General features: G+C 63.9%; 45 protein-coding genes (1 of these 45 running past the window's edge). 19 read left to right on the top strand and 26 right to left on the bottom strand.

Annotation, left to right across the window (positions count from 1 at the left end):
- The 12 genes from ACVOMB_RS03350 to ACVOMB_RS03295 all read right to left on the bottom strand — a co-directional run.
- Window positions 1-1522, bottom strand: partial view of a hypothetical protein gene (locus ACVOMB_RS03350; protein ID WP_481529870.1) — the 5' portion only. 95 nt of this gene lie to the left of the window's left edge; only the first 1522 of its 1617 coding nucleotides appear in the window; its start codon is at window positions 1520-1522; the stop codon falls past the left edge of the window.
- Window positions 1523-1540: 18 nt separating this feature from the next.
- Window positions 1541-3787, bottom strand: coding sequence for a type VI secretion system Vgr family protein (locus ACVOMB_RS03345; RefSeq protein WP_481529869.1), 2247 nt, complete (start codon window positions 3785-3787; stop codon window positions 1541-1543).
- A gap of 411 nt (window positions 3788-4198) precedes the next feature.
- On the bottom strand, window positions 4199-5926 hold the full coding sequence (gene recJ, locus ACVOMB_RS03340; RefSeq protein ID WP_481529868.1) for a single-stranded-DNA-specific exonuclease RecJ: 1728 nt from the start codon (window positions 5924-5926) through the stop codon (window positions 4199-4201).
- Window positions 5919-6842, bottom strand: coding sequence for a phosphoglycerate mutase (locus tag ACVOMB_RS03335; RefSeq protein WP_481529867.1), 924 nt, complete (start codon window positions 6840-6842; stop codon window positions 5919-5921). Before ACVOMB_RS03335 ends, recJ begins: the two co-directional genes overlap by 8 nt.
- A 2-nt stretch (window positions 6843-6844) precedes the next feature.
- Window positions 6845-7309, bottom strand: coding sequence for a transcription elongation factor GreA (greA, locus tag ACVOMB_RS03330; protein ID WP_481529933.1), 465 nt, complete (start codon window positions 7307-7309; stop codon window positions 6845-6847).
- Between the two features lie 8 nt (window positions 7310-7317).
- On the bottom strand, window positions 7318-10560 hold the full coding sequence (gene carB / locus ACVOMB_RS03325; protein ID WP_481529866.1) for a carbamoyl-phosphate synthase large subunit: 3243 nt from the start codon (window positions 10558-10560) through the stop codon (window positions 7318-7320).
- 108 nt (window positions 10561-10668) lie between these two features.
- A complete protein-coding gene (gene carA / locus ACVOMB_RS03320; RefSeq protein WP_481529865.1) occupies window positions 10669-11796 on the bottom strand; it encodes a glutamine-hydrolyzing carbamoyl-phosphate synthase small subunit in 1128 nt (375 codons plus the stop codon).
- 237 nt (window positions 11797-12033) lie between these two features.
- Entirely contained in the window at window positions 12034-12765 is a 732-nt protein-coding gene (gene dapB, locus ACVOMB_RS03315) for a 4-hydroxy-tetrahydrodipicolinate reductase (protein WP_481529864.1), read from the bottom strand.
- A gap of 49 nt (window positions 12766-12814) precedes the next feature.
- Window positions 12815-13321: a hypothetical protein gene (locus ACVOMB_RS03310; protein ID WP_481529863.1), complete on the bottom strand. Its 507-nt coding sequence runs from the start codon at window positions 13319-13321 to the stop codon at window positions 12815-12817.
- A 286-nt stretch (window positions 13322-13607) separates the two neighbouring features.
- Window positions 13608-13862: a DUF6587 family protein gene (locus ACVOMB_RS03305; RefSeq protein ID WP_303749837.1), complete on the bottom strand. Its 255-nt coding sequence runs from the start codon at window positions 13860-13862 to the stop codon at window positions 13608-13610.
- The gene (gene feoB, locus ACVOMB_RS03300; protein WP_481529862.1) at window positions 13862-15718 is read right to left on the bottom strand and encodes a ferrous iron transport protein B; all 1857 of its coding nucleotides are present in this window, start codon (window positions 15716-15718) and stop codon (window positions 13862-13864) included. Before feoB ends, ACVOMB_RS03305 begins: the two co-directional genes overlap by 1 nt.
- Entirely contained in the window at window positions 15715-15963 is a 249-nt protein-coding gene (locus tag ACVOMB_RS03295; RefSeq protein ID WP_481509755.1) for a FeoA family protein, read from the bottom strand. Before ACVOMB_RS03295 ends, feoB begins: the two co-directional genes overlap by 4 nt.
- Before the next feature lie 125 nt (window positions 15964-16088).
- Between ACVOMB_RS03295 and ACVOMB_RS03290 the strand changes: the two genes are divergently transcribed.
- The 5 genes from ACVOMB_RS03290 (at window position 16089) to yeiP (ending at window position 21922) form a co-directional block, all read left to right on the top strand.
- The gene (locus ACVOMB_RS03290) at window positions 16089-16877 is read left to right on the top strand and encodes an enoyl-CoA hydratase/isomerase family protein (RefSeq protein WP_481529861.1); all 789 of its coding nucleotides are present in this window, start codon (window positions 16089-16091) and stop codon (window positions 16875-16877) included.
- Window positions 16878-16925: 48 nt separating this feature from the next.
- Window positions 16926-17819 (top strand): hydroxymethylglutaryl-CoA lyase, encoded by an 894-nt coding sequence (locus ACVOMB_RS03285; protein WP_481529860.1) that lies wholly within the window; start codon window positions 16926-16928, stop codon window positions 17817-17819.
- Window positions 17816-20401 (top strand): sensor domain-containing protein, encoded by a 2586-nt coding sequence (locus ACVOMB_RS03280; protein WP_481529859.1) that lies wholly within the window; start codon window positions 17816-17818, stop codon window positions 20399-20401. The genes ACVOMB_RS03285 and ACVOMB_RS03280 overlap by 4 nt, the downstream gene beginning before the upstream one ends.
- A 65-nt stretch (window positions 20402-20466) precedes the next feature.
- Entirely contained in the window at window positions 20467-21237 is a 771-nt protein-coding gene (locus ACVOMB_RS03275) for an SDR family NAD(P)-dependent oxidoreductase (protein ID WP_481529858.1), read from the top strand.
- Window positions 21238-21355: 118 nt separating this feature from the next.
- Entirely contained in the window at window positions 21356-21922 is a 567-nt protein-coding gene (yeiP, locus tag ACVOMB_RS03270) for an elongation factor P-like protein YeiP (RefSeq protein ID WP_062167704.1), read from the top strand.
- Window positions 21923-22088: 166 nt separating this feature from the next.
- Here yeiP and ACVOMB_RS03265 read toward each other — a convergent pair whose 3' ends face one another.
- The 5 genes from ACVOMB_RS03265 to ACVOMB_RS03245 form a co-directional block, all read right to left on the bottom strand.
- On the bottom strand, window positions 22089-23207 hold the full coding sequence (locus ACVOMB_RS03265) for a two-component system sensor histidine kinase NtrB (RefSeq protein ID WP_481529857.1): 1119 nt from the start codon (window positions 23205-23207) through the stop codon (window positions 22089-22091).
- Window positions 23204-25072 (bottom strand): DUF7844 domain-containing protein, encoded by a 1869-nt coding sequence (locus tag ACVOMB_RS03260; RefSeq protein ID WP_481529932.1) that lies wholly within the window; start codon window positions 25070-25072, stop codon window positions 23204-23206. Before ACVOMB_RS03260 ends, ACVOMB_RS03265 begins: the two co-directional genes overlap by 4 nt.
- Before the next feature lie 14 nt (window positions 25073-25086).
- Window positions 25087-25386, bottom strand: coding sequence for a DUF2388 domain-containing protein (locus ACVOMB_RS03255; RefSeq protein WP_481529856.1), 300 nt, complete (start codon window positions 25384-25386; stop codon window positions 25087-25089).
- 93 nt (window positions 25387-25479) lie between these two features.
- Window positions 25480-28608 carry a multidrug efflux RND transporter permease subunit gene (locus ACVOMB_RS03250; protein ID WP_481529855.1) on the bottom strand — a complete coding sequence of 1043 codons (3129 nt, stop codon included), beginning with the start codon at window positions 28606-28608 and terminating at the stop codon, window positions 25480-25482.
- Between the two features lie 9 nt (window positions 28609-28617).
- Window positions 28618-29715 (bottom strand): efflux RND transporter periplasmic adaptor subunit, encoded by a 1098-nt coding sequence (locus ACVOMB_RS03245; protein ID WP_481529854.1) that lies wholly within the window; start codon window positions 29713-29715, stop codon window positions 28618-28620.
- 176 nt (window positions 29716-29891) lie between these two features.
- On the opposite strand from ACVOMB_RS03245, the gene ACVOMB_RS03240 reads away from it, so the two are divergent.
- Both ACVOMB_RS03240 and ACVOMB_RS03235 read left to right on the top strand, forming a co-directional pair.
- Entirely contained in the window at window positions 29892-30638 is a 747-nt protein-coding gene (locus ACVOMB_RS03240; RefSeq protein ID WP_481529853.1) for a response regulator, read from the top strand.
- Entirely contained in the window at window positions 30638-31708 is a 1071-nt protein-coding gene (locus tag ACVOMB_RS03235) for an ATP-binding protein (RefSeq protein ID WP_481529852.1), read from the top strand. Before ACVOMB_RS03240 ends, ACVOMB_RS03235 begins: the two co-directional genes overlap by 1 nt.
- Before the next feature lie 37 nt (window positions 31709-31745).
- Here ACVOMB_RS03235 and ACVOMB_RS03230 read toward each other — a convergent pair whose 3' ends face one another.
- The gene (locus ACVOMB_RS03230; protein WP_481529851.1) at window positions 31746-33134 is read right to left on the bottom strand and encodes an FAD-binding oxidoreductase; all 1389 of its coding nucleotides are present in this window, start codon (window positions 33132-33134) and stop codon (window positions 31746-31748) included.
- A gap of 203 nt (window positions 33135-33337) precedes the next feature.
- Here ACVOMB_RS03230 and serA point away from each other — a divergent pair, with 203 nt between their 5' ends.
- Complete coding sequence (serA, locus tag ACVOMB_RS03225) at window positions 33338-34579, top strand: phosphoglycerate dehydrogenase (protein ID WP_481529931.1); 1242 nt, start codon at window positions 33338-33340, stop codon at window positions 34577-34579.
- A gap of 312 nt (window positions 34580-34891) precedes the next feature.
- Here serA and ACVOMB_RS03220 read toward each other — a convergent pair whose 3' ends face one another.
- Window positions 34892-35437, bottom strand: a complete 546-nt coding sequence (locus ACVOMB_RS03220) for an NUDIX hydrolase (protein ID WP_481529930.1) — start codon at window positions 35435-35437, stop codon at window positions 34892-34894.
- A 188-nt stretch (window positions 35438-35625) separates the two neighbouring features.
- Here ACVOMB_RS03220 and ACVOMB_RS03215 point away from each other — a divergent pair, with 188 nt between their 5' ends.
- From ACVOMB_RS03215 to ACVOMB_RS03190, 6 genes are all read left to right on the top strand, one after another.
- Entirely contained in the window at window positions 35626-37101 is a 1476-nt protein-coding gene (locus tag ACVOMB_RS03215; protein ID WP_481529850.1) for an amino acid permease, read from the top strand.
- Between the two features lie 78 nt (window positions 37102-37179).
- Window positions 37180-38625, top strand: a complete 1446-nt coding sequence (locus ACVOMB_RS03210; protein WP_481529849.1) for an amino acid permease — start codon at window positions 37180-37182, stop codon at window positions 38623-38625.
- Window positions 38626-38833: 208 nt separating this feature from the next.
- Window positions 38834-39481 carry a methylthioribulose 1-phosphate dehydratase gene (locus ACVOMB_RS03205; protein WP_481529848.1) on the top strand — a complete coding sequence of 216 codons (648 nt, stop codon included), beginning with the start codon at window positions 38834-38836 and terminating at the stop codon, window positions 39479-39481.
- A 28-nt stretch (window positions 39482-39509) separates the two neighbouring features.
- Entirely contained in the window at window positions 39510-40064 is a 555-nt protein-coding gene (locus ACVOMB_RS03200; RefSeq protein WP_481529847.1) for a 1,2-dihydroxy-3-keto-5-methylthiopentene dioxygenase, read from the top strand.
- A 150-nt stretch (window positions 40065-40214) separates the two neighbouring features.
- Window positions 40215-40913 (top strand): acireductone synthase, encoded by a 699-nt coding sequence (gene mtnC, locus ACVOMB_RS03195; protein ID WP_481529846.1) that lies wholly within the window; start codon window positions 40215-40217, stop codon window positions 40911-40913.
- A 146-nt stretch (window positions 40914-41059) separates the two neighbouring features.
- On the top strand, window positions 41060-41569 hold the full coding sequence (locus tag ACVOMB_RS03190; protein WP_481529845.1) for an MgtC/SapB family protein: 510 nt from the start codon (window positions 41060-41062) through the stop codon (window positions 41567-41569).
- 152 nt (window positions 41570-41721) lie between these two features.
- Here the strand turns inward: ACVOMB_RS03190 and ACVOMB_RS03185 are convergent, their stop codons facing one another.
- Both ACVOMB_RS03185 and ACVOMB_RS03180 read right to left on the bottom strand, forming a co-directional pair.
- A complete protein-coding gene (locus ACVOMB_RS03185; protein WP_481529844.1) occupies window positions 41722-42879 on the bottom strand; it encodes a metallophosphoesterase in 1158 nt (385 codons plus the stop codon).
- 443 nt (window positions 42880-43322) lie between these two features.
- Window positions 43323-45140, bottom strand: coding sequence for a DUF885 domain-containing protein (locus ACVOMB_RS03180; protein WP_481529843.1), 1818 nt, complete (start codon window positions 45138-45140; stop codon window positions 43323-43325).
- A gap of 219 nt (window positions 45141-45359) precedes the next feature.
- Between ACVOMB_RS03180 and ACVOMB_RS03175 the strand changes: the two genes are divergently transcribed.
- On the top strand, window positions 45360-46628 hold the full coding sequence (locus ACVOMB_RS03175; protein WP_481529842.1) for an amino acid permease: 1269 nt from the start codon (window positions 45360-45362) through the stop codon (window positions 46626-46628).
- Between the two features lie 100 nt (window positions 46629-46728).
- Here ACVOMB_RS03175 and ACVOMB_RS03170 read toward each other — a convergent pair whose 3' ends face one another.
- From ACVOMB_RS03170 to ACVOMB_RS03150, 5 genes are read right to left on the bottom strand one after another with little or no spacing between them, the layout of a single operon-like run.
- Window positions 46729-48225, bottom strand: coding sequence for an efflux transporter outer membrane subunit (locus ACVOMB_RS03170; protein ID WP_481529841.1), 1497 nt, complete (start codon window positions 48223-48225; stop codon window positions 46729-46731).
- Between the two features lie 10 nt (window positions 48226-48235).
- A complete protein-coding gene (locus tag ACVOMB_RS03165) occupies window positions 48236-49351 on the bottom strand; it encodes an ABC transporter permease (RefSeq protein WP_481529840.1) in 1116 nt (371 codons plus the stop codon).
- Between the two features lie 2 nt (window positions 49352-49353).
- Entirely contained in the window at window positions 49354-50475 is a 1122-nt protein-coding gene (locus ACVOMB_RS03160; protein ID WP_481529839.1) for an ABC transporter permease, read from the bottom strand.
- Complete coding sequence (locus tag ACVOMB_RS03155) at window positions 50475-52235, bottom strand: ATP-binding cassette domain-containing protein (protein ID WP_481529838.1); 1761 nt, start codon at window positions 52233-52235, stop codon at window positions 50475-50477. The genes ACVOMB_RS03160 and ACVOMB_RS03155 overlap by 1 nt, the downstream gene beginning before the upstream one ends.
- Window positions 52235-53233 (bottom strand): HlyD family secretion protein, encoded by a 999-nt coding sequence (locus ACVOMB_RS03150; RefSeq protein WP_481529837.1) that lies wholly within the window; start codon window positions 53231-53233, stop codon window positions 52235-52237. Before ACVOMB_RS03150 ends, ACVOMB_RS03155 begins: the two co-directional genes overlap by 1 nt.
- A 110-nt stretch (window positions 53234-53343) precedes the next feature.
- Here ACVOMB_RS03150 and ACVOMB_RS03145 point away from each other — a divergent pair, with 110 nt between their 5' ends.
- The 4 genes from ACVOMB_RS03145 to ACVOMB_RS03130 all read left to right on the top strand — a co-directional run bounded on the left by ACVOMB_RS03145 (window position 53344) and on the right by ACVOMB_RS03130 (window position 57542).
- The gene (locus tag ACVOMB_RS03145) at window positions 53344-54030 is read left to right on the top strand and encodes a TetR/AcrR family transcriptional regulator (RefSeq protein WP_481529836.1); all 687 of its coding nucleotides are present in this window, start codon (window positions 53344-53346) and stop codon (window positions 54028-54030) included.
- A gap of 150 nt (window positions 54031-54180) precedes the next feature.
- A complete protein-coding gene (locus tag ACVOMB_RS03140; protein WP_481511224.1) occupies window positions 54181-54450 on the top strand; it encodes a flagellar biosynthetic protein FliQ in 270 nt (89 codons plus the stop codon).
- Window positions 54451-54454: 4 nt separating this feature from the next.
- Complete coding sequence (fliR, locus tag ACVOMB_RS03135) at window positions 54455-55246, top strand: flagellar biosynthetic protein FliR (protein WP_481529835.1); 792 nt, start codon at window positions 54455-54457, stop codon at window positions 55244-55246.
- Between the two features lie 169 nt (window positions 55247-55415).
- Window positions 55416-57542, top strand: a complete 2127-nt coding sequence (locus ACVOMB_RS03130) for a putative bifunctional diguanylate cyclase/phosphodiesterase (RefSeq protein ID WP_481529834.1) — start codon at window positions 55416-55418, stop codon at window positions 57540-57542.
- Window positions 57543-57671 lie beyond the last annotated feature (129 nt).

Genomic DNA, 57671 nt, shown 5'->3' with positions numbered 1-57671 from the left:
GGGGCTCGCTCCACACTGGTATCTCATGGTCCAGAGGATGTTCGATTGCTGGAATGCCATTCCATCCGGGATCGAGAAAATCGCGACCCACTGCGACGATCTTGCGGAAGAACTCGTCGCCGCTCTGGATCAAGCGCTCACGCTCCTGCTGGGCACGATGGAAACCTTGTTCCAGTGCGACATCCAACTGCGCCTCGATAGCATCCAGTGCTGGTCGCGTTGGACGCGGACCCAACGCCATGGTGCTGCTCTCGGCGGTACCGAACACATTGGCGCTGGCCTGCAGATAACCCACCGAAACCTCCTGCAACTTCTCGCAGCGGCGCGCGTCCTGCAGCAACAGCAGATCCCATAACGCTTGAGGCAGCGTGGTCGTCTTGCGGTCTGCTGGCGACAAGGGCTTGGCAACGCGAATGGCTTCCAGCAGCTCGGTACGCGCGACCTCGCGATTACCGGCCTGCAACTGGCACCAACCGGCCATGCGCTGCCCTTCCAGCTGGAACATGGGGTGCGGAATGCTGGCAGCCGATGCCGATGCCTGCAGATAGGTCTGCGCGGCACGCTCCGGCTGTTTGGAAGTCAACCAGCAACCGGCTTCGCCAAACCAACTCTGCATCACCAGGTCCCCGCCAGCAGCATTGCCACCTGTGCGTGCACGCTCAGCGGCGGCGCGTGCATTTCGGTAGGCGTTTATGGCTTGCGCATGGTCGCCATGCTTGAGCCAAGCACCGGCCACCATCATCTGCACCACCGATTGCTGGTCGTGCCAGCCATTGCGTACCGCCAGCGCCTGCGCGCGCTCGGCGCGCGTTGCCACCTGCGCCGGATTTCCACGCTCGATCAACAGCATCAGGTCGGTCAGCAATTGCCGGTACAGCACTTCCGGGCCACGTCCACTGGCCTGCGCGGCAGTGTCGCGGGCGATCGCGAACATATCGACGTCGCCACCAATCAACGCCGAAACGCCGCTATGTTTTTCCAACAGCAACTGCCAGCGTGGATCTTCCTGTGTGTCCACCAACACCAAGCGCAGACGGGCTCCCGGCTGAGCATTCAATGCCGTGGATACCCAACGCTCGAAGCCATCGCCAGGTACGTAGCGTTCAGGCTCGAGCACCGCTGCCATCAAACGCAGATGTGCGCCGTGATGTTCGATGAAGCTATCGAATACCTCGACCACGCCGGCAGCGGAATCTGGGTGTGTCTCGCTGGGGCCGCGCCAACCCAGCGTTACGCCCTGCTCACGCAGTTCGTCCTGGCTGCCGAGATAGCGTTCCAGCAGATCCTGTTTGATCTGCCGGCTGTAGCGGAAGCCAAGCTCGTAGCGGGTATCAATACGCAGGAAATAGTCCGGCGTGTCGCGTCCTTCGTCATGCCGCTGCATCTCGAAGAACGCAGCCAACAGGCGACTGGCGTTGGCCGGCAGACGCCATACAAGCAACCGCCTGGAAGGATCGGAACTTGCCTGCAACCAAGCCTCGCGCAAAGTATTGAAGCCGCGCAACATTGGGGTGTCCTGCATGCTGAATCTCCGTTCTGCTTAGCAGTTGAGCTTGATCTCGCTGCCGTTGACCGAGACACCGCTGGCATTGATCACCACCTCCGAACCACCGGCACTGATTTTGATCTCACCCGCGGTTATCTCGATGGCTGACGACTCACCCACCACAGCGATCAGCTTGGCCGCAGACGCCAAGGTCATCTCGCCAGTGGAAAACTGCGAGTGGGTTTCGCTAACGCCCTGTTCGAAGGTGCCTTCCACACCGATGGTACGAGAACCCTTGTTGGCGTCCTCCACCGCACCGGTCACGCCGCGCTTGTCCAAACCAGTGATGGTTGTTTCGCGCCCCGCCAGGTACTGCTCGGTAACCTTGCCCTGCACCTGCTCCCACGAGGTTGAGGTGACGGTCTGCTTCCACGTGCCGGTACGCTGGCTGATGTAGTTGCCGGTCAGCGTTGTGGTGAAAGGACCGGTAATCGTTTCGGTATAGCCGGCAGCAATAATTGTCTTGGTCTGACCGTTGTGATACGTCTCGGCGACAGCGCCGGTGACATCGGTTGTGCGTGTACCGGTCACAGTAGAAGTATCGGTGCCGGTGACAGTGATCCCACGATTACCGGTAACTCCGATGGTCTGATTGCCGCCCACGGTCATGCCGTGGTCAACCGTCACACTTGTGGTTTTGTTGTTGAGGATGCTCGCGGTCTGATCATTGAGCACGGTGGTGACCATGTCGCGCTGTGCACGCATGTTCAGCAGCTCGCCACCGGCGCCGTCGTGCATGGTCACTTCATTCCAACCACCACCCTTGACCGTCTTCGACTTCAGCCCACTGACTTCCATGCCGAACGGCGGCATGTTCTGTTCGTTGTAAACACGGCCGGTGATGATCGGACGATCCGGATCACCATCCAGGAAATCGACAATCACTTCCTGGCCAACACGTGGTGGCGACACACCGCCCATATCGGCGCCCGCCCACGGACTGGCACTGCGGATCCAGCAGGATGCGTTCTCGCGCCGATCCAGCTTTCTGTCCCAGTGGAACTGCACCTTCACCCGACCATAGGCATCGGCATGCAGTTCTTCGCCGGGCGGCCCGACCACGGTGGCTGTCTGCGGCCCGGGCATGCGCGGCCACGGCGTTTGTCGCAGCGGACGGAACGGTATGCGCCGCCGCAGGACCTGCGCCTGCATCTCCACGCTGGGCAGCTCGGCACTGGAAAAGTCACTGGCGAAGTTGTTGTGCCCTTCGCGCTGCATCGAGACCACGAAGAATTCGCGATCCACGTCGTCGCGGCCGATGAAGTCCGGGTGCCGCTCAAGACTGAAACATGCGCCGGCAGCAAGTTCACCCGCGTTGCCGGCGCACTCGAACAACTTGGTGGGCCAGCTGACTTCTTCATTGCGCACCGCCGCCAAGGCTTCACCAACACGGCTGTTGGCAAAACGCGCGGCACCGTCGTAGCGGTACTGTTCCAACGGCGGCAACAAGCCCATCGGCACTTGGTTGCCCTGGTTTCCGTCAAGTTGCTGCTTGGGTTGTTTGAAATCGAAGCTGCGCAAGGTCTGCGCGCTCGGCCCTACCCTGCGCCGCGCGCCCCAGCGATGCAGGCCGGTTCGCGCCAAGGTGCCTTGATCGGAAACGTAGGCAATCGCACCCGGCTCGCCGTGTACAACACTGAGCGTGGAGTCATCGCTGATGATCAGCGTATGTCCTTCGTCATCGTGCACGAAGCTGTAATACAGGCCAGCATCTTCCAGCAGGCGACTGACGAATGCGAAATCCGATTCGTTGTATTGCACGCAGTACGACAGGCGCTGAAGCTTGCCGGCGTTGAGATCATAGCGGTAGCGCGCCAACTGCTCGTAGCCAGCGAATACCTCTTCGATGATCTCCAGAATGTTCTTGTCCTGGAAGATGCGGCAGTTACTGGTGTAGTCGAGGAACGCGAACCAGGGAGCAACTTCGGCGCGATAGCTGTTGAACTGCGCCTGCTGCCCGGTACTGGCGAACTCGCGGACATAGCCATGCACGCTACCGCCGCCGAACTCATCACCAAGCAATAGCCGCAATGGCTGCCCGACCAGTTGCTTCAGCTCCAGCCTGGGCTGGGTGGACAACAACTCGACGTGATACAGGAATGGTGTGGAGACTGATTCGTTGCCATCGAAACGTTTGACCAGGAATGTTTCCGGGGCAAGTGCGGTTTCTACACGAACCAAGCGTCGGTCTTGATGCAGACGTTGCAAGCCGCCTGCTGCTGAAAGTGATTCGGCGAACATCGGGCGTTCCGTCGTCCCATGCGTGATCGAGAACCAGACTGTGCCATTGCTTTATGAAACGCGCCAGTTTTCTGACACGGCAATCATCCAATAAAACGCTGAATTCGTAGGAAAGTATTAGGCGAGCACGAATCTCGTCACAAGAACATAACGCAACGACGAGGCACTGACGCCTTGGGTTGCGCGAAAGCATCCGTACTTGGACGTCGAAGTCCTTGCTCTTGTCTGGACATTCGAGAACGCCGTTCTTGGACGCACGTCACACCCGTGCATGCACACGCGTCATCGTGCATCGTAGTTCTACCTGTTCTGGTAGCGAGAAAGCTGTGAGTGGTGATGGGCCTGCAGTGAGGCCTCTGCCGAGCATGGCTCGGCACTACAGGTGATGCATTGCACCGCAAGTACTTTGAATCAAACGGATACGCAGTGCTCGACAATCAGCTGGATGGCCTTGCCACCCCGGTAGTCGTCACTTACCAGGCGGTAAGCGATCTGCACATGCTGTGCGGGTGCCGTGCCGGTCCAACCGCTGAAGTAAATCGCGTTGATGCGTGCGGCACTACCAGTCTGACGCAGCACAAACTTCAGATGGCGCTCCTTGAGCACGCGCCACTCAAGCACTTCGAACGCACCATCAAACAGCGGCTCGGCAAAGCCCTGGCCGAACGGGCCGGCCAAGCGCAAGGCTTCGGCGTGCTGGAAATCCAACTCCGCAGGGGACAACTCGCCATCGCTAAGCAACTGCTGTTGCAGCAAGGCCGGGTCCATGGTGCGCTGCACCTGTTGTTCGAACGCGGCCTTGAACGCCTCCAGATTTGCCAACGGTAAGCTCAAACCAGCAGCCATCGCATGGCCACCGAACTTCTCCATCAGCCCCGGATGATTGGCGTTGATCGCAGCCAAGGCATCGCGGATATGGAAACCGCTGATCGAGCGCGCCGAGCCACGCAATGCGTCAGCACCAGGCTCAGCCGGCGCAAATGCAATCACTGGTCGATGCAGTCGATCCTTCATCTTTGAGGCAACCAGCCCGACCACGCCCGGATGCCACTCGGCATCGAACAGGCAGGCGGCAACCGGTCGCTGCATGTCGTCATCCAGCAATGCGCGGGCAACAGCACGCTCGGCATCATCGGTCATGATCTGCTGCACGGCGCGACGCTCTGCATTGATCTCTTCGAGCAGCGTGGCGATATGCCGCGCCTGTGCGGGATCTTCGGTCAGCAACAGCTCGATGCCCAGCGCCATGTCTTCCAGGCGCCCTGCCGCATTGAGGCGTGGCGCAACCGCATAACCTATGTCGCTGGCGCTGAGCCGGCGCGGGTCGCGGCCACTTACCTCGATCAACGCCTGCAGACCCACAATGGCCTTGCCAGCCCGCAACCGACGTAGACCGGCGGAGACCAGGGCGCGGTTGTTGTCGTCCAGTGCCACCAGATCGGCGACGGTGCCGACTGCGACCAGGTCCAACAAAGTGAGCAGATCAGGTTCGGGCTGCGCACCGAATGCCGATTGCTCGCGCAGATGACGGCGCAGCGCCATCAGCACATAGAAAATAACCCCGACACCGGCCAGCGCTTTGCTGGGGAATGCGTCGCCGTCGACGTTCGGGTCGACAATCGCATCAGCTGGCGGCAGCTGCTCGCCGGGCAAGTGGTGGTCGGTGACCAGCACCTGCCAGCCCATTGCCTTTGCTGCGCGTACACCGGCATGACAGGCAATGCCGTGATCGACCGTGACCAGCAGGTCCGGTTTCAACGCGGCCAGTTCTTCCACCAAGGATGGCGACAAGCCGTAGCCATGCAGCATCCGGTTCGGCACCGCATGCACCACATCACGCGCACCCAGCATGCGCAGGCCGCGTACACCTACCGCACAGGCGGTGGCACCGTCACAGTCAAAGTCGCCTACGATCAGAATGCGCTTGTCGTTGGCGATGGCATCAGCCAACAACTGCACCGCAGCCTGCATGCCGCCCAGCAGCTCGGGCGCGTGCAACTGCGCCAGTCGCGGCTGCGCCTGCTCGGGCGTGCTTGCGCCGCGCGCGGCATAGATGCGGCGCAGCAGCGGCAGGGTTTCGTCATTCCAGCCGTCGGCCGCAACCACATCGCGCCGAACGATCTTCAAACTTTCACTCATCAGCCAATGTCGCTATGGGTTTCTTCCAGAAGCACCAACGCTGCCCGCGGGTAATGCGATAGCCAACGCCATCCTCGAAATCCAGCTGCAGCTCGCTGAGTTCGCCGCGCTTGAGTGCATCGAGCAAGGGAGCAATTGCGTCCCGCGCCAGCTGCTGCAGCGAACGCAGCTGGCGTAGATCGACCAGCGCATCCACGCTCTGTTCACCGCCCAGGCGCACGCCGGCCAGTGCTGCCAAGCCCTGCACCAGCGCATCGCGGCTGCGTACCTGTGCGTGCGCGGTATGCACGGTCTGCGGCAGGCTTCCCGCGCCCCAGAACCACAGCGAGTTCACCGCACGCTGGCCTTGGGCAACGCGCTGCTCATTCCATGGATGTTGGTGCAACACCACCTGCGCTTCGGTCAACAGTGCGCGCCAGCGGCGGCCGTTCTCACCACTGGGGAGATGCGAGAACAGGTCATCGCCGAGCACCGCATCGGGTTCTGCGAATTCGGGCAGCGGCGTATCAGCCGGCAGGCGCAGATACCAGCGCGACGGCGTCGGTGCATCCAACTGATAGCCGAAACCGGCGAACAAGGGCTGCAGTGCGGGCAACAAAGCATCCACGTCTGCCTGTTCCAGGCGCAGGGTTTCGGCAGCCGCCATCAGCCGCGCGCCCTGCATGTCAGGCACGATATTGGCCGGATCGGCACGCAGCCAGAAACCATCGGCGGCATCGGCGGCATCGGTCTGGCGGGTCAAGGCGGCAGCCGACCAGTCAGCCGGCTGCACGCTGAAGTGACGGCGCAGCTGCGCCGATTCACCAGCCGTACCGAGCGAGCGCTCGGCACGACCCAGGGCCGCAGCCACCTGCGCCGGCAGTTCGCCTGCCGGAAAACGGCTGCGCGCGGGCAGCAGCAGTGTGGCTTTGGCCATCGTCAGTCGAGGTATTCGACGCTGACGATTTCGTACTCACGCTGGCCAGCCGGCGCGTCGATGGCGATGGCGTCGCCCTCGTGCTTGCCGATCATGGCGCGCGCCACCGGCGAGGAAATAGCAATCAAACCCAGCTTGATGTCCGCTTCCAGGTCGCCGACGATCTGGTAACGCTTCTCTTCGTCGTTTTCCACGTCGGCCAGCGTCACCGTCGCACCGAACACCACCTTGCTGCCGGCGTTGAGCTTGCTGATGTCGATGACTTCCGAGTGCGACAGTTCACCTTCCAGCTGCTTGATGCGGCCTTCGATGAAGCCCTGCTCTTCGCGTGCGGCGTGGTACTCGGCGTTTTCCTTCAGGTCACCGTGCTCACGCGCTTCGGCGATGGCTGCGATGACCTTGGGGCGCTTTTCCGACTTGAGGTGATCCAGTTCCTCACGCAGGCGCTTGGCGCCCTTCATCGTGATGGGGGCTCTCATGCATTCAACTCCTTGTGCAGTTCCTGCAGCGACAACACCGGACCGGTGCCACGGAACTCCAGCGACTGCACCAGCGCCTTGGCGCCAGCAACCGTGGTGGAGTACGTGATGCGGTTCTGCAGTGCTTCGCGGCGGATCGAGAACGAGTCGTTGATCGCAGCACGGCCTTCGGTCGTGTTGACGATGTAGACGATCTCGCCATTCTTGATGCTGTCCACGATATGCGGACGGCCTTCAACCACCTTGTTGACCACGTCACAGGTGTAGCCGTGCTGCTGCAACCACGCGGCGGTGCCGCGGGTAGCAACCAGCGAGTAACCGCGTGCGACCAGGCCCTGCACCGCCGGCATCACGCGCTGCTTGTCAGCGTCGCGCACCGAGATGAAGACCTTGCCGACCGGCGGGGTCTTGATGCTGCCGGCTTCCTGCGCGCGCGCAAACGCGGCACTGAAGGTGCGGCCCACGCCCATTACTTCGCCGGTGGAGCGCATCTCCGGCCCGAGGATCGGATCCACGCCCTGGAACTTGGCGAACGGGAAGATGGCTTCCTTCACCGAGTAATAGCCCGGCACGATTTCCTTGGTCGCGCCCTGCTCGGCCAGCGTCATGCCAGCCATGCAGCGGGCGGCGATCTTGGCCAGCGCCATGCCGGTGGCCTTGGACACGAACGGCACGGTGCGCGAGGCACGCGGGTTCACTTCCAGCAGGTAGATCACGTCGTTGCCATCGGCATCGGTCTGGATCGCGAACTGGGTGTTCATCAGACCCACGACCTGCAGTGCCTTGGCCAGCTCGGTGACCTGGCGACGCAGTTCGGCCTGGGTTTCAGCCGACAGCGAGTACGGCGGCAGCGAGCAGGACGAGTCACCGGAGTGCACGCCGGCTTCTTCAATGTGCTCCATCACGCCGCCGATCAGGACGTTGCCATCCTTGTCGCAGATGATGTCGACGTCGGCTTCGACCGCGGCATCGAGGAAGTGGTCGAGCAGCACCGGCGAGTCGTTCGACACCTTGACCGCGTCGCGCACGTAGCGGGCCAGGTCGGATTCGCTGTACACGATTTCCATCGCACGGCCGCCGAGCACATAGCTCGGGCGCACCACCAACGGGTAGCCGATTTCACGGGCCAGCAGCAGTGCTTCCTGGTCGTTGCGGGCAATGCGGTTCGGCGGCTGCTTCAGGCCCAGCTTGTCGACCAGCTGCTGGAAACGCTCACGGTCTTCAGCCAGATCGATGGAGTCCGGCGAGGTACCGATCACCGGCACGCCATTGGCTTCCAGCGCACGCGCCAGCTTCAGCGGGGTCTGCCCACCGTACTGCACGATCACGCCCTTGGGCTTTTCGAGCTCGACGATTTCCAGCACGTCTTCCAGCGTCAGCGGCTCGAAGTACAGACGGTCGGAGGTGTCGTAGTCGGTCGAAACGGTTTCCGGATTGCAGTTGACCATGATGGTTTCATAGCCGTCCTCGCGCAGGGCGAGCGCGGCATGCACGCAGCAGTAGTCGAACTCGATGCCCTGGCCGATGCGGTTCGGGCCACCGCCCAGGATCATGATCTTGTCGCGGTTGCTCGGCGCGGCCTCGCACTCGTCCTCGTAGGTCGAGTAGAGGTAGGCAGTGTCGGTGGCAAACTCGGCGGCGCAGGAGTCGACGCGCTTGTAAACCGGGCGCACCTTGTGCGCACGACGCAGCGCACGGATGGCCGCTTCGTTGGTGCTGGTCAGCTGGGCAAGGCGTGCGTCGGAGAAACCGGCGCGCTTGAGCTGGCGCAGGCGCGCAGCATCCAGCGAGTCGATGCCTTCAGCATGAACCTGCTTCTCGTCGGCAATGATTTCTTCGATCTGATCGAGGAACCACGGGTCGATATGCGACATCGCGTAGATGTCTTCCACGCTCAGGCCGCTGCGGAATGCATCACCCACGTAGAACAGACGCTCCGGACCCGGGGCCTTGAGCTCGCGCTTCATGGTGGCGATGTCGTCCGGGTTGCCCAGATCCAGCTCGGTCGGGTCGAGGCCGACCTTGCCGGTCTCCAGACCACGCAGGGCTTTCTGCAGCGATTCCTTGAAGGTGCGGCCCATCGCCATCACCTCGCCCACCGACTTCATCTGGGTGGTCAGGCGCGCGTCGGCGGCCGGGAACTTCTCGAATGCGAAGCGCGGAATCTTGGTGACGACGTAATCGATGGACGGCTCGAACGAGGCCGGGGTCAGACCGCCGGTGATCTCGTTCTTCAATTCGTCCAGGGTGTAACCGACGGCCAGCTTGGCAGCGACCTTGGCGATCGGGAAGCCGGTGGCCTTGGAGGCCAGTGCCGAGGAACGCGACACACGCGGGTTCATTTCAATCACCACCACGCGACCGGTGGTCGGACTGATGCCGAACTGCACGTTGGAGCCGCCGGTATCCACGCCGATCTTGCGCAGCACGGCGATGGAAGCATCGCGCAGGCGCTGGTATTCCTTGTCGGTCAGGGTCTGTGCCGGCGCCACGGTGATCGAGTCACCGGTGTGCACGCCCATCGGGTCGAGGTTCTCGATCGAGCAGACGATGATGCAGTTATCCGCGGTGTCGCGGACCACTTCCATCTCGAATTCCTTCCAGCCCAGCACCGATTCTTCAACCAGCACTTCGCTGGTCGGCGACAGCTCCAGACCGCGGCCGACGATCTCGATCAGCTCCTCGCGGTTGTAGGCGATGCCGCCGCCGCTGCCGCCCAGGGTGAAGGACGGACGGATGATGGTCGGATAGCCAACGCGGGTCTGGATTTCCAGTGCTTCTTCCAGCGTGTGGGCGACGGCGGCGGTCGGGCATTCCAGACCGATCTCGCTCATGGCCACGCGGAACAGCTCGCGGTCCTCGGCCATCATGATCGCTTCGCGCTTGGCGCCGATCAGTTCGACGTTGTATTTCTCCAGCACGCCATTGTCAGCAAGGTCCAGCGCGCAGTTCAGCGCGGTCTGGCCGCCCATGGTCGGCAGCAGCGCGTCGGGGCGCTCCTTCTCGATGATCTTCTCGACCATCTGCCAGTTGATCGGCTCGATGTAGACGGCGTCGGCCATCTCCGGGTCGGTCATGATCGTGGCCGGGTTGGAGTTCACCAACACCACGCGGTAACCCTCGTCGCGCAGCGCCTTGCACGCCTGCGCGCCTGAGTAGTCGAACTCACAGGCTTGGCCGATGACGATCGGGCCGGCGCCGATGATCAGAATGGTTTTTAGGTCGGTGCGCTTTGGCATTTCAGTACTCGTATGGGGTCTGCGGCGAACCGCAGTGAGTGAAAACTTGCGCTGGATCGTCGCGCCAGCGTGGCTGAGCCGGACGGGTGGACCGATCCGGCAACGCGATTACTTGGCCTCACCCATCAGGGTGATGAAGCGGTCGAACAACGGTGCTACATCGCGCGGCCCCGGCGAAGCTTCCGGGTGCCCCTGGAAGGAGAATGCCGGTGCATCGGTCAGTGCGATGCCTTGGATGGTCTGGTCGAACAGCGAGCGGTGGGTAACCCGCACATTGGCCGGCAGCACGCTTTCGTCAATGGCGAAGCCGTGGTTCTGCGAGGTGATCATCACCCGGCCGTCGTCGATGTCCTGCACTGGATGGTTGGCACCGTGGTGGCCGTGGCCCATTTTCATGGTCTTGGCGCCTGCAGCCAGACCCAGCAGCTGGTGACCCAGGCAGATACCGAAGGTCGGGATCTTCTGCTCGACGAAGGTCTTGATCGCGCTGATGGCGTAATCGCAGGGTTCCGGGTCGCCCGGGCCGTTGGACAGGAACACGCCATCCGGCTTCAGTGCCAGCACTTCAGCGGCGGGGGTCTGTGCCGGCACCACGGTCAACTCGCAGCCGCGCTCGGCCAGCATGCGCAGGATGTTGGTCTTCACGCCAAAGTCGTAGGCCACAACCTTGAACTTCGGTTCGGTGCGCACGAATTCGTTGCTGTCCAGGTCCAGCTGGCCGTCGGCCCAGCTGTAGGACTTGTCGGTGCTGACCACCTTGGCCAGATCCATGCCCTTCAGGCCGGGGAACTTGCGGGCAGCTTCCAGCGCCTTCTCGACATCGATGTCGTCGCCAGCCATCAGCGCGCCATTCTGGGCGCCCTTCTCACGCAGGATGCGGGTCAGCTTGCGGGTGTCGATGCCGGAGATGGCCACCACGCCGCGCTGGATCAACCAATCCTGCAGCGACACCTGGTTGCGCCAGCTGCTCGGGCGGCGCGGCACATCGCGCACGATCAGGCCCGATGCCCATACCTTGGAGGCTTCATCGTCCTGGTCGTTCATACCGGTGTTGCCGATATGCGGGTACGTCAGGGTGATCATCTGCCGGGCGTAGGACGGATCGGTCAGCATTTCCTGGTAACCGGTCATGGCAGTGTTGAACACCACCTCACCCACGGATAGGCCGGGCGCGCCTACGGATTCGCCCTCGAATACGGTGCCGTCTTCGAGCACGAGAATTGCGGCTTGGGTCACGGGAATCTCACTTTGGCTACCGGGGGACTCCGAAGCCACGCCTGCGTCCACGGTCAAAAACCGGTTGCAAAAAAGCGCGGACGGCGGTCTGGGAACCGGTCCGGCTAACGTGTTTCGGCGAGCCGGAATTGTAAAGGCAAGGGGGCACCAACGCCAGCGCCCCGTGCGCTTTCCTTCAGCTGTTCAGAGGTGACAAAAGCCAGTTTCCGGGCAGAACCTGCCCCGCATTCAGCTATTTCAGGCCTGCTCGGGCGTTCCAACCAGGTCCCGCACCCGGTACAGGCCCGGACTGCGCTGGCGCAGTTGCTTGGCTGCATGCAGCGCCCCGCGCGCAAAAATGTCGCGATTGGTGGCCCGGTGTACCAGCTCCACCCGCTCGCCCAGCCCGGTGAACTGCACGAAGTGTTCGCCGATGATGTCACCAGCACGCAGGCTGGCATAGCGCGGCTCGGCGCCACCATGCTGGGCCGACTCCCCCAGCGTCAACGCGGTACCGGAGGGCGCGTCCTTCTTGTGCACATGGTGCGATTCGACAATGTCGCAGTCCCAGCCCGGCAACGCCGAAGCTGCACGTTCCACCAGCTCGGCCAGCACCGCCACGCCGAGACTGAAGTTGGTCGCCCAAACCAGAGGAATCCTATCTGCTGCCGCAGCCAAAGAGGCCTGCTGCAACTCACTGATACCGGTAGTGCCCGATACCAGGCCAACACCGCGCTCCAGGCACATCGCCAGCACCGGATCAAAACCCTCTGGCAAGCTGAAATCGATCGCCACATCAAACGCCGGCGCGCCGGACAGCTCGCTGGCGGCGAAATGCGGGATGCCGTCGATAACGCGTTGGATTGGCGGTTTGCGCACCACCGCAGCAACCACCTGCAACGAGGAGTCTTCTGCTGCAAGGCGCAGCAGGGCTTGGCCCATGCGGCCAGAGGCGCCATGGATCAGCAAACGGGTTGGAGTCGTATTCATCCCCGCACGCTAACGCTTCAACGGCCCGGCGCACAAGCGCAAAGCGCGATTACATCCTGCCGACGTGGGTAATCGCACGGCTGCCAGTCATATAGGTCCGCCAGCGACTGCGCTCTACGGTGTCGCGGCCGCGGCTGACCATGCGGATGCCCGCCATTTCGACAATGGCCGAAACCTCTACCTCGGCCGAACGACCATCACTGGCAATGCTGATGCTGTTCACCTTCTGCTCGTAACGCAGCGGCATGCGATCACCGAAGGCTTCCCGGAACTGACGCAGCTGACCCATGCTCTCGGCCAGGGAAGCGCAGTACTGCGCCCTGTCATAGCGCTGCTCGGACTGATCGGTTTCGGTCTTCGTCACTGTGGTCTGCATATAGTCTTTCGACAACATCTCGCACAGCGGCTTGTCATCGCCTGCTGCAAGCGCCTGGTCGGCGCGCAGGTACAGCGCGCGCACCTGGGACTCGGTGATCTTGTTGCCGCCACGCAGATAGACCGATCCGCCCACGGCCAACACCACGACCAACATCACAACGCCAATCAATGACTTCATGTCTTTCCCCTGGTTGCTTCCTGCAATCTGCGCAGTGTACAGCCGAAGCGCATCTACCTGCGCAGAAGCTCTGCCTGCGCCGTTGCCCGCTTGGCAATCCGGCCGAACCACCCAGCGCTGCGCAGCCAGGACCACAGGTCGAGCAAGCGTGACGCACTCGGGGACAAGGATCTACTGGTCTTTCGGGCTGTCTGCCAACGGCCCTGTGCCAGCTGATGGTGTTCGAGCTTCGCGGCTTACGCCGCTCCTACAAAAACGCCGGGCTTCCCCGGCGCTTTCGTTTCGCTCAATGTTGCTTGGGCTCGCTTGGCCCGCAACTGTTGCAGCCGCCGCATGCGCCCGCAGCGCTGGCTGCAGGCGGCGCTAGACGCCGCCCCCAGGCCTGCAGTCGCGGCGAACGCTGCGGCTTCACCAGCCACAGCGCCAGCAGGCCACGCAGCTTGCGCAACACACCGGGAAACTGCTTCTTCAGCACCACCCAGGCGCTGACCAGCACCGCCAGGGCGATGATCAGGTATTGCAGCAGCAGACCCTTGTCCATCAGCCCGCCCCCAACGCCACCGCCACCTGATAGGTAACGAAGGCCGCCAGATAGGCCGCACCGAACAGGTATACCGTGGCGAACGCCATCTGCTTCCACGAGTTGGTCTCGCGCTTGATGGTGGCCAGGGTGGAGATGCACATCGGCGCGTAGATGAACCACACCATCAGCGACAAGCCGGTTGCCAGGGTCCAGCCATCGCTGATCACCGGGGTCAACGCCTGGATCGCAGCGTCATCATCGGCAGCGGACAAGGCATAGATCGTGGCCAGCGAAGACACCGCCACCTCGCGCGCGCCCATGCCCGGGATCAAGGCGATACAGATCTGCCAATTGAAACCCAGCGGCGCGAAGATCACCGCCATCGCGTGGCCGATCTGACCAGCGAAGCTATAATCGATGGCCGGCATGGTCGCGTTCTCCGGTGCACCCGGGTACGACAGCAGGAACCACAGCAGGATGGTCAGCGACAGGATGATGCCGCCCACGCGCTTGAGGAAGATCATCGCGCGCTCATACAGACCCACCAGCAGATCGCGCGGGTTGGGCATGCGGTAGGACGGCAGCTCCAGCATCAGCGGGTGCTCGCTCTTGTCGCGACGGAATTTCTTCATCGTCCACGACATCACCAGTGCACTGAGGATGCCAGCCAAGTACAGCGCAAACAGCACCAGACCCTGCTGGTTGAACACGCCCCACACGGTTTTGGCCGGGATGAAGGCACCAATCAGCAAGGCATACACCGGCAGGCGCGCCGAGCAGGTCATCAGCGGCGCCACCAGAATGGTCGCCAAGCGATCACGCGGGTCCTGGATCGAACGGGTCGACATGATGCCCGGCACCGCACAAGCGAAGCTCGACAGCAGCGGAATGAACGAACGGCCAGACAAGCCCGCCGAGGCCATCATCCGATCCAGCAGGAAGGCAGCGCGCGGCAGATAGCCCGACTCTTCCAACGCCAGAATGAAAGCGAACAGGATCAGGATCTGCGGCAGGAACACCAGCACGCCGCCGACGCCGGCGATGATGCCGTCCACCAGCAGACTGCTCAGCGGTCCTTCTGGCAGCTTCTCGGCCACCACCGGCCCGAGCCAGGCGAAGCCGGCCTCAATGCCATCCATCAGCGGTGTCGCCCAGGCGTACACCGCCTGGAAGATCAGGAACATCACCACGGCCAGGGTCAACAGGCCAAATACCGGATGCAGCAACCAGCGGTCCAGCGCGTCGTCCACCTTGGCGGTGGGCGCCGGCATACGCACGGCCGAGGCCAGGATGTCACGCACCTGTACGTGGTAGTCGGCGCCCGGCTCCACCGCATGTACCGGCATCGCATCCAGCTGCGGCATCAGCGTATCGATGCGCTCGACCAGCGCGCGCGCGCCGTTGTGGCGCACCGCGACGGTTTCCACCACCGGCACGCCCAAGGCTTTTTCCAGCGCCGGCACGTCGATCTCGATGCCACGCTTGCGCGCTGCATCAACCATGTTCAGCGCCACCACCATCGGCTTGCCAAGCTCGCGCACTTCCAGTGCAAAACGCAGATGCAGGCGCAGATTGGTGGCATCGATAACGCAGATCAGCGCGTCCGGAGCAGCTTCGCCCGGGTAGAAGCCCCGGCACAGGTCACGGGTAATGGCCTCGTCCAGGCTGGCCGGGTGCAGGCTGTAGGCGCCGGGCAGATCCAGCACCGCGTATTCCTGCCCGGACGGCCCGCGCATGCGGCCTTCCTTGCGTTCGACGGTAACGCCGGTGTAATTGGCCACCTTCTGGCGGCTGCCGGTCAGCTGGTTGAACAACGCGGTCTTGCCGCTGTTCGGGTTGCCTACCAGCGCCAACCGGGCGATAGCGGTACTCATGCCTGTGCTCCCTGTGCGCTTATCTGGACCCGTGCGGCCTCGCTACGACGCAGCGCAAAGCGGGTGAAACCGACCTGGAACAGCAGCGGCTCACCGCCGACCGGACCACGTGCAACCAAGCGAACTTCTTCTCCGTTCACGAAACCCAGTTCGCGCAGACGGCGCGCGATCGCATCGTTTGCATGCAGGTCCTGAACGCTTTCCACGCGCGCTGAAGCATGCAGCGGCAAATCTGACAACGTCACTGAATGGGCGCCTATGTAGAGTTGATAAGAATGGTTATCAATTCTAGCATCGCCGCGCTGCGTCATGGCGTCCCACCGCCGCACCGCTATGATTCGTCGGATTACCGTTTAGACAGGCATTACCTATGAGCGATGCATTGCTCGTGCAGCATCAGGGCGCGGTAGCGACCCTTTCCATGAACCGGCCGGACCTGCACAACGCTTTTGACGCGGCGCTGATCCATTCATTGACCGAGACCTTGTCCAGTCTGGGCGCCGACCCGGCCGTTCGTACCGTGGTACTGGCAAGTACCGGCCCCTCCTTCTCGGCCGGTGCCGACCTGCAGTGGATGCGCTCCATGGCCAGCGCCAGCCAGGAAGAGAACCGTATCGACTCGCTGGCGCTGGCCCGGCTGATGCGCACCCTGGATGAGCTGCCCAAGCCAACCATTGCCCGCGTACAGGGTGCCGCCTTCGGTGGCGGTGTCGGCCTGGTGGCCTGCTGCGATATCGCTATTGCCGCCGAAGGCGCGCGCTTTGGGCTGACCGAAAGCCGGCTCGGCCTTCTGCCTGCGGTGATCTCACCCTATGTGATTGCCGCGATCGGCCCGCGCCAGGCACGGCGCTGGTTTGCTACCGGCGAGCACTTCGACGCCACTACCGCGCAGCAGATCGGCCTGGTCCACCAGGTAGTGAACGCCGACGTGCTGGATGCCGCCGTGCAAAGCCAGCTCAATCTGCTTAGCAAGGCCGGCCCGGTTGCGTCCGCATCGGCCAAAGTGCTGGTCCGGGAGGTCCATGCTGCGCTGGCTGACCGCGACGGGCTGGACCGTGCCAATGCCGGCTTGATCGCCGCCCTGCGCGCCTCCGATGAAGGCCGCGAGGGGCTGACCGCCTTCCTTGAGAAGCGCCCTCCCCGTTGGGTCGCGCAGTAATCTGCGCTCCAGCCCAACCCGCGCCCTCCTCCAGCCAAAGACCGCTCCATGAATGATTTCGTCCGTATCGTCGAAGTAGGCCCGCGTGATGGCCTGCAGAATGAAAAGCAGCAGGTCGCCACCGCCGACAAGATCGAATTGATCGACCGGCTCTCGGCTACCGGCCTGCGCAGCATCGAAGCCACCAGCTTTGTCAGCCCAAAATGGGTGCCACAACTGGCCGATGCCGCCGAGGTGTTTACCGGCATCCAGCGCAAGCCCGGTGTCAGTTACCCGGTACTGGTGCCCAACGAACAGGGTTACGAACGTGCCCTGGCGGTAGGCGTCACCGAAGTTGCCGTGTTCACTGCCGCTTCCGAGCAGTTCAACCGCACCAATACCAATGCCGGCATCGATGAGTCGCTGCAACGCTTCGAGCCGATCCTGGCGCGGGCCAAGGCCGATGGCGTACGGGTGCGCGGCTATGTCTCCACGGTCTTGGGCTGCCCCTATCAAGGCGAGGTGCCGTTGGCCGACGTGGTGCGCGTTGCCAGCCGCCTGCACGCCATGGGCTGTTATGAAATATCACTGGGCGACACCATTGGTGTCGGCACTCCGCTCAAGGCCCGGGCAATGCTGCAGGCCGTGGCCACAGAATTGCCGATAGACGCCTTGGCCGTGCACTTCCACGATACCTATGGCCAGGCATTGGCCAATATCGCCAGCTGCCTGGAAGAAGGCGTGCGGGTGGTTGATTCGGCCGTAGCCGGCACCGGCGGCTGCCCCTACGCGCGCGGTGCTAGTGGTAATGTCGCCAGCGAAGATGTTATTTACATGCTGCACGGCATGGGGATGCGTACCGGCGTGGATCTGCCGGCGCTGGCCGCTACGGGGAACTGGCTCGCAGAACGACTGGGCCGGCAGACAGGCAGCAAGACAGGAAGGGCATTGACAGTGTCATGACCGGAACCAGCCAGCTTGGGATATCTGACGACGGCGATCACCGCGCCGCGCATGTCGACGCGCTGGCTGGACTGGAACAAGCACTGCTACAACCATTGCCATTGGGCCTGCAGCAGGCCTTGCTCGCTGCACGCTCGGCCCTGACCGAGGCCATGGCCGAGCGGCGGCTGGCACAACGTCGCTACGCCGCCCTGTTCAACGCGGTACCCGACCCGGTCAGCATTCTCAGCGCCACCGGCGTGGTGCTGGACGTCAACAGCGCCGGAGTCCGCGCCTATGGCCGCACCCGCGACGAGATCGTCGGCCAGCCCATCGAACTGCTCAACCCCGACCTGCCGGCCGACCATTTGGAGCCAGTCTGGGAAACCCTCAATCGTGGCGAAACCTATGTGGTGGAAGTCACCAACATGCGCGGCGACGGCAGCCGCTTTCCGGTGGAGGTGCATTCGGCCACCATCGAGCATGAAGATGCACATTGCATCGTCGCCGTTGCCCGCGACCTGAGCCGGCGCTGGCAAGCCGAAACCCGTTACCGCCTGCTGCTGGAGTCCATCGACAAAGGGGTGATGCTGTTCGACCGCCAGCTCGGCATCATTTCCGCCAACCCCGCTGCACACCGCATTTTCAACCTCGGCAGCGTTGCCCCGGCCAAGGTGCCGCTGCACAGCGATGAGTGGATCAGCGTTGACGAACACGGTCGCCGGCTGCGGCCCGAGCAGTGGCCGGTCACCCGTTCCTTTGCGGAAGGCAGGACCATCCCCAGCACCATCATCGGCCTGTACCACCGTCCCAATGGGCGGATGATCTGGATCTCGATCACCACGGTGCCGGTGTTTTCGGCCGGCTGCGACCTGCCCGACCATGTGTTTTCCCTATTCAGTGACATCACCGAACTCAAGCGTGACCACGCCCTGTTCGACCGCGCCCAATCGTTGGCGCATATCGGCGGCTGGGAGTGGGACCGCGGCCAGCAGCGGCTATACCTCACCGGTGAGGCGCAGCGCATTCTTGGCCAGCAATCGGCACCTACCGATCTGGAACAACTGCTGGCCTGCCTGAGCAGCCTGTCGCGCCAGCAGCTACGCGATGCAATGGAGCGCGTGATCGAGCAGCGCACCGGCTTCGAGCTGGAGCTGCAGGGCCAGCGCGCCAGCGGCCACAGCTTCTGGATCAGGATGATCGGCGAAGTGGAGCTTGGCGACCTTGCCTCAACCCGCATCGCCGGCACCCTGCAGGACATCACCGAGCCCAAGCACGCCGAGCAGACCCTCAAGAACCAGGCCCGCACTGACCCGCTGACCGGCATCATGAACCGCGATGCCGCCCTTACCGATCTGGAAGCCCGGCTGAGCAATCCCTCGCACGCCGAGGTCGCCGTGCTCTACATCGATCTGGACCGGTTCAAGACCGTTAACGATGTGCTCGGCCACAACGCCGGCGACCTGCTGCTGATCGAAGCCACCCGCCGCATTGCCGATGCGATCGGCACCGAGGGCCTGCTCGCGCGCTTTGGCGGCGATGAGTTCGTAGTCACCTGCGACGCGCGAGAGCTGCCCGGGCGCCCGGAAAAGCTGGCCGAAGCCATCACCCGCGCCTTCGTCCCGCCATTCCAGTTCGGCAAGGACGAGTTCCCGGTTACCACCAGCATTGGTATTGCCCGTGCCCCCAAGGACGGCGTGCGCCCGCAGCAGCTGATCCAGAACGCCGATCTGGCCATGTACGAGTGCAAGCGCCGCGACCGCAACGGCTGGCAGCTGTTCTCGCCGGAACTGGCCCGGCGCCAACGCGACCGCCTGCAGATCGAGCGACGCCTGCGCAAGGCGCTGGACCGCGACGAGTTCCGGCTGGTCTACCAGCCGCAGGTGGATCTGCGCAGCGGCCAGATCATTGCCTGCGAAGCACTTATCCGCTGGCGCAACCGCCAGCTGGGCGAGCTGCGCCCGGACATCTTCATCAGCCATGCAGAGAACACCGGCGACATCGTCCGCATCGGCGAATGGGTGCTGCACCAGGCCTGCCGGCAGATCCGCGAATGGCAGCGCGAAGGCCTGGGCATGATGCGGGTGGCGATCAACGTCTCCTACCGCCAGTTCAGTGGCGACCGCCTGGCGCGCCAGGTGCGCGAGGTGTTGGACCACTACGACCTGCCCGGTAGTGCACTGGAACTGGAGTTCACCGAGCGGGTGCTGATCGAGGATGCCCCAGCCACCCTGCGCACCTTTGCCGAGCTGCGTGCCATGGGCGTGGTGTTGACCATCGACGACTTCGGCGAGGGCTATAGCGCGCTCAACTACCTGCGCACCCTGCCCATCCACGGCCTCAAGCTCAGTCAGCTGTTCATCAGCGGCGTACCCGGTAATCCTTCCGACGTCGCCGTCTGCGAAGCGGTCTGCGGCATCGCCCGCAGCCTCGGCCTGGGGCTGGTAGCCGAGGGCATCGAGTCCGAGGCGCAGCGCCAGTTCCTGCTGGAGCTGGGGGTGCCGGTCGGCCAGGGCTTCCTGTTCGCACCCGGCCTGTCGCCGATGGACTTCAGCCGGCGCCTGCCCATGGCGGACGTGGCAGGCCCGCTGCCACAGGTCTGATCACGCCAACTGGGCGCGGATCAGCATCAGCTAGAATCGGCGGATCACTCAGCAGGATTGTTCCAATGCAGCTGTCTTCCGTTCGTGCCGTCATCACCGGCGGTGTCTCTGGCCTTGGCCTCGGTGTCGCCCAGTTCCTGGTTGCCAATGGCGGCAAAGTCGCCCTGTTCGACCTCAATGATGAAAAGGGCGCCGCAGCGGTCGCCGAACTGGGCGCCGACAATGCCCGCTACTTCACCACCAATGTCACCGACGAAGCCGGCGTGACCGCCAATCTCGCTGCCGCGCGTGAGTTCCTGGGCGGCTTGAACGTAGTGATGAACTGCGCCGGCATCCTCGGTGCTGGCCGCGTGCTCGGCCGCGAAGCAGCGATGCCGCTGGCCAACTTCCAGAGCACGGTAATGGTCAACCTGGTCGGCAGCTTCAATGTCGCCAAGGCCGGCGCCGAGCTGATGCAGCACAACGAGGCCAATGCCGACGGCGAGCGCGGCGTGATCATCAACACCGCCTCGGTAGCCGCCTATGAAGGCCAGATCGGCCAGGCCGCTTATTCCGCCTCCAAGGGCGGCGTGGTCGGCATGACCCTGCCGATGGCACGCGAGCTGTCGCGCTTCGGCATCCGCGTGCTGACCATCGCCCCCGGCGTGTTCTGGACCCCTATGGTCGATGGCATGCCGCCGAACGTGCAGGAATCGCTGGCAGCCTCCATCCCGTTCCCGTCGCGGCTGGGCCAGCCGGCCGATTTCGCCAGCCTGGTCGGCCACATCATTGGCAATACCTACCTCAACGGTGAGACTATTCGCCTCGACGGCGCCGTACGTTTGGCGCCGAAGTGACTCCGGAGCGGGGCTTGGGGATTCGGGACGGCGCGAAAGTGCCGCCCGATCAACCCCGGGACCCGCTTCTGGTTTTGCGAATCTCCCATCCCGATTCCCTGATACCAGCGCTCAATCCATGAAAGCCAACGACATCAAGAAAGGCAACGTCGTCGAGTACAACAACGGCGTCTACCAGATCCGCGACATCGAGCGCAGCTCACCGCAGGGCCGTGGCGGCAACGTCCGCTTCCGTTTCATCATGTACAGCGTGCCGGGCGGCAACAAGCTCGATGCCAGCTTCGATGCCGATGACAACCTGCCGGAAGTCGAGCTGCTGCGTCGCCAGTCCACCTTCTCCTACATGGACGGCGATGCCTTCGTGTTCATGGATGACGAGGACTACACCCCGTACACGCTGGATGCTGACGTGATCGGCGACGACGCCGGCTACATCACCGAAGGCCTGACCGGCATCTTCGTGCAGGTCATCGACGACCAGCCGGTCGCGATCCAGCTGCCCCAGCACGTGACCCTGGAAGTGGTGGAGACCCCGCCGGAACTGAAGGGCGGCACTGCCACCAAGCGCCCGAAGCCGGCCAAGCTCAGCACCGGCCTGGAAATCATGGTGCCGGAATACATCGTCAACGGCGAACGCATCCTGGTGAACACCACCACCGGTGAATTCGGCGGCCGCGCTGATTGATTGACTGCAGCCTCCCGCCCAAGGGCGGGGGGCTGTGCACGGCTTTTTGTAGGAGCGGCGTAAGCCGCGGAGCTGATAGGGCTTCAGATCTTGAGATCCTCAGAAAACCGGCGTCGTTACCGATAGCCAGCTTCGCGGCTTACGCCGCTCCTACAAAAACAGCCGGCTACGCCACTACCGGGAAATACAGCGACACCGCTGCCCCGCCCAGCGCGGAGGTACCAATGGTCGCCGTACCGCCGGACTGCGCCGCAAAGCCATACACCTGGCTCAGCCCCAGCCCGCTGCCATCACCCACGCTCTTGGTGGTGAAGAACGGCTCAAACACGCTCTCCTGGATCTCGGCCTGGATGCCCGGCCCGCTGTCGCCAACGCAGATACAGACAAACTGGCCGGCCTCACCCGTGCCCGACGGCACGATGATGCTTTCAAGCCGTGCCGACAACAGCACCTTGCCGACACCGTGCATGGCATCGCGGCTATTGCTCAGCAGATTCAGCAGCGCTGCCTCCAGTTGACCAATGTCCACCGAAATCGGCGGCAGTTGCTCGGTAATGCTCACGTTCAACTGGATCGTCTCGCCACAGACGCGGCGGTATAGCTCCAGCGAGGCATTGAGCAGGTCATCCACCCGGCTCAGCTGCGGCACCAAGGTCTGGCCGCGCCCGAACGCCAGCATCTGCCGGGTCAACTGGGTGCCGCGCCCAACCGCGCGATGGGCGATGTCCAGAATGCGGCGCACGCTCTCGTCGCCGGAGCGGCGCAACGACAGCATGTCCAGGCTGTTGCCGATCACCGACAACAGGTTGTTGAAGTCGTGCGACAGGCCCAGGGTCAGCTTGCCCACCGCGTCCAGACGCTGCGCGCGCAGGGCGACCTCCTGTGCCTCGCGCACCCGCTTCTGGGTCTGGAATGCCTCGGTGACGTCGCGGATCAATACCAGCACCCGTACGCCGCGCTGATCGGCTACCCGCTCCAATATCATCGATGCGCGGAAACGGCCCCCGTCCTTGCGCACCATCGCCAGGCTGAGCTGGTCGCTGCCCTGCTGCAGCGTGCGTGCCACTGCCTGTTGTGCTGCGCCGCGCTGCGTATCGGCAGCGCTGAACAACTGCGAGAACGGCAGCCCGCGGATCTCTTCGCAGGGATAGCCAAACACCGTTGCCACCCCAGCATTGCAACTGAGCACCTGACCATCAGGATCAAGCTGGAGAATCGCGCAGGAGCGCAGCTTCAACACATCCTCGGCCATCACATCGGCCGTCTGCTGCTCAGTACCAATCAACCGCGCTCTCCTGAAAACCGACCCGGACGCCGCTCATCGAGCACCGCCGCCTCCCCTTGTTGCGTACCGTACCCTAAACGCAGCCGCTGTCGCAGGTACAGCAGGTTCGCTTCGATCTGATCCATCCGCGCGCGCTGCGCTCCGGGCAAGGCAGCCAATGCGGCAGCACGCAGGGCCTTCCATTGCTGCTGGGCAGGTGCAGCCCCAACGGCAGCCTCGGCGCTCAAATATGCCTGTTCATCCGCATCGGGAATGCCATAGCCCTGACCCGGCGCCAACAGGCTGCCCGGAGTCAGCAGCGCCGCAGACCGCTCCATCAGCGCCTGGAAGTCCGCCATTTCCGGCCGCCGTTTGCCACCGGCAAGCAGACTGCGCTTGAGCACATCCGCTGCAGCCAGCTCCCCCCGTCGCCACGCGGCCTGCTCCAGCAGCAACATGGCCGCCAGCACCTGATCATCGGCCTGCGGCATCCACGCCCGCCGTTGTGCGGGCGACAGAGCCAACCATGCCTCCACGTCCTTGGCCGGCAACGGCAGGGCTTTGCGTGCGATCTCGAACACCAGCGCGTAATGGGCGGCGGCCGACTCGAAGTAATAGCCGCCGCGCAACGCCTGTGCGCGATCGCGTGGCGGATCGGCCAATGCTTCGGCGCGCAGGCTGTGCAGCAAGCCGGTCGGAGTGATCGACAGCAGCTCGGCCGTGCCCAGCCGCGGCGCGCCGTCGCCAAGCAACTTGCCGGTTTCCACCGCGCAGTTGTTGCTGATGAAGTAATAGCGTCCGTCGTAATCCCAGTGCAGCCGCGCCGCCTGCTGCAGCACCGCGTTGATCTCATCACGCTGCAGGCGCAGCGGCGTGGATGAAACCCCGCGCAGCTCGACCTTGGTGTATTCCTCTATCACCCGGCTCAGCGGCAACACGAACAAGCGCGACGGATAGGACCCGGTCAGGCCACGCCAACTGGATATCTGCACATCACCGACGAAGGCGCGGAACGACAGCACCAAGTGGTACTGCAGATCCATCCGACAAGCAGGGCCGGGTGTACGCCCGGGCGCACAGACCACCAGCCGCAGCATGCTGTGGCCCCAGCGACTCATCAGTTTCTCGTTGCCTTCGGCCAGCAGGTAATCTATTTCGTAGACCCGCGCCGGCTCGAGAGCAAGCAGATCGGCCTGGCCTTCCTGCTCGCCTGCCTGCATGAATGGCAATGCCTGCGGGCACTGCGCCACGTTCAACTGCCGCGGCGCGCCTAGATTCTCGTTGAACCAGGCATGCAGAAGTGGGCGCCGGCAAGCGTAGTCCGGGTCCAGCAGATAATGTTCGAGGTTCACCGCGAAGAACTCGGCCGGGCTCTGCAACTCGTAGCGATCGGGGCTGCGCAGACTGAAGTGGTTGCGCCCACGACCCGGCCACAACGGCCGTTGCTGCCAACCGGCAAGATCCAGAAAGCGTGATTGACCTGACCAGCCGCCCTTGGCGGACCGGTCCAGCGCATGTCCCAGCTCGTGTATCAGCGCAGCACGTGCCTGACGCCACGCCTGGGCGGAGCTGGCAGAGGATGCGGGACTGCCCTGCAACAACAGCGGCAGCAGGCGCTTGTCCAAGCCAAGTTCACGCCCGCGCGCCCTGCCCTGCACATGCTCGGGCAAGTCGTCACGCCAGCGTAGCTGCAGCGTCAAGGAGCTGCTGCCGTCGATGCCGGCGGGAATGCGCGCCAGTACATCGTCGATCAGTTGCTGGCTGGCCAGTACCTGCGCCGGATCCAGCGCCGGCGCAGTTGCCTGCAGCTCGATGCGCACTGCCGCCTGCAAGGGCGCGCTTGCGCAGAGCAGCAGCAACACCGCCAGCCACCGCGCGGGCGGCAGCCAGCGGAAGCTCGTCACAGGGCCAGGATCTTCCGGGCCAGTTCCATGTCACTGGCATCGCGCGCGGCAGCATCACGCTCGCGCAGCTGGATCAGGGCCGCTTCCAGCCATGCGCCACGGATTTCGCCATTGCTGGCAACAAAACCGGCCGCGTCTTCGCGTGCATCCAGCAACACCTTCTCGTCGCCCGAGGAGCTGCCCGACGAATTGGACGATGCGCCCGATGCGGAGCCGGCCGAAGTGCCTGCAAAGCTGGAGGCGAATGCCGACATCGGCAGGGCAATCAAGGCACAGAACAGGATCTTGCGGATCATCGGCAGGTCAACATCGGGTGTGAAGGACGCCAAGAGTAACCAGCGCCGCGGTCGGTTGGAACCTGCAGCCGGCCTGCCCGCCTGATCCGTTCATCATCCCTCGCCAGCAGGATTCCTGCGCAAACCTGGCAGACGCTGGCGCAACCAGCGCCAACTGCCATCCACCACAACATAGAACACCGGCACGAAGAACACCGCCAGCACCGTTGCCGTCACCATCCCGCCAAACACGCCGGTGCCGATGGCCTGCTGGGTTTCCCGCGACGCGCCCTGCGCAAGCATCAACGGCACCACGCCCAGTGCGAACGCCATCGACGTCATCAGGATAGGCCGCAGACGCAGACGCGCGGCCCGCAGTGCGGCCTGCGCCGCCGTCATCCCCTGCTGCTGCAACTGCCGTGCATATTCCACGATCAGGATCGCATTCTTCGCCGACAAGCCGATCACCGTAATCATGCCGACCTTGAAGAAAACATCATTGGGCATGCCACGCAGCAACACCGCCGCCACCGCACCCAGCAGGCCGAGCGGCACCACCAGCATCACCGCCATCGGTATCGACCAACTCTCGTACAGGGCGGCCAGCACCAGGAACACCACCAACATCGATATCAGCAGCAGCCAAGGGGCCTGTGACCCGGACGTTTTCTCCTGCAGTGACTGGCTGGTCCATTGCAGCGCAAAGCCCGGCGGCAACTGCGCCGCGAGCCGCTCCATCTCGGCCATGGCCTGACCGGTGGAGACGCCTTCGGCGGGCGCACCAGACACATTCAGCGCGGGGAAGCCAAGGTAGCGCTGCAGCTGCAACGGCGACTCCTCCCACTGCGGGCTGACCAGTTCCGCAAGTGCGACCATGCCGCCCTGCGCATTGCGCACGTATAGACGCAGCACGTCCTCGACCTCCATCCGGAATGGTGCATCCGCCTGCAGGATCACCTGTTGCAGGCGCCCCGCGTTGGGAAAGTCATTGACGTACTGTGAGCCCATCGCCACCGACAAAGTACTGCTGATGTCGGCAAATCCGACGCCCATCGCCTCGGCCTTGGTGCGATCTATCTGCAGCCGCACGCTGCTGCCCGAGGGCAGACCATCGGCATGCACTTCGCCCAGCAACGGGCTGGCCTGGGCCAACGCCAACAATTGTTTCTGCGCGGCGCGCAGCTGCAGCTGGGTCTGGCCACTGCGCGCCTGCAGCGCCAGACTGAAGCCCGAGGAGTTACCGAGGCTGTCGATGGCCGGCGGCATCACGCTGATCACCTCACCCTCGCTGCTGGCTGCCATCGCCTCCAGGGTCGCTGCCACCTCACCGGCAGCGGTCGCCCCGTCGCGCTCGCCCCAGTCCTTGAGCATGGTGTAGGCCATCGCTGCACTGGGACCCGACCCGGCAAAGCTATAACCAGTGATGACCTGATTGGCGGCGATGCCCGGTCGCGACGCGATATGCGCCTCATAGTCCTGGACCACGGCGAGCGTGCGCTCGGCGGTCGCCTCGGCAGGCAGCTGGATCGAGGTAATGAAGTAGCCCTGATCCTCCTCGGGCAGGAAGGCGCTCGGCAGCCATTGCAAGCCAAGCAACAACACCAGCAGCAAGCCGGCGAACACTCCCATGACCCGTCCACCGCGACGCAGCACCGCGGCCACACTGCGGTGATAGCGCCCACTCATGCGCGCGAATCCGCGATTGAATGCGGCGAACACGCGCCCGCGCGGTCGTTCGTGCGCGACCGGCCGCAGCAGGGTTGCGCACAGTGCCGGGGTCAGGCTCAGCGCCAGCAAGGCCGAGATCAGGATCGCCACCGCCATCGACACGGTGAACTGGCGATAGATCGCACCCACCGAGCCACTGGCGAAGGCCATCGGAATGAACACCGCGGTCAGCACCAGGGTGATGCCGACCACGGCGCTGGTCAGCTCGCGCATTGCCTTGATCGTGGCCTCGCGCGGTGCCAACCCCTGCTCGGCCATGATCCGCTCAACGCCTTCGACCACCACGATCGCATCGTCGACGATGATGCCAATGGCCAGCACCATGCCGAACATGGTCAGCACATTGATCGAGAAGCCCAGCGCCAGCATCACTGCGAAGGTGCCCAGCAGCGCAATTGGCGCGACCAGCGCCGGCACCAGGGTGTAACGCCAGTCCTGCAGGAACAGGAACATAACCGCGAACACCAGCAGCATCGCCTCCAGCAGGGTCTGCAACACCTTCTGGATGGAGATCTTCACGAACGGCGCTGTATCGAACGGAATGCTGGCTTCCACGCCAGCCGGCAGCAGGGACTGCAGCTCAGCCATGCGCGCGCGCACTGCCGAAGACGTGCTCACCGCATTTGCGCCAGGGCGCAGCTGGATACCTGCGGCAGTTGCCACCTGGCCGTCCTCGCGGGTACCCCAGGCGTAGCTCTGCGCGCCGATTTCCACCCGCGCCACGTCGCCCAGCACCACCCGCGAGCCATCAGCACCGGCACGCAGCACTATCGCCGCGAACTGCGCCGGCGTCGTCAGCTGGCCATCGGCGACCAAGGGCACGGTGATGCGCTGCCCAGCGACACTGGGCGAGTCACCGATGCGGCCCGGAGCGATGTTCTGGTTCTGCTGCTCGATGGCGGCGACCACATCGCCCACGGTGAGCTCATAACCCGCCAATGCGGAAGGATCCAGCCAGATGCGCATGGCCTGCTCGGCACCGAACAACTGCACCCGGCCGACACCGTCGATACGGCGCAGCTCCTCGATGATGTTGCGCGCCATGAAATCGCCCAACTGCGCTTCGTCCACGCTGCCATCAGGCGACTTCAGCCCGACCAGCATCAGGAAACCGGAGCCGGCCGCCTCCACGAACACGCCGTTCTGGCGCACGCTGGCAGGCAACCGCGGCTCGATCGCCTTGATCCGGTTCTGTACGTCGACCTGCGCCAATTCCGGATTGGTACTCGGAGCGAAGGTGGCGGTGATGGAGGCCTCGCCGGAGGTGTCCACCGACGATTGGAAGTACAGCAGGTGCTTGACGCTGGACAGCTCGCGCTCGATCAAGCCGACAACCGAATCATCCAGCGTCTGCGGGCTGGCGCCGGGGTAGCTGGCATAGATGCTGACGCTGGTTGGCGCCACCGCCGGGTAGCGTTCCACCGCAAGCTGCGGGATTGCCAGTACGCCGGCCAGCACGATGAAGATCGCCAGCACCCAGGCGAATACCGGGCGATCAATGAAGAAACGAGCCATGTCTTACCTTCAGTGGTTGCTGGATGCGATAGCGGCCTTGCCCTGCACGGACAGCGGCTGCCACGGCGATGTCTCCACCAGACGCCCTTCCTGCAGACGCTCCTGCCCTTCCACCACTACCCGCTCGCCGACCTTCAGGCCGCTGCGTACGATCCACTGCCGGTCCACGCTGCCGTCGATTTCGATGGTGCGGATGACGGCTTTGCCGTCGCCACCGATCACCCAGGCATAAGCCTGACCACCGGCACTGCGCAGCACCGCCTGTTGCGGCAGCAGCGGCAGCTGGGTGGCCGCGCCGCGCGGCACCCGCGCACGCACGAACATGCCCGGCAACAGCTCGCGGCGAGGATTGTCGACCAGCACCCGCAGCACCACATCGCCAGTACGCGCGTCGACGTTGATACCCGAAAACAACAGCTGCCCGGGCTCCTCGTGCACCTGACCATTGGCGCCGATGATCGCCACCGACAGCGCGCTGCCATCGACCACACCCTTGCGCATTTCTGGCAACTGCGAGGCCGGCTGGCGTACATCGACATAGACCTGGTCGATCTGCTGCACCAGCGCCATCGGCTCGCTGTCGGCGGCGTTCACCAAGGCGCCTTCGGTCACCATTGCCTGGTCGATACGGCCATCAATGGGCGCGCTGACCGTGGCATAGCGCAGATCCAGCTGACGTCTTGCCAGAATTGCCTTGGCCTCGGCCACCGCCGCACGCGCCTGCTCGTATTCGAACGTAGCATCATCGCGATTCTGCTGGCTCACCGCCTGCGCGGCGGCTAGCGCCTGCAGGCGCTGCGCCTGCACCCGGCTGCGCGCCAGTGCCGCCTCGCTGCGCTGCAATGCCGCCAGCGCTGAGTCGACATCGGCACGGAATGCCGCCGGGTCGATCTGGAACAGCGCCTGCCCGGCAGCGACTTCCGCGCCCTGCTCGAACAGGCGCTTGCGCACGATGCCACCTACCTGCGCGCGGATCTGCGCTGTGCGCAGTGCAGACACCCGCCCCTGCAGCTCGTCATCGCGCTGCACGCGTTGTGCGGTAACGGTCAGCACGCTGACCTTGGGTACCGCTTGCGGGGTTGCTTCAGGGGAGGAACAGGCCGTCATGGCCACAACCAGAGCCGCACACAAGGCCGTCGTAATCCGTCGAATGGTCATCGCTACACGTGGTACTGGAAAGCCTGCAGGAACGCAGGCGCGCAGTGTGCGGGCCGATGATGGGGTTTCGATGGAGGGAATGTGGAGATAGCATGGAGGCCAGAACCTTTCGGTCCCACCCGGCAATGACTGCACACCTACCCGCCGCCGCGATGGCGCAATGGGACCGCTCCCATGATGCACTTGTCCTGATCGTCGAGGACGAAACCGAGATCGCCGACATCATTGCTGCCTATCTGGAGCGGGAGAAGCTGCGCGTCGTGCGCGCAGCGGACGGCCGCACAGCACTTGAGCTGCACCGCAGTGCCCGCCCCGATCTGGTATTGCTGGATGTCCAGCTACCAGGCATCGATGGCTGGGGCGTGCTGTCGCAGCTGCGCCAGAGCAGCGATACGCCGATCATCATGCTGACCGCACTGGATCAGGATCTGGACAAGCTCACCGCCTTGCGGATGGGCGCAGACGACTACGTGGTCAAGCCATTCAACCCGGCCGAAGTCGCCGCGCGGGTACGTGCGGTACTGCGCCGCACCCTGCGTGCAGCGCCGCGACAGGCCGCCGCATCGTTGCGCGCAGGGCCATTGCTGATCGATCCGCAAACCCACTGCGTGCACGTCGAGGGCGAAGGCTATAGCCACGAACTGCTGCTCACCCTCACCGAGTTCAAGTTGCTGCACTGCATGGCACTGGCACCTACCCGCATCTTCAGCCGCAGCGAGCTGATGCACCAATGCCTGCCCGAGAGCGAGGCACTGGAACGCACCGTCGACAGCCATGTCAGCAAGCTGCGGCGCAAGCTCGATGACGTAGGTGTGGCCAACATGCCGGCCAGTGTGCGCGGTGTCGGCTACCGCCTGGCGGCGGATCGCTGATGCGCCGCCTCGGTCTCAATCGACACATCACCATGTCGATGTCGCTGATGGTGGTCAGTGTCATCGTGATCACGATCCTGTCTTCCTGCATGCTGTGGGCGGTTCTGGTCGAGTTCTTTCCAGCCAGCGCAGTGGAACAACCAGAAGGCTGGCTGCCGACTGGTCCTGAGTTGGCTTGGATGGCGAGTGTCACCGTGGTCGGTTTGGCCCTGGCATTGGCCACTTCGATCCGCCTCACCCGCCGCATCGTGTCCCCGCTCAATACCTTGATGGAATCGGTGCGCGCGCTCGCCGATGGCGACCTGGGCGTGCGTGCCAGCGCCAGCGACGATGCGCTGGATGAGGTTGCCCTGCTGGTCGAGGACTTCAACACCATGGCCGCACGCCTGCAGCACATGGACCGCGAACGCACGCTGTGGCACGCAGCGATCGCGCATGAGCTGCGCACGCCGCTGACCATCCTCCGCGGCCGCTTGCAGGGCTTGGCGGATGGCGTGTTCCAGCCGGACGAAGCGCAGTTCCGCAGCCTGCTGGCGCAGGTGGAAGGCCTGTCGCGACTGATCGAGGACCTGCGCGTGCTGGGGCTGGCCGGCAACGGCAGGCTCGACGTGCGGCGTGCGCCCACCGACGTGGTGCAGGAAGTGCACTCGGTGATGACCATGGTCGATCCCGCATTCCGCAGCGCCGGCTCCGTGCTGGAGCTGGAAACCCACCGCGACGAGCACCTGGCGTATTGCGACCCGACCCGACTGCGTCAGGCCCTGCTCGCCCTGCTGGAGAACGCGCGCCGTTATGCCAGCCCGGGACGGGTGCGGATTTCCATCCAGGACGGCAAGGACCACGTGCAGTTGGCCATCGAGGACAACGGCCCGGGTATCGAGACCAACCTGCAGCCACATGTCTTCGATCCGTTCATGCGCGGCGATGGCTCGCGCTCGCGCCAAGGTGGCGGCAGCGGGCTCGGCCTGGCGGTGGTCAAGGCAATTGCCGACGCCCACGGCGGCCATGTTTCCTGCAGCAGCGGCGCCGACGGCGGCAGCCGCTTCGTGCTGGAACTACCGCGCGAGTAGTCCAGCCTTCAACGAAGCAAGCTTGTCTGCTGCCCGCTCAGGGATCGAACAGCTTGCCCGGGTTCAACAACCAGTTCGGATCGAACGCGCGTTTGACCCCGCGCATCAACGCGACTTCGGCCTCGCTACGGGTGCTGGACAGATAGGCCTTTTTGACCAGGCCGATGCCGTGTTCGGCCGAGATGCTGCCATCAAAACGCAACAGCACCTGCGCCAGCAGTTTGGTCACATGCTCGCACTGGCTGAGGAACTCGGCGTCGCTGGTGTCATCAGGTTTGAGCACATTGATGTGCAGGTTGCCGTCGCCGATATGGCCGAACCACACAACTTCAAAATGCGGATAAGCACCATTGATCAGCGCCTGGGTTTCGGCCAGGAACGCCGGCATCGCCGAGATCCGCACCGACACATCGTTCTTGTACGGCTTGTAGCGCGCCACCGACTCGGTGATGCCTTCGCGCAGACGCCACAACTGCTGTGCTTGTGCCTCGCTGGTGCTGATCACGCCATCCAGCACCCAGCCCTGCTCCATGCAATGCTCGAACGCAGCCAGCGCCGCCGCTTCGCCGGCCTCATCGGCCGAGGCGTATTCGGTCACCACGTAATACGGGTGAATCTCTTCGAACGGATACTGCGCGCCATGCGCGGTGACGTGCTTGACCGCCAGGTCGGTGAAAAACTCGAAGGCCTCCAGCTGCAGGCGCTCGCGGAAGGCGGAGAAGACCTGCATCAACACTTCAAACGACGGCAGCGCCAGCACCATCACATTGGTGGTCGGCGGCGGATCGGTCAGCTTCAAGGTCGCTTCGACCACGATGCCGAGCGTGCCTTCCGAGCCGATCATCAACTGGCGGAAATCGTAACCACTGGAGTTCTTGATCAAGCCCTTGTTGAGCTCCAGCAGTTCGCCATTGCCAGCAACTACCTTGAGCCCGGCAATCCACTCGCGGGTATTGCCGTAGCGGATCACGCGGATGCCGCCAGCATTGGTGGCGATATTGCCGCCAATGGAACAGGAACCACGCGCAGCGAAATCCACCGGATAGATCAGCCCATGGTCCTTGGCGGTGTTGTGCACCGCTTCCAGCGGCATGCCGGCCTGCACCACCAAGGTGCGATCCACCGCGTCGAAGCCCAGCGGCTTGTTCATGCGTTCCAGGCTCAGCACCAGCTCGCCGTTGGCGGCAACCGCGCCGCCGGACAGGCCGGTACGGCCACCAGATGGCACTACGGCCACATTGTGCTGGTTGGCCCAGCGCACCACCGCCTGTACTTCCTCGACGTTGCCCGGCAAGGCGATGGCCAACGGGGCCGGCGTCCAGCGCCGAGTCCAGTCGCGCCCGTAGTGCTCCAGATCGCCCGGCTCGGTCTTCAGACGCAGGTCGGGGCAGGACTGCAACAGGGATTCCAGGCGCGGATCGGTCATGGCGGTGTTTCGGCGACGTGAAAGCCGTCAAGCGTGACACCGGCATGGCGTCGCGTCCAGTCTCAGCCCCGGCAATTGACGCCAACCCTGGATTTCAGATGAAACCTTTTGCCATCAAGGCTTTGCGGCATTGCGCAGCGCACAAAAGCGGGCGCGGTTCTGGCATAGTTGACGGCCCACCCCTCTATGCCGCCGTTCACGACATGTCGCCCAAGAAGACCTCGTTTCCGAAGCAGGACATCCGCGTTTTGTTGCTTGAGGGGGTCAGCCAGACCGCCGTGGACGTCTTCAAGGCGGCCGGTTACTCGCAGATCGAGCTGCACAGCAAGTCGCTGCCCGAAGAGGAATTGAAGGCGCGTATCGCCGAAGCCCACATCGTCGGCATCCGCTCACGCACCCATCTCAGCGCCGAGGTGCTGGCCGAAGCCAAGCGCCTGATCGCAGTCGGCTGCTTCTGCATCGGCACCAATCAGGTCGACCTGGAAGCGGCCGAGCTGGCTGGTATCCCGGTGTTCAACGCGCCCTACTCCAACACCCGCTCGGTCGCCGAGCTGGTGATTGCCGAGGCGATCATGCTGACCCGCGGCATTCCGCAGAAGAACGCCGAATGCCACCGCGGCGGCTGGTCGAAGTCGGCCGCCGGCAGCCACGAAGTGCGCGGAAAGACGCTGGGCATCATCGGCTACGGCCATATCGGCACCCAGGTTGGCGTGCTGGCCGAAGCGCTGGGCATGCACGTGATTTTCCACGACATCGAAACCAAGCTGTCGCTGGGCAATGCGCACCCGGCCATCAGCCTGGACGACCTGCTGAAGCGCTCGGACGTGGTCACCCTGCACGTGCCTGAGAACGGCTCCACGCAATGGATGATCGGTGCCGAGCAACTGGGCAAGATGAAGAAGGGCGCGCACCTGATCAATGCAGCGCGCGGCACTGTGGTCGATATCGCCGCACTGGACGCGGCATTGAGTTCGGGCCATCTCGGCGGCGCCGCCGTGGACGTGTTCCCGGTCGAGCCCAAGGGCAATGGCGACCTGTTCGAATCACCGCTGACCGCGCATGACAATGTGATCCTGACCCCGCACGTCGGCGGCTCCACGCTGGAAGCGCAGGAAAACATCGGCGTGGAAGTGGCAGCCAAGCTGGTGCGTTACAGCGACAACGGCTCGACCCTGTCCGCAGTCAACTTCCCGGAAGTGACCCTGCCGGAGCACGAGCAGAGCCTGCGCCTGCTGCACATCCACCGCAACGTGCCGGGCGTGCTGTCCAAGATCAACGAGATCTTCTCGCGCCACAACCTCAACATTGACGGCCAGTTCCTGCGCACCGATCCCAAGGTCGGCTACGTGGTGATCGACATCACCGCCAGCGAAGAACAGGCCGCTGCGATCCGCGAAGAGCTGGCCGCGATCCAGGGCACGCTGCGCACCCGCATCCTGTACTGACACCCCGCACGCGGGAGAGGGGCTAGTTGGCTGCGCGCCGCAGCGCCATGTAGTGCCGAGCCATGCTCGGCAGAGGCTTTCCCGGCGACATCACAGCTGCAAAAGCCAACCCCTCCCCAACCCTCCCCTTCGCTACGCGAAAGGGAGGGGGCTGTAGTGCCGAGCCATGCTCGGCAGGGGCTTTCCCGGTCACGTCTGGTGATTTTGTAGGAGCGACGTCAGCCGCGAAGCTGATGGACATTCAGATTGCAGGCATTACCGGCGATCAGGCGCTGCCTGCTTCGCGGCTGACGCCGCTCCCACATGCCCCATCTATCTCTGCAGCCAGCGGCTCGCCATCCGCCGCATGGATTCATCTTCCTCGCTGGCGATCTCGGCTACCGGCCGCCACGCCAGCTCCAGCGACTCCTCGCTGACCACGAACGCCTCGTTGCTACCCGCAACAACCACATAGCGCACGTCGTAGTGCCAATGCCCAGGAACATCCTTGCGCTCAGGAATCCAATGCCGGTCCAGATCAAAAATCTCGGCCGACGCCAGCGTCAGGTCAGGCAAGCCGGATTCCTCTTCGGCCTCGCGCAGCGCTACCGCGGTCAGATCGTGGTCGCCATCGGCATGCCCGCCCAACTGTAACCAGCGTTGCAGCTTGCGATGGTGGGTGAGCAGCGCGCGCTGGCCATCGGCGCTGACCAACCAGGCGCTACCGGTGAAATGCCCAGCCAGCCGCTCGCGGGTGAATGGGTCCACGCCGCCTTCATCAAGCAGGGCCAGGAATTCCCGCGCCACCTCCTCATGCTCGCCGTGGCGTCGGGAATAGTCCTCAAATGCCTGCCTCAGCTGTAGATCCTCACCACGCATGACTGTAAGCACATCCCATCTTCTCAATCCGACAGCCATTATCGCTGTCGATGTTGCAGTTGCGCTTGTCGAGTTTCGCTACCTTTGGCAAGGTAGAGTGGTTGCCGACCGTTCAGCTTGCGTCGCCATACAACCGGTCCCGTCGCCTCAGCGCGTTCGGGCCAATACACAGCTCGGGAATTTGCGGAATGCTTAAAGCACTGTTGAGGGTCAAGCCGGTCGAACCAGCCGCACATGTTGATGCCGGTGAACCGGTCGAAGGCAGCCTGCAAGGCGAAGCCACACTCAAGCGCACCCTCACAGCCAAGCATCTGATCCTGCTCGGCATAGGTGCGGTGATCGGCGCGGGTATCTTCGTGCTGACCGGCCAGGCCGCAGCCAACCACGCCGGACCAGCGGTGATGTTGTCCTTCGTGTTCGCCGGCATTGCCTGCGCACTGGCCGGTCTGTGTTACGCCGAGTTCGCAGCAATGATGCCGGTCTCCGGCAGCGCCTACTCCTATTCCTACGCCACCTTGGGCGAAGGCATGGCCTGGTTCATCGGCTGGTGTCTGGTGCTGGAATACCTGTTCGCCTCCGCCTCGGTCGCGGTTGGCTGGTCGGCGTACCTGATCAGCTTCATCACCACCACGCTGCACATGCCGTTCCCCGACGCTTTGTCGGCGGCGCCGCTGGCCTGGACCGGTAGCGAGTTCGTCAATTCCGGCAAGCTGTTCAACCTGCCGGCGGTGCTGATCGTGGCGGCCATCACCGGCCTGCTCTACGTCGGCGTTACCCAGTCCACCCTGGTCAACGCGGTGATCGTGGCGATCAAGGTGATCGTGATCTGCCTGTTTGTCGGCTTCGGCATCCAGTACATCGACCCGGCAAACTGGCACCCGTTCATCCCGGAAAACACCGGCACCTTCGGTGAATTCGGCTGGAGTGGCGTGTTCCGTGCCGCCACCATCGTGTTCTTCGCCTATATCGGCTTCGATGCGGTCTCCACCGCAGCCGGCGAAACCAAGGACCCGCAGAAGAACATGCCGATCGGCCTGCTCGGCTCGTTGGCCATCTGCACCATCGTCTACATCGTCGTCTGTGCCGTATTGACCGGCATGCTGCCGTACAACCTGCTGGGCACCGACAAGCCGGTGGCCACCGCGCTGGAAGCCTATCCGAGCCTGTCCTGGCTGAAGACCGCAGTCGAGATCGGCGCCATCGCCGGCCTGTCCTCGGTGGTGCTGGTGATGATGATGGGTCAGTCGCGTATCGCCTACACCATCTCCCGCGACGGCCTGCTGCCTAGGATGTTCGGCAAGGTCCACCCGCGCTTCCGCACCCCGTACGTCAGCACCGTGGTAGTCGGCGTGCTGGCCGCCCTGCTGGCCGGGCTGGTGCCGTTGAATGTGCTGGGCGAGCTGGTGTCGATGGGCACCCTGCTGGCCTTCGCCACGGTCTGCATCGGCGTGCTGGTGCTGCGCCGTACCAAGCCCGACATCGTGCGTCCTTTCAAGGTGCCGGCTGCATGGTTGATCTGCCCGCTGGGCGCACTGGCCTGTCTGGCCTTGTTCATGCAGGCCTTCGTGGTGCATTGGCACCTGTTCGTTGGCTGGACCCTGCTGGGCCTGTGTATCTATTTCGGCTACGGCATCCGCAACAGCAAGCTGAACAAGCAAGCCTGATCCACACCCTGACCGGCGCCCAGCGCGCCGGTTTTCTTTTGCGCGCCTGCCGCGCACCGATGAGCGAAGACCCGAAACATGTTCAAGCAACTCTGGGCCACCAAACATCCGCACGCCGCACATGAGGAAGCCAATGGCCTGAGCCTGCGCCGCACCCTCGGCCCCTGGGGGCTGACCGCACTGGGGATCGGCGCGGTGATCGGCGGCGGTATTTTCGTCATCACCGGCCAGGCCGCGGCCAACCACGCCGGCCCTGCGATCATGCTGTCGTTCGTACTGGCGGCCATCTGCTGCGCCTTCTGTGCGCTTGCCTATGCCGAGTTCGCCTCGATGGTGCCGGTCTCCGGCAGCGCCTACACCTATACCTATGCCACCTTCGGCGAGCTGTCGGCCTGGTTCATCGGCTGGATGCTGGTGCTGGAATACGGCGTCTCGGCCTCGGCAGTGGCGGTCAGCTGGACCGGTTACTTCCTCAGCTTCCTCAACCATTTCGACATCCACCTGCCTGCGGCATTGGTCAATGCGCCCTTGGATGCCCAGCTCAAACCGACCGGAGCCATTGCCAACATCCCGGCGGCGATCCTGGTGCTGCTGCTGACCTGGCTGTGCTACGTCGGCATCAGCAAGTCCTCGGCGATGAACATGGCCATGGTCGTGCTCAAGACCGGCCTGATCATCCTGGTGATCATTGCTGGCTGGAAGTACGTGGACACCAGCAACTGGACTCCGTTCATTCCGGCCAACGAAGGCCCCGGCAAGTACGGCTTTGAAGGCGTACTGCGCGGCGCGGCAATGGTGTTCTTCGCCTACATCGGCTTTGAAGCGGTGTCGGTGGCGGCGCAGGAATCGCACCGCCCGCAGCGCGACCTGCCGATCGGCATGCTGTTGTCGCTGGTGATCTGCACCGTGCTGTACATCGCAATGGCTGCGGTGATGACCGGCCTGGTGCCGTACCAGCTGCTGGGCACCGCCGAGCCGGTGGTCACCGCCGTTGCCGCGCACCCGCAGCTGGATTGGCTGCGCATCATCGTCGAAGTCGGCGCGCTGATCGGCCTGGCGTCGGTGGTGCTGGTGATGGTGATCGGCCAACCGCGCATCTTCATGATCATGGGCCGCGACGGCCTGCTGCCGCCGGTATTCACCAAGATCCACCCCAAGTACCGCACCCCGCACATCAATACCGTCATCACCGGCATCGGCATCGCCCTGCTGGCGGCATTATTCCCGCTGGATATCCTCGGTGAACTGACCTCGATGGGCACGCTGATCGCCTTTGCCGCGGTCTGCGCCGGCGTGCTGGTCCTGCGCCGCACCCAGCCGGACTTGCCGCGCCCGTTCCGCATCCCGATGGCCTGGCTGATCTGCAGCCTCGGCGTGCTCAGCTGCATCGCCCTGCTGACCGCCATGACCCTGCACAACTGGATGCTGATGGGTGTGTGGACCGCAACCGGCTTCATCATCTACTTCCTGTATGGCGTACGCCATAGCAAGCTAAATGCGGCCAACAAGGCCAAGAACGGCTGAGTTGTCAGCGCTGAACGAAACTGAAGCCCGGGAGCGATCCCGGGCTTTTTCGTTGCCTGGATAGGCGGCACCACCCGTAGCCAGGGTAAGCAACAGCGCACCGGGCAACGGGGCCCGCGCCATTCAATTCCACCCATATTCCATGCCGGCATCAGTTCCATCCGGATACATGCATGAACCTGCGGGCGTTCTTAGTAGAATGGGCCCCATGAACGCGCCTACCGTCCCCTACGACGCCCAGCGACTGAGCGAACTGGCCCAGCTGCTGATCGACAACATCCGTGAGCTGGCCCACGCCGGCTGGACACCTGCCACCAGCAGCAACTTCTCACATCGGCTGGACGACCAGCATGCGGCCATCACCGTGTCCGGCAAGGACAAGGGGCGGCTGATCGAAAGCGACATCATGGTGGTGGATTTCGACGGCAAGGCCGTGGGCCGCCCGCTGCGCCCGTCCGCTGAGACCCAGCTGCACACCCAGCTCTATGCCCGCTTCCCGGAAATCGGCTGCGTGTTGCATACCCATTCGCCGGTGCAGACCATCGCCTCGCGCCTGTACGGCAGCGACGGCCATATCCGCCTGGAGGGCTATGAGCTGCTCAAGGCCCTGCATGGCAACACCACCCACGAAACCGCCGTCGACCTGAAGGTGTTCCCCAACACCCAGGACATGGATGTGCTGGCCGCCCAGGTCGAGGCCGAGCTCGACAAGGGGCCGATGTGGGGCTACCTGATCGACGGCCATGGCCTGTATGCCTGGGGCCGCGACATGGGCGAAGCCCGTCGCCACCTGGAGGCGTTCGAGTTCCTGCTGCATTGCGAACTGGAGCTGCGCCGCCTGCGCGGCCACGCCTGATCCTTCTTTCTACTACGTCGAGTCCCCCATGAGCCGACTGCGCATTTTCAACGAAACCGCCCCGGACGCGCCGCTGTTCGACAGCCGCGACGGCGCCGTCATCGCCGCCGAACTGAACAAGATCGGCGTCACCTTCGAACGTTGGCAGGCCAAGCACCCGGTCACCCCGGGCGCGAGCCAGGAAGAAGTGTTCGCCGCTTACCGCGAGGATATTGATCGCTTGGTCGCCGAGCACGGCTTCAAGAGCGTGGATGTGGCCTCGATCGCCCCGGACAACCCGGCGCGTGCCGAGATCCGCAAGAAGTTCCTCGACGAGCATTACCACAAGGAAGACGAAGTACGTTTCTTCGTCGCCGGCTCAGGCCTGTTCACCCTGCACGTAGGCGACAAGGTCTATGAAGTGGAATGCGTCAAAGACGATCTGATCGCGGTGCCCGACAGCGTCAACCATTGGTTCGACATGGGTGAAGAGCCCAGCTTCGCCGCGATCCGCTTCTTCACCGAGCCGGACGGCTGGGTCGGCCACTTCACCGGCACCGACATCGCCCAGCGCTTCCCGCGCTACGAGCCCAGCGCGGCCTAAGCCGCCGCTGTGCCTTGAGCCCCTGCTCTGCTTGAGCCCCTCTCCCGCAAGCGGGAGAGGGGTTGGGGTGAGGGCAGCTTCCAGCTCTTGCTTCCTATCCTCGCCAACTAAGCATTCGTGCCCCTAGCAGCACCATGCAGGAAGACCAGCATGACCATCAAAGCCATCCTCACCGACATCGAGGGCACCACCTCCAGCATCTCCTTCGTCAAGGAAGTGCTGTTCCCGTATGCCCGCAATGCCCTGCCCGGCTTCGTGCAGGCGCACGGCAATGAACCACAGGTCCGCCAGTGGCTGGACGCGGTCGCCACCGAGATTTCTGCCAGCACCTGTCAGGACGAGGTCATCGTCGAAACCCTGCAGGGCTGGATCGACCAGGACCGCAAGCACACCGCACTCAAGGCGCTGCAGGGCATGCTCTGGGACGTGGGCTACCGCAACGGCGACTACACCGCCCACCTTTACCCGGAAGTGGCCGACGTACTGCGCGGCTGGCACGCCAGCGGCCTGCCGCTCTACGTGTACTCCTCCGGCTCGGTGCCGGCGCAGAAGCTGTTCTTTGGTTTCAGCGACGCAGGTGACTTGAACAGCCTGTTCTCCGGCAACTTCGACACCGAAGTCGGCGGCAAGCGATATGCGCCCAGCTACGCGCATATCGCCAAGGCCATCAACATCGACCCGGCCGAAATCCTGTTCCTGTCCGACGTTGTCGAAGAACTGGATGCTGCACGCGAGGCTGGCCTGCAGACGGTGCTGGTCGACCGCCTCAGCGACTACCCGCAGCCGCGCAGCGGTGAAGCCACCCACGGCCACACCCGGGTAGAACGCTTCGATCAGATCACGCTTTGATCGCCTGAGCTGCAATCCGCAACACGACGGCCCCTCACGGGGCCGTTTTTGTATCCTCGGCATCACCGCCGGTAAAGGAAAACCAACGCACGATCAGTCTTCAAAGCCCGCCCACCGATCACGCCAGCAACGAAGGACGCCATCGTATGAGCATCGCTGCAGAAATCGGCCAGGCACTGGCCGCCGAGTTCGCCATTCCCGATGTCGGCACCCTGACCGTCATCGTCACGCGGCTGGCCACAGCCATCGTGCTCGGTGGCCTGCTCGGCCTGGAGCGGGAGCGCAAAGGACGCGCCGCCGGCCTGAAGACCCACATCCTGGTCTCGGCAGGTTCGGCGCTGTTCGTATTGGCGCCTTTGCAAATGGGCATTTCAGGCGCCGATGTCACCCGGGTGATGCAGGGCATCGTCTCGGGCATCGGCTTCCTCGGCGCTGGCGCCATCCTCAAGCTCGACAGCGAAGAACGCATCCAGGGCCTGACCACGGCGGCCGGCATCTGGATGACGGCCGCCATCGGCATGGCTGCCGGCATGGGCATGGAGATGGTGGCCTTCATCACCACGCTTGCTGCACTGGCGGTCGTGAGCACGCTACCGAAACTGATGCCCGACAAGCGCAGGAATATTGACGGCAGCGAGGCCGACCTCGATACCTGATCAGTCGGCACGACCGCGATGCCAGAGCACGCACATCTCCGCTTCTTGTAGGAGCGGCGTAAGCCGCGAAGCTGGCATTGCTGAACATCAGGGCAGATTTGTCATCTGATGATGCGCAAGCTTCGCGGCTGACGCCGCTCCTACAAATCCGGTTATTCGGCGGGACTGCGCAGTACCAGCACATCGATGCTCGAAGGCACGCCCAGACGTGCGGTGAAGCCGTCCCATTGGCCCACGCCACTGCTGACGAACAAAGCCATCTCTCGCACCCGGTACTCGCCTCGCACATACCCGTGGTTGAAGGGAGCTACCACCCAACGATCGAATCCCAGCATGTGCCCGCCATGGGTGTGACCGGAAATCTGCAGGTCGATCGCGCCGGTCGCGGCGGCCGCGCGCGCCTGCTTGGGCTGGTGGGCCAGCAATATATGGACTTCGCCGCCCCTGCCACCATCCACGACGGCCTGCATGTCCGGCGCCAGGCCACCATGCATGTACGAGCTCGGCTTCAGCGCCGCGAGGTCACCGATACCCGAGACTGCCAGCCTGCGGCCGTTGATGGTCAGCAGTGCAGTCTGGTTCTCCAGCACACCCAGGCCCATCTGCCGGAAGTGCGCCATCCACGCACTGTAGTCGTAGTAATACTCGTGGTTGCCCGGCGCCAACCAGACGCCGTATGGCGCCTTGAGCTGCGCCAGCGGCGCGGCGAAACGACCGCTGTCCTCCAAGCCGCCGTCGGCCATGTCGCCGGGCAACACGATCATGTCGGGTTTGACCGCAAGGGTTGCATCGACGATGCGCTGGGTACGCCAGGTGCGCTTGACCGGGCTGATGTGCAGGTCAGCCAATACCGCCACACGCAGACCGTCCATTTCCTTGGGCAGATGCGGCACGACCAGCTCACGCTCGTGTACCTGCGGTGGCTTGAGGCCGTTGTAGATGCCCAGCGTGGCCAGCAGCACGATCACCAGCGCCGCCCCCTGATTGAAGCCGACGCCGTGCCACAGTGTTGCGATGCGTGCTGCGCGCGGCAGCAAGCGTGACAGCAGCCAGCCAGCTTCGCGCAGCAGCACGAACACCAGTACCAGCATGAACATCACCAGCACCCAACCGAATACCAACTGTATCCAGGCTTCGACCGTGTAGCTGAAGATGTCCAGCCGCCACAAGATGGCGAAGCCCAAGCCGATCAGTGCAAGCAACACACTGATGCCGGTCCGCCACCTGCGCTGCAGCTTGGACAAAGGATGGACCGGCCACCAGAACAGGATGGCCAACAACGGCAGCAGCAGCGATACGATAAAAGTCATCAGCGGTACGCGGTAGGTAAACGACGAACGCCCGCGACCAGACCGCCAGCGGACTCAAAAGATTGCCGTGCACTGTGGCACAGCAAGATGGCGGACCGAGCGCCTACAGCTGGAACACTACGTAGCCCGACTGTAGAGCCGAGCCAGGCTCGGCTGGGGCTTTGCCGGCAATGTCGTTGTAGCCCGCGATCAACTGATTGCGGGCCATTCTGCCGTTTCATTGTTGCCAGCTTCGCGGCTGACGCCACTCCTACAAGCAATTCCTGTAGAGCCGAGCCATGCTCGGCTGAAGCTTTACCGGTGAAGCCCCTTGCCGAGCATGGCTCGGCACTACGCTCTTGCCCCCTCCCTTTGGCCAACGGCCAAGGGGAGGGTTGGGGAGGGGTTAGCTTTAATGCCCCTTGCCGAGCATGGCTCGGCACTACCTGTAGGCGGCTTGCCGCTTACTTGGACTTTTCGGCGATCCAGGCGTTGACCTTCTCGTCGAGGACGTCCAGCGGCACCGAGCCGTCCTTCAGCACTTCGGCATGGAACTCACGGATGTCGAACTTGGCACCCAGCTTGTCCTGCGCGCGCTTGCGCAGTTCCTGGATCTTCAGTTCGCCGGTCTTGTAGGCCAGCGCCTGACCCGGCCATGCGATGTAACGCTCGGCTTCGGCAACCGCATCAGGTTCGCTCACCGAGGAATTGGCGAACATGTAATCCAGCACCTGCTGGCGGGTCCAGCCCTTGGAATGCAGGCCGGTGTCCACCACCAGGCGCACTGCGCGCCACAGCTCGCCCTGCAGGCGGCCGAAGTAGCTGTACGGATCGGTGTAGACGCCTAGGTCCTTGCCCAGGCTTTCGGCATACAGGCCCCAACCCTCGATGAAGGCGGTCTCGCCACCGAAGCGACGGAACGCCGGCACACCCTTCAGTTCCTGCTGCAACGCCAGCTGGAAGTGGTGGCCCGGGATGGCTTCGTGCAGGAACAGGTCTTCAGCGTCCCAGGTCTTGCGCGTCGGCAAGTCATAGGTGTTGACGTAGAAGATGCCCGGACGGCTGCCGTCTTCGCTGGGCTGCATGTACTCGCCGCCGGCAGCCGACTTGGCGCGGAACGCCTCGATCGGACGGATCTCGAAACCAGCCTTCGGGGTCAGCGAGAACAGCTTGGGCACATTGGCATTGATCTTGGCCTCAAGCCCGCGGTAATGCTCCAGCAGTTCCGGCTCGGACTTGAACTCGAACTGCTTGTCCTTCTGCATGAAGGTGAAGAACTCCTGCAGCGAGCCCTTGAAGCCCACTTCGGTCATCACCGTCTGGATTTCAGCGTGGATGCGCGCCACTTCCTTCAGGCCGATCTCGTGGATCTGCTCCGGAGTCTGTGCAGTGGTGGTGCTCTGCTTGGCGTTGAAGGCGTACCACGCCTTGCCATCCGGCAACGAGTCCAGACCAACCGTGTCGCGGGTCGCCGGCAGGTATTCGTTGGCGATGAAATCGCGCTGCTGCTTGATCGCCGGCATCAGCTTGTCGTTGATCACGCTGCGGAAGGCTTCAGTCAGGCGATCCTTGTCGGCCTGCGAGAAATCGGCCGGCAGCAACTTGATCGGCCCCCAGAACTGGCTGTCCTCGGCCTTGGCGGTGATGATCTCGTCGAACTGCGGCACGACCTTTTCCATCAGCACGCGCGGCTGCACCACGCCGGCCTTCATGCCTTCACGCATATTGGCGTTTTCGGTCGCCAGCAGCACCGGCATGCGCGCGGCACGCGCCAGCCAGTTGTCGTAATCCTTGACCGTCTTGAACGGCTGCGCCACCTGGCCCGAACCCAGCATCACTGCATAGCTGACGGTGGAGCCCATCTGGTTGACCGGCATCATCCAAGTCGGAAACTTCTCCCCTTCCAGCGACTGCTTCTGCTCTTCAACGAAGATCCGGTAGCTGAGCTGATCCTGGCCGGCCAGGCCGGCATCGCCGATCTTCTCGGCCTTGCCCAGCCATTCCTGGGTGAAGTCGTGGCTCTGCTTGCGGAACTCGGCAGAGCCGAAGTCCGGCAGCTGGTCGTTGTAACGGTTGTCGCCCTGGAAGGTGGCCTGCAGCGGATTCAGCTTGAGCACGCCTTCCCAATAGTCGGCGTACAGCTGGTTCAGCTGCGCGGCCTTGTCGGCCTGCGGTGCCTGCGCGCTGCTGTCGCCAGCGGCTGGCTGCGATGACGGCGAACAGGCGGCCAGCACGGTGGCCAGGGAAAACGAGACGGCTAGCGCCAGCGGTCGAACGGTCATCGGGGGTTTCCAGCACAGGGAACAAGGCCACCAGCGTCTGCGCTACTGTGGCCCTGCTGGAAGGGCCAAAGGTCATTACCGTCAGGTTTCAGATCGCGGTCTGGCCTGCAAACCGTCATAATCCGTCCCCTGCTGCGGTCGCCACCGGCGTCTGCCAACCTTATTCACGCTCTCCCGGGCCTTCCGTACCCGGCGCGAGCCTTTGCCGTTGCTGTATTTATGACTACTTCGCGTCGCCCGCTGGGCTTCTGGTCCGCCACCGCCCTGGTTGTGGGCAGCATGATCGGCTCGGGCACCTTCCTGTTGCCAGCCACCCTCGCCCCCTATGGAGCGGCCACCCTGATCGGCTGGGGCATCACCTTGTGCGGTGCGTTGCTGCTTGCGGTGACCTTTGCCCAGCTGGCCAAGCGCTGGCCGCAGACCGGCGGCCCCTACGTGTTCGCCCGCAACGCCTTTGGCGAGCTGCCCGGCTTTCTGGTCGCCTGGAGCTACTGGATCTCAATGTGGTGTGCGATTGCCGCGATCGCGGTGGCCTTCGCCGGCAGCATCGGCGCCATCTTCCCGGCTCTGACCGCGACCCCGGTGCGCGCTGCGGCCTGCGGCCTGGTCGCGCTGTGGCTGTGTGCAGGCGTCAACCTGATCGGTGTGCGCGAAGCCGGACGCCTGCAGCTGGCAACCACCGTACTGAAAGTAGTACCGCTGCTGATGTTCGGCCTGGTCGCGCTGTGGCTGGTGGATACCAGCCACTACGTACCGTTCAACCCCTCCGGCGAATCGTTGGGCAGCGTGGCTGCCGCTACCGTGGCGCTGACCCTGTGGGCGATGATCGGCCTGGAGGCCGCCACGGTCCCGGCCGAGTCCGTCGATGACGCACCGCGCACGGTCGCCCGTGCCACCGTCGCCGGCACCGCGATCGCAGGTATCGCAACCGTGCTCGCCTGCACCACGGTGCTGGGCCTGCTTCCGGCTGATGTGCTGGCCAGCTCCAGCGCACCGATGGCCGATGCCGCCGCCGCATTGTGGGGGCCGACCGCCGGCATGCTGCTGGCCGTGGTGATGGCCATCTCCTGCGTCGGTGCGCTCAATGGCTGGACGCTGCTGGCAGCACAGCTGCCGATGGCGGCAGCTCGAGATGGCGTGCTGCCGCGCGCCTTCGCCTATGAGAACAAGCGCGGTGCGCCAGTGTTCGGTGTCATCGTCAGCTGTCTGCTGGCCACCGTGCTGGTGATCTGCAACTACAACCGCTCGCTGGTGGACCTGTTCAAGTTCTCGGTGCTGCTGTCCACCGCGGCCACCCTGCTGCCCTATCTGGCCGGTGCCGCCGCCTGGCTGTGGCGTGGCGCAGGCATCCCCTCGCGCATCGCCGCTGCTGGCGCATTGGTCTTCAGCCTGTACGCGATTGCAGGCATCGGCAGCGAGGCCCTGTTGTGGGGCGTGGCGCTGATCATCGCGGGACTGCCGATCTACTTCTGGCTGCGTCGGCGCTGATCAGTGCAGCCCAGAACCCGCTGCACACTGTGGCGGGTTTTCAATCTGCAGCACAGAGCCAACGCCCTTTCGTTCTGTCACCGTTCTCGTCCGCCGCCAGTCACTCGCTTGCGGGCAGAACATTGCCTAAAGCCTTGTTGATGGCAATGAACTGGCTACGCAGCAGTGCCTCGCAATCAACTAGGTCACGTCGCGTCTGCAGATAGCTTCTACGTGCATCGAGCACGGCCAGGAAGTCGACCAGCCCCGCGTCATATCGTGCCTGGGCGATCTTGTAAGCATCCAGTGTCGCCTGCTCACGCTCGCGTAGCTGCACGCGCTGTTGCTGCGCCGCGGCGTAGCCGTTCAAGGCATTGTCGATTTCCTGCCAGGCCTGCAGCACCGTCTTCTGGTAGGCCACGGCAGCTTCTTGTTGTTCCAGCTCACGCAGCTGCACCACACTCTTGCGCCGACCGTGATCGAACAGGGGCAGGTTCAGCACCGGGCCGATCGACCAGGTGCGGCTGCCCCAGTCCGAGAACTCACCGGACAGATACGACTCGTAACCGAATTTGCCACCGAGGCGGATGCTGGGATACAGATCGGCCTGTGCAACGCCGATGCTGGCCGTCGCCTGCTGCAGGCGTGCCTGCGCGGCGCGGATATCCGGGCGTCGCTGCGCCACTTCCGATGGCAGGCCCAGCGACAGATCCGGCAGCGCGTCGCTGACAGCAGCCACAGGCATTGCGAGCAGGGTTCGCAGTGCGCCGGGGCGCTCGCCGAGCAATAGCGCGAGTTGGTTGCCGCTGCTGGCCTCCTCGGCCAGCAAACCGGGCAAACGCGCGCGGACAGCAGCAAGATCGGCCTGCTGTCGATCCAGATCCAGATGGTCCTGCAGGCCGCCGTCCACCCGCGCCTGCAGCAGCGCCAAACGTTCTTCCAATGCAGCAATATCCTCGCGAGCCAGTTCGATCTGGCGTTGTGCGGCGCGAAACTGCACGTAGCTGCGCGCCACTTCGCTGCTGACGCTCAGCCTGGCCAGATCCAACAAGGCTGCCTGTTGCGCCACACCGGCATCGGCCGCCTCGATCGAACGCCGCACCCTGCCCCATAGATCCAGTTCCCAGGACGCATCGAAACCGGCCTGATACAGATTGAACGGTTCTGCCAGCAGCTGCTTCAGCGCGTCACTGTCATTGCTGAGAATATCGAGCATGCGGGTACCGGCGCCGTTCTCGCTTTGGCGCTGGCGATTGACGCCCGCCGAGGCAGTAACATCGACGCCGCGCTGTGCGGCAACAGTGCGCCGCTGCGCGCGCGCCTGGGCGAAGTGCAGAGCAGCCGTGCGCAGGTCCGGACTCGCCTGCAAGGCACGCCGTTGTAGTTCATCCAGGGTCGGGTCGGACAGCTGCGCCCACCACTCCGGCTGCAGCGCCTGCGTATTGGCTTCGGCATTTAGTGACGCGTCACCGCCACGCCACTGGCTCCAGTCTGCCGGGGCCGGCGCCTCCGGGCGCACGAAGTCCGGCCCGACCGCGCAACCGCCCAGCATCAGGCCGACAGCAAGCGGCGAGAGCAGCAGCGACGCGTTCAATAGTGAGCGTAATTGCGGGAACATGGATCGCGTCCTAGGTAAGCCGGTTACGGAACAACCACGCCGCCAACGGCAAGGTAATCGCCGCCACCGCCAGCATGGGGATGAAGTTGAAGCCCACTTCCTGCAGGCCGGCGCCTTCCAGATAAACCCGGCGCACCAGATCGATGCCAAATCGCAGCGGATTGGCGTAAGTCGCCAGCTGCAACGCCTTGGGCATGTTGGCTACCGGCGTCATCAAGCCCGACAGCAGCATCAACGGCATGATCAACAGGAAGGTGTAGAGCATCGCCTGCTGCATGTTGGCTGCCACTGCCGAGATCGACAGGCCGATGCCCACCGACGCCACGGTGAACACCGCCAACGCCAGATACAGCACCCCCATCGAGCCGGCCATTGGAATCTGGAACCAGAAGCGGATGATCAGCAGGATGATGGTGGACTGCACCAAGCCCACCAGAATCGACGGCAAGGCCTTGCCAATCAGGATCTGCATCGGCGTCAGCGGCGTGACCAGCAACTGATCGAAGGTGCCCTGCTCACGTTCGCGCGCGACCGACAGCGCCGCGATCAGCAAGGTCTGCAACATGCTCAGGGCGGCGATCAGCGCTGGCATCAGCTGCCAGCGCGATTCCAGATTGGGGTTGTACCAGCTGCGGGTGACCAGCTGCACCGCCTGGCCACCGGCAGCGCGCGTCTGATTGAAGTCGGCAACGATGGAACCAATGTAACCGGCAGCGGCACCCGCGGTTGTCGAATTGCGACCGTCCATGATCAACTGCAGCGGCGCGCCCTGCTTGGATGCGAGCCGTTGTTCAAAATCAGCCGGGATGCTGATCACCAGCAACGCTTCATTGGCGTCGATCAAGCCTGCAATCTGCCTCGACGAATCCAGCGTGGCGACACGCTCGAACATGCCCGCGCCGTCCACCCGCGACAGCAACTCGCTCGATGCCTGTCCGCCACTGAGGTCCAGCACTGCATATGGCACGTGGCGCAGATCGAAGGTCGCGCCGTAGCCAAACAACAGCGCCTGCATCAGCGCCGGCATGAACAGCATGGCGCGGCTGGAGGGTTCCTTCAGCAGGGTGATCAGCTCCTTCCTGCACAGGAAGGCGATACGCCTGAAATAGATGGCAATGGCTTCCATGCTTACACCAGCCTCTTGCGCAGTTTATAGCGGGTGCCGGCAAACAGCAGCAACGCATACAGCAGCAGGATGGCCGACTTCTGCAGGAACAACGGCCAGTTGTCACCGGTGAGGAACAGCGACTTGATCAAGCCCATGAAGTGGGTGGCAGGCAACAGCTGGCTGATGACCTGTACCGCCGCCGGCATGTTGCGCAAGTCGAATACGAAACCGGACAGCATCATCGCCGGCATGAAACTGGTCAGCAGTGCCACCTGGCTGGCCTGGAACTGGTTGCGGGTCACCGCCGATATGAACAGGCCCAGCAACAGCGACACAGTCAGGTAAAGCAGCGAGCTGATCACGATCGCCAGCAGCGAACCGCGCATCGGCACCTCGAACAGGAAACGCGCAGTCAGCAGGCATATCGCCAGGTTGATCGCGCCGATACCGAGATACGGCAGCAGCTTGGCCAGCACCAGTTCGGTCGGCCGCACCGGCGTCACGAACAGTGCTTCCAAGGTGCCGCGCTCCCACTCGCGCGCAACCAGCAGCGAGGTCAGGAAGGCACCGATCAAGGTCATCACCAGTACGATCAGGCCCGGCACCAGATACCAGGTGCTGGTGCTTGCCTCGTTGAACCACATGCGCTGGATCACATTGACGCCGCCGCCCGCACTGCTGCCGCCTTGTCGATCAAAAGTGGTTTGCAGCTGCGTCGCCAAGGCGCCGCCCACATAGGCTTCCAGCGTACGCGCGGTATTGGCATCCACGCCGTTGAGGATCAGCTGCACCTGCGCATTGCCATCCGCCATGCGCCGGCTGAAATCCACCGGCACATGCACGATGCCGCCGACCTTGCCTTGCCGCATCAAGTCCACCGCGGCAGCCATGTCACCGACTTGCACCGGCGCCAGATACGGCGAGCCCTGCAGCCCTGCGACCAGCGACTGCGTGGTCGGCGAGCGCTCATCCAGCACCACCGCAACCGGTGCGTGGCTGACATCGAACGACAGCCCGTAACCGAACAGCAGGATCAAAGCCGCCGGCAACAACAGTCCCACCGCAAGGCTGCTGCGCTCGCGCAGCATCTGCCGGGTCTCCTTGCGCACCAGCGCCCACAACCGCGAGGTGAAGCCGGACATCACGCGGCCCTGCCGGCGGCAGCGGCACTGCGCTGGGCGCGGCCCTGCTCGACAATGCCAATGAAGGCGGCATTCATATCGATACCACCAGCGCCGGCCAGCTCACGCACCTGCTGCGGCGTTCCCAAGGCAAGCAGTTCACCTGCGTCCTGGATGGCGATGCGGTCGCAGTACTCGGCCTCCTCCATGAAGTGGGTGGTGACGATGATGGTCACGCCCTGCTGCGCCAGCCCGGTGATGGTGCGCCAGAACGCACGCCGCGCCAGCGGATCGATGCCGCTGGTCGGTTCATCCAGGAACAGGATTTCCGGTGCATGCAGCAAGCCGACTGCCATCGCCAGACGCTGCTTGTAACCGGCCGGCAGCTCGCCGCTGCGAGCGTCGCCCTGCAGGTCGAAGCGGGCAATGGCGTCGGCTACGCGCTGGCGCAGCTGCGCGCCGCCCAGACCGTAGGCGCCGCCGAAAAACTCCAGGTTCTCGCGTACCGTGAGGTTGGCGTAGAGGGCGAATTTCTGTGAGACATTGCCAATACGTGCGCGCGCCTGGGCACGGGCGCTGCGCAGATTCAGACCGGCTACTTCCAGATGCCCGCTGCTGGCGGGAAGCAGCCCACAGAGCATGCGGAAGGTAGTGGTCTTGCCAGCGCCGTTGGGGCCGAGCAGCCCGAAGATCTCGCCACGATGCACATCGAAACTGGTGCTCGCCACCGCGGTGAAGTCACCGAAACGACGCACCAGATCGCGCACCACGATGACCGGCGCATCATCCTGCGGGATCGTTATCGGTGCGACCTCCGCCACCGGCAGCGACGCGGGCGATTCCTGCGCGCGCAGCAGCATCATGAAGGCATCTTCCAACTCAGCTGGGCGCGGGCTGGGCAATTGATCCTGCAGCAGCCCAGCGATATCCGCCGGCGTTGCCGAGGGCTGCAGGATGAAACGTACCGAGCCGGCACGCGGCACCGCATCCAGCACGTGGCGGCTATCGTCGATCAGCTGCGCCTGCAGGTCACGCGGCTGCAACGGCGGCGCTGGCGCTACCGTCCAGGTCAGGCCCTGCGCCTTGCCGGTCAGCGCGGCTGGATTGCCCTGCGCCAGCAAACGCCCTTGATGCAGCACGAAGATCTGCTCGCAGCGTTCGGCCTCATCCATATAAGCGGTGCTGACCAGCACGCTGAGCTGTTCCTCCTGCACCAGCTGCTGGATGATCTTCCACAGTTCGCGCCGCGACAGTGGGTCCACACCGACACTTGGCTCATCCAGCAGCAACAGCTCCGGCGAACGCACCAGGGTGCAGGCCAGGCCCAGCTTCTGCTTCATGCCGCCGGACAATTTGCCGGCCGGGCGCTGTTTGAACGCGGCCAGATCGGTCATCTGCAGCAGCCGCTCGAAGCGCGCATGGCGCTCGGCCAGCGGCACGCCATGCAGGTCTGCATACAGATCCAGGTTCTCCTGCACGCTCAGGTCTTCATACAGGCCAAAGCGCTGCGGCATGTAGCTGATACGGTCCTGTACCTGCTGTGGCTTCCTTGCTACGTCATAGCCCAGCACCTGCAGCTGGCCAGCATCAGCCGGCAGCAGGCCAGCAACCATGCGCAAAAAGGTGGTCTTGCCTGCACCATCCGGTCCAACCAACGCGGTCAGCTCGCCCTTGCGCACGCTCAGGGAAATCCCGGCCAGTGCCTCTACCTGCCCGACACCGGCCGCCGGGAAACACTTGCGCAGGTCGACCGCAACAACCGTGGCAGCGGCCGCTTCCATCAGCGCGTCGCCTCCTGCAGCCGGACGCTCACAGGCTGGCCCAGCCGCAACTGATCCTGCGGATCGTCAACCACCACGCGTACCTCGTAAACCAGACTGGTGCGCAGCTCCTCGGTCTGTACCGACTTCGGCGTGAACTCGGCTACGGACGAGATAAAACCGACCTTGCCCGCCACCGGTTTGTCGGGATGGCTGTCACTGGTCACCTGTGCGGCTTGCCCGCTGCGGATGCGGCCCAGTTCGGTCTCGCTGGCAAATACCCGCACCCACTTGGGCTGGGTCAGCGCCAATGCAAACGCCGCCCGTTGCGGACTTGCCATGTCGCCGACTTCCACCAGCCGCGAGCGCACCACCGCTGCCACCGGTGCGGTGAGCTGACCTTGCGCAATCTGGTGTTGCAGCAAAGCGAGCTGCGCATCGGCTGCCTGCAACTGCGCTTCGGCTGCCGCAATGTCTTCCTTGCGCGGCCCCTGCTGCACCAGCGCCAACGCCTGTTGTTGCAGTTCAACCGTCGCTGCCGCCACCTTCGCCACACTGCGTGCGCGGTCCATCTCCTGCGCGCTTACGCCGCGCCCGTCGGTGGCGCTGGCCACGCCCTGCAGCCGCTGCAGGTCCTGCGCTGCGCGTGCTGCATCGGCCTGCGCCGCAGCCAATTGACTCCTGGCCTGCACGACTTCCTGTGGCCGCGCGCCGTTGTGCAGTCGTGCCACAGTCTGCCGCTGGGTCTCAATCTGTGCCTTGGCTTGATCGGCCTGCAGCTGCAGGGTGCGGGTATCAAGCGTGGCCAACACATCGCCGGCCTTGACCTTGTCCCCTTCGTCCACCCGTACTTGCTGCACTCGTCCACTGCCATCGAAGGCGAGTGACACCTGGCGGATGTCCACATTGCCCTGCAACTGCAGCGCATCACCTGCCGGTTTATCTCTGCTGCTCCACCACCACAGCAGCGCGCTCAGCACCACAACAGCGGCCACCACGACAAGGACGGACTTCTTCATCAGGATGCTTCCGCAAGCAGGACTGGATCTGCCGAACAGCCTAGTTCAAATTAAATTTAATTTAAAGTAGAGCCGATCGGGACGATGAAGCAGGCTAAACTTGCCACGCAATGAGCATCCAGAAAACCACCCTGCGCGGTCCACGTACCGATGGCGAGGCTACCCGCGCCCGCCTGCTGGAGGCGGCCGGCCAGCTGTTCTCGCAACAGGGCTTCGCCGAAACCACCAGCAAGGCCGTCGCCCAGGCCGCCGCTGCCGACCTGGCCTCCATCAATTACCACTTCGGCAGCCGCAACGGTCTGTACCAGGCGGTGCTGCTGGAAGCGCACCGGCAGCTGCTCGATCTTGACGACCTGCAGCGCATTGCCGGCAGCGCGCTGAGCGCGGAGCAGCGCCTGTACGAACTGCTGGCCGGCCTGGTCCAGCGCGCGCAGCAACCCGAGGCCTGGGCGCCGCGCGTGTTGGCACGCGAACTGCTGGCACCCTCCTCACACCTGCAGGTGCTGATGGAAGAAGCGGTTCCGCCAAAGATGATGGCGGTGGCGCAGATCCTCAGTGAGATATCCGGCATCCCGGCCAACGAGCCCGCCTTGTTGCGCTGCCTGCTCAGCGTCGCCGCGCCGTGCATGATGCTGATCGTGATCGGGCGCGGCGTGCCGGGCCCGTTGCAGGCAGTGGTGCAAGGCCCGTCGCAGGCATTGCTGGCGCATCTGCATCGGTTTGCGATTGCGGGGCTGCAAGCGGTTGGTGAGGATTACCGCAGCAAGCCAGGACAGGCAGTTGTAGGAGCGGCATAAGCCGCGAAGCCAGGATTGTTTGGCCGTTGATACAGATTCGATCTCGTCGACCATGAGCTTCGCGGCTTACGCCGCTCCTACAAGCGCCCCCGACCGTCCGCCAGAAACCCGCCGCCAACACTCTGGCACCGCTCTTGCATCTGCCCTGGCATGAGTCCCGAACTTGCCCTTACCGAACTCCGCGGCGGCCTGGTTGCCACCTTGTGGATCGCCGGCCCGCTGCTGCTAGTCGTACTGGTCGTCGGTGTGGTGATCGGCGTGATCCAGGCTGCCACCCAGATCAACGAGCCCACCATCGCCTTTGTCGCCAAGGCCGCCGCACTGACCGCGGCACTGTTTGCGCTGGGCAGCCTGCTGCTTGGGCATCTGGTCGAGTTCACCATCCTGTTGTTCCAGCGCATCCCGCATCTGATCGGCTAGCGTCGTGGATTCGGTCACCCAGACAGTCATCGACGGCCAGCAGGCTTTTGCCATCATCGGCAATACCCTGTGGATCATGCTGCGTATCGGCGCGATGCTGATGGCCATGCCGATGGTCGGTACCCGCGCGGTGCCGGCGCGGGTACGCGCACTGCTGGCGGTCGCCCTGTCGGTGGCGCTTGCGCCCGTCTTGCCTCCGGTGCCGATCTTCAACGGCTTTGACTCGATGACCGTGCTCAGCATCCTGCGCGAAGTAGCCGTGGGGGTCAGCATCGGCTTCCTGCTGCGGCTGATCTTCGAAGCCGGCGCCATGGCCGGCGAAATGATCGCGCAGAGCACCGGCCTGGCCTTCGCGCAGATGGCCGACCCGATGCGCGGCGGCAGCTCAGGCGTGATCGGGCAATGGTTTTACCTGATGTTCGGCCTGCTGTTTTTCACAAGCAATGGCCACCTGGCGCTGATCTCGCTGCTGGTGGACAGCTACAAGGCACTGCCCATCGGCACCGCCCTGCCCGATCCGCACGCGGTCGCAGCCTTGGTACCGACCTTGGCCCTGCAGATTTTCCGTGGTGCTCTGTCACTGGCACTGCCGCTGGTAGTGGCGATGCTGGCAATCAACCTGGCCTTTGGTGTCCTTGCCCGCGCGGCGCCGGCGCTCAACCCCATGCAGCTCGGCCTGCCGGTTGCACTGCTGCTCGGCCTGTCCCTGCTTACCTTGCTGGCTGGGGAAATGGGCCCACCGGTACAGCGCCTGTTCGACACCGCCTTTGATACGGCGCGGCAAGTAACAATGTGACGCCCTACACAGCTCACGTTTTTCGATTTCACATTGCCTGAAGGCCCCCTTGCCGGTTCCCCTATACCGGTGGATAGTCCGGGTACAGCACGGACCGCAGGGGAATGCGGAACCAGGTACGACATCTCGCTTCCGCGACCGCGGCGCGACAACCTTAGGGAGAGGTTTGATGCTCGTTGGCAGCTACAACCCGTTGTTTGTCGTGCTGTCGATCCTGGTGGCGATCCTGGCCTCGTTCACGGCCTTGGATATGGCCTCAAGGGTTTCCGCCTCGCAACCACGTCGCGCTGCAGCTCGCTGGCTGTTGGCCGGTGGCGTGGCCATGGGTGCCGGTATCTGGTCGATGCACTTTGTCGGCATGCTGGCGTTCCGCCTGCCGATACCGCTGGGCTACGACCTGTGGCTGACCGTGGAGTCGCTACTGGTTGCGGTTGCCGCCTCGATTTTCGCGCTATGGCTGGTCTCGCGGCCCACCCTGCCGCACCTGCGCTTGGCACTGGGCGCACTGCTGATGGGCCTGGGCATCGCCTGGATGCACTACGTCGGCATGTCGGCGCTGAAGATGAACCCCGGCATCGACTACGACCGAGTCTGGTTTGTGCTTTCGATCGTGATTGCGGTTGGCGCTTCGTGGAGTGCGCTATACATCGCTTTCCGCCTGCGCACCGTCGAACACGCTTTGCCACCGCGGTTGATCGCCGCAGCGGTAATGGGCCTGGCCATCGTCGGCATGCACTACACCGGCATGGCAGCGGCACGCTTCCCGGCCAACTCCGTTTGCACAGCGGCCACCACTGGCGGCGTTCCCACCGAATGGCTGGCCGCCTGCGTGGTGCTGCTGACCGTCGGCGTGATGGGCGTGGTATTGACCATTTCCCTGTTCGAGCAACGCATGCAGGCGCGCTTGCTGCATCTGCGCAATTCCATGCTGTCGGCCTCGCTGGACGATGCCCGCAAGGAGTTGTTCCATGCCAGCCAGCACGACTCGCTGACCCGGCTGCCAAACCGCCAGCTTTCGCATGAGCGCATCGAACAACTGCTGCAGGGCGGCCAGCCGTTCGCAGTGATGTCCATCGACCTGGATGGATTCCGCCATATCAATGGCGCGTTCGGCTCGCAGACTGGCGATGCTGCCCTGGTCGATATCGGCGAACGCCTGCGCCAGCTACTGCCAGCCGATGACCTGGTCGGCCGGCTCGGTGGCGATCAGTTCGTGATCGCCTGCCAGCTCAGGCAGAGCGAAGAACTCGACTCGCTGGCAGACCGCATCATTCTGGCAGTCAATTCGGTACGGGTAAGCGGACGCGAACTGCGCATCACCGCCAGCCTGGGTATTGCCCAGTATCCGCAGACTGGCACCTCCACCACCGCCGCGCAGCTGATTGCCATGGCCGAGACCGCCATGGCCTATGCCAGGCAGTCCGGGCGCAACACCCATGCGGTGTTCGCTGACTGGATGAACGACAACGTCGAGCAGGACCGGCGCCTGCTGGAAGACCTGCGCAAGGCCTTGGGCACGCCGCAGCTGTCGCTGCATTACCAACCGCGTGTGCACGCCGACAGCGGCCGCATCAGCGGTGCCGAGGCGTTGATCCGCTGGCGCCACCCCGAGCACGGCTACGTCCCTGCTGAACGCATCATCCGCCTGACCGAGCAAAGTGGGCTGATGGATGTAATCGGCAACTGGGTGCTGGACGAGGCCTGCCGGCAGATGCGCAGCTGGCAGGATGCCGGCAACGCCGACTGGCGGGTAGCGGTAAATCTGTCAGGGCGCCAGCTGGGCTCACCCAAATTGATTGAAGACGTGCGTGCCGCATTGGAGCGCAACGACCTTGAGCCTTCACGCCTGATTCTGGAAATCAGCGAAGGCGCAGTGATGCGCGACACCGACAATTCCATTTCGGTATTGCGCAGCCTTGCCGCGTTGGGCGTGGGCATATCAATCGACGACTTCGGCATCGGGGTGTCCAGCCTGCTGCACCTGAAGCGGCTGCCCGCCACCGAGATCAAGATCGACCGCGCCTTCGTGCTGGCGCTGGAAGAAAGCGACGAGGACGTGGTGATTGTCTCGGCGATCGTCGCACTGGGTCACGCGCTGAACATGGAGATCGTCGCCGAAGGTATCGAGACCCAGGGGCAGCGTTCGTACGTGGAACGGCTGGGCTGCGATCATCTGCAGGGCTACCTGCTGGGCCGCCCGGTGAACGCGGAGAACTTCATGCGCCTGCACGGCGGCGACGCTCAGCATGCGGCCTTGGAAGCACGGCTGGCCTCGTTCCAGCCCAGCCCGGAATAACGGATTCCCTGTAGTGGGGGGGGGGGGGGGGGGGGGGGGGGGGGGGGGGGGGGGGGGGGGGGGGGGGGGGGGGGGGGGGGCGGGGGGCGCGGGGGGCGGCGGCGGGGGGGGGCCGGGGGGCGGGCGGGG

The sequence above is a fragment of the Stenotrophomonas sp. STEN018 genome (assembly GCF_056760235.1).
This window is presented reverse-complemented; position numbering and strand designations above follow the sequence as displayed.

What these genes read in the sequence shown, in the direction of transcription:
- ACVOMB_RS03180 (WP_481529843.1), bottom strand. Translation starts at nt 45,140, where the DNA reads ATGACCGTTCGACCGCTGGCGCTAGCCGTCTCGTTTTCCCTGGCCACC.
- ACVOMB_RS03175 (WP_481529842.1), top strand. Translation starts at nt 45,360, where the DNA reads ATGACTACTTCGCGTCGCCCGCTGGGCTTCTGGTCCGCCACCGCCCTG.
- ACVOMB_RS03170 (WP_481529841.1), bottom strand. Translation starts at nt 48,225, where the DNA reads ATGTTCCCGCAATTACGCTCACTATTGAACGCGTCGCTGCTGCTCTCG.
- ACVOMB_RS03280 (WP_481529859.1), top strand. Translation starts at nt 17,816, where the DNA reads ATGACCGGAACCAGCCAGCTTGGGATATCTGACGACGGCGATCACCGC.
- ACVOMB_RS03210 (WP_481529849.1), top strand. Translation starts at nt 37,180, where the DNA reads ATGTTCAAGCAACTCTGGGCCACCAAACATCCGCACGCCGCACATGAG.
- ACVOMB_RS03335 (WP_481529867.1), bottom strand. Translation starts at nt 6,842, where the DNA reads ATGGCCAAAGCCACACTGCTGCTGCCCGCGCGCAGCCGTTTTCCGGCA.
- recJ (WP_481529868.1), bottom strand. Translation starts at nt 5,926, where the DNA reads ATGAGTGAAAGTTTGAAGATCGTTCGGCGCGATGTGGTTGCGGCCGAC.
- ACVOMB_RS03165 (WP_481529840.1), bottom strand. Translation starts at nt 49,351, where the DNA reads ATGGAAGCCATTGCCATCTATTTCAGGCGTATCGCCTTCCTGTGCAGG.
- ACVOMB_RS03345 (WP_481529869.1), bottom strand. Translation starts at nt 3,787, where the DNA reads ATGTTCGCCGAATCACTTTCAGCAGCAGGCGGCTTGCAACGTCTGCAT.
- mtnC (WP_481529846.1), top strand. Translation starts at nt 40,215, where the DNA reads ATGACCATCAAAGCCATCCTCACCGACATCGAGGGCACCACCTCCAGC.
- ACVOMB_RS03230 (WP_481529851.1), bottom strand. Translation starts at nt 33,134, where the DNA reads ATGACCGATCCGCGCCTGGAATCCCTGTTGCAGTCCTGCCCCGACCTG.
- serA (WP_481529931.1), top strand. Translation starts at nt 33,338, where the DNA reads ATGTCGCCCAAGAAGACCTCGTTTCCGAAGCAGGACATCCGCGTTTTG.
- ACVOMB_RS03185 (WP_481529844.1), bottom strand. Translation starts at nt 42,879, where the DNA reads ATGACTTTTATCGTATCGCTGCTGCTGCCGTTGTTGGCCATCCTGTTC.
- ACVOMB_RS03275 (WP_481529858.1), top strand. Translation starts at nt 20,467, where the DNA reads ATGCAGCTGTCTTCCGTTCGTGCCGTCATCACCGGCGGTGTCTCTGGC.
- ACVOMB_RS03305 (WP_303749837.1), bottom strand. Translation starts at nt 13,862, where the DNA reads ATGGACAAGGGTCTGCTGCTGCAATACCTGATCATCGCCCTGGCGGTG.
- ACVOMB_RS03235 (WP_481529852.1), top strand. Translation starts at nt 30,638, where the DNA reads ATGCGCCGCCTCGGTCTCAATCGACACATCACCATGTCGATGTCGCTG.
- ACVOMB_RS03155 (WP_481529838.1), bottom strand. Translation starts at nt 52,235, where the DNA reads ATGGAAGCGGCCGCTGCCACGGTTGTTGCGGTCGACCTGCGCAAGTGT.
- feoB (WP_481529862.1), bottom strand. Translation starts at nt 15,718, where the DNA reads ATGAGTACCGCTATCGCCCGGTTGGCGCTGGTAGGCAACCCGAACAGC.
- ACVOMB_RS03130 (WP_481529834.1), top strand. Translation starts at nt 55,416, where the DNA reads ATGCTCGTTGGCAGCTACAACCCGTTGTTTGTCGTGCTGTCGATCCTG.
- ACVOMB_RS03250 (WP_481529855.1), bottom strand. Translation starts at nt 28,608, where the DNA reads ATGGCTCGTTTCTTCATTGATCGCCCGGTATTCGCCTGGGTGCTGGCG.
- ACVOMB_RS03160 (WP_481529839.1), bottom strand. Translation starts at nt 50,475, where the DNA reads ATGTCCGGCTTCACCTCGCGGTTGTGGGCGCTGGTGCGCAAGGAGACC.
- ACVOMB_RS03215 (WP_481529850.1), top strand. Translation starts at nt 35,626, where the DNA reads ATGCTTAAAGCACTGTTGAGGGTCAAGCCGGTCGAACCAGCCGCACAT.
- ACVOMB_RS03205 (WP_481529848.1), top strand. Translation starts at nt 38,834, where the DNA reads ATGAACGCGCCTACCGTCCCCTACGACGCCCAGCGACTGAGCGAACTG.
- yeiP (WP_062167704.1), top strand. Translation starts at nt 21,356, where the DNA reads ATGAAAGCCAACGACATCAAGAAAGGCAACGTCGTCGAGTACAACAAC.
- ACVOMB_RS03150 (WP_481529837.1), bottom strand. Translation starts at nt 53,233, where the DNA reads ATGAAGAAGTCCGTCCTTGTCGTGGTGGCCGCTGTTGTGGTGCTGAGC.
- dapB (WP_481529864.1), bottom strand. Translation starts at nt 12,765, where the DNA reads ATGAATACGACTCCAACCCGTTTGCTGATCCATGGCGCCTCTGGCCGC.
- ACVOMB_RS03145 (WP_481529836.1), top strand. Translation starts at nt 53,344, where the DNA reads ATGAGCATCCAGAAAACCACCCTGCGCGGTCCACGTACCGATGGCGAG.
- ACVOMB_RS03255 (WP_481529856.1), bottom strand. Translation starts at nt 25,386, where the DNA reads ATGATCCGCAAGATCCTGTTCTGTGCCTTGATTGCCCTGCCGATGTCG.
- carB (WP_481529866.1), bottom strand. Translation starts at nt 10,560, where the DNA reads ATGCCAAAGCGCACCGACCTAAAAACCATTCTGATCATCGGCGCCGGC.
- ACVOMB_RS03140 (WP_481511224.1), top strand. Translation starts at nt 54,181, where the DNA reads ATGAGTCCCGAACTTGCCCTTACCGAACTCCGCGGCGGCCTGGTTGCC.
- ACVOMB_RS03310 (WP_481529863.1), bottom strand. Translation starts at nt 13,321, where the DNA reads ATGAAGTCATTGATTGGCGTTGTGATGTTGGTCGTGGTGTTGGCCGTG.
- ACVOMB_RS03285 (WP_481529860.1), top strand. Translation starts at nt 16,926, where the DNA reads ATGAATGATTTCGTCCGTATCGTCGAAGTAGGCCCGCGTGATGGCCTG.
- ACVOMB_RS03240 (WP_481529853.1), top strand. Translation starts at nt 29,892, where the DNA reads ATGACTGCACACCTACCCGCCGCCGCGATGGCGCAATGGGACCGCTCC.
- ACVOMB_RS03245 (WP_481529854.1), bottom strand. Translation starts at nt 29,715, where the DNA reads ATGACGGCCTGTTCCTCCCCTGAAGCAACCCCGCAAGCGGTACCCAAG.
- ACVOMB_RS03220 (WP_481529930.1), bottom strand. Translation starts at nt 35,437, where the DNA reads ATGCGTGGTGAGGATCTACAGCTGAGGCAGGCATTTGAGGACTATTCC.
- ACVOMB_RS03190 (WP_481529845.1), top strand. Translation starts at nt 41,060, where the DNA reads ATGAGCATCGCTGCAGAAATCGGCCAGGCACTGGCCGCCGAGTTCGCC.
- ACVOMB_RS03200 (WP_481529847.1), top strand. Translation starts at nt 39,510, where the DNA reads ATGAGCCGACTGCGCATTTTCAACGAAACCGCCCCGGACGCGCCGCTG.
- ACVOMB_RS03290 (WP_481529861.1), top strand. Translation starts at nt 16,089, where the DNA reads ATGAGCGATGCATTGCTCGTGCAGCATCAGGGCGCGGTAGCGACCCTT.